Origin of the sequence: Streptomyces sudanensis (assembly GCF_023614315.1) — a bacterium.
Lineage (GTDB): Bacteria > Actinomycetota > Actinomycetes > Streptomycetales > Streptomycetaceae > Streptomyces > Streptomyces sudanensis.
This window is the reverse complement of record NZ_CP095474.1, coordinates 1,415,705-1,459,296: the sequence shown is the minus strand read 5'-3', so window position 1 is coordinate 1,459,296 and position 43,592 is coordinate 1,415,705. Positions and strand designations below refer to the sequence as shown.

Here is a 43,592-nt window from a genome sequence, read left to right as displayed (position 1 = left end):
GGCGCNCCTCCATGGACCGCCCGGCCCCGTTCGCCGGCGACGCGGCCGGGCGGTCCATGGAGGAGCGCCTCCACAACCAGGTCTGGGGCATGTTCGAGGACCTGGCCCGGACCACCGCCGCCTACCGCGGCGCCGTCGAGTTCGCCGAGTCGCGGATGCAGCAGGAGCTGGACGCCGTCCTGTCCGACCCGCGCAGCCGCCTCGGCACCGCGGGCGACACCGCCCGCGCCGAGGCCCGTGCCAGGTGCCGGGAGCTCACCGACCGGGCGCAGGAGGCACTCGACCGGGACCTCGCCCAGCTCACCGCGGAGTCCGAGGTCGTCGAGCCCGCGCTGCCGCCCGCCTTCGCCCGCTGGGACCATCCGGTGTGGCACGCCTACCGCGTCCCGGAGACGGCCCCCATGGCGCTGCGCCTGGGCGACCTCCACCTGCGGGAGCGCCCCGAGCTGCGCATCCCGATGCTGGTCGGACTGCCCCTGGCGCGCGGCCTGTGGGTGGACAGCGGCCGGCGCGGCTCCGAGCAGGCTCTGCTCGTGGACGAGGACCGGCTGCGCCGCCTCGCCCTCGACACGGCCGTCGCGCACACCGCGCGCCTCCTCGCCGTCCACCCGCCGGGCGAGCTCGCCGTCCACGTGATCGACCCGGCCGGTTCGGGCGCCGCCGCGCTCGCCCCCCTCACGGCCGCGGGCGTGCTGGCCGAGCCCCCCGCGACGGGGGCCGGGGGAGTGGCGGCGGTCCTGGAGCGGCTCACCCGGCGCGTGGACCTGGTGCAGATGGCCCTCCACGGCGGCGCCGGCACGGACGCCCTCCCGCCGGACCTGGACACGGCCGGGCAACTGCTCGTCGTCAACGACTTCCCGCACGGCTTCGACGACCGGGCCGTCACCCGGCTGCGGTACCTCGCCGACGAGGGCCCGGCCGTGGGCGTGCACCTGATGATGGTCGCCGACCGCGAGGACGCCGGCGCGTACGGACCGGTGCTGGACCCGCTGTGGCGTTCGCTGCTGCGGCTCACCCCGGTGCCGGACGACCACATCGCGGACCCGTGGGTGGGGCACGCCTGGACGTACGAGCCGCCGCGGGTACCGCAGGGGAGCGAGGTGCTGCACCGGGTCCTCGCGAGCGTCGCGGAGGCCCGCCGCGCCCGGAGCCACTGACCGGCCCGGTGAGGGGCCCCGCCGGCCGGAGCCCCCCGACCGGCTTCTTTACCTTCCCTTGGTTCTTGGCGTACGATTCCTTTACGCGGAGGGGAGTACTCCCACACAGCGGCGTGCCCGTCAGTACGGACCGGCCGGACAGAGGTCCGGTCCCGGGGCGCCGGCCCCGCGCCGTCCGGTCCAGGGCGGCGCCCGGGTGGAGGAGACCTCCGGCAGCGGCGACGCTGGTCAGTAGCCGTACGATGCCGGAGGCACAGTGGACGTTTCGACGACCTTGTGGGTGGTGACCGTTCTCGGTCTCGTCACCCTGATCGGGATCGACTTCCTCATCGGGCGCAAGCCCCATGACGTGTCGGTCAAGGAGGCCGGGATCTGGACGGGGGTCTGGATCGCCCTGGCCGTTCTGTTCGGCCTGGGCCTGTACGTCTTCGGCGACGGCAGGGCCTCCGGGGAGTTCTTCGCCGGTTTCATCACGGAGAAGTCGCTGAGCGTCGACAACCTCTTCGTCTTCGTCCTGATCATGGCGAAGTTCGCCGTGCCGTCCCACCTCCAGCAGCGGGTGCTGCTGGTCGGAGTGCTCATCGCGCTCGTCCTGCGGGCGGTGTTCATCGCCGCGGGCGCCGCGATCATCGCGAGCTTCTCGTGGGTCTTCTACATCTTCGGCGCGTTCCTGATCTACACGGCCTGGAAGCTGATCAAGGAGGCCTCGTCCGACGAGCTCGACGAGGAGTACGAGGAGAACCGCCTCCTCCGGGCGGTCGAGCAGCGCTTCGGCGTCGCCGACCGCTACCACGGCACCAAGCTGTTCCTCCGGGTGCACGGCAAGCGGGTGATGACGCCGCTGATGGTGGTCATGCTCGCCATCGGCACCACGGACGTGCTGTTCGCGCTGGACTCGATCCCCGCGATCTTCGGCCTGACCCAGGACCCGTACATCGTGTTCACCGCCAACGCCTTCGCCCTGATGGGCCTGCGGCAGCTGTACTTCCTCATCGGCGGCCTGCTGGAGAAGCTGGTCCACCTCAGCTACGGCCTGTCGGTCATCCTCGGCTTCATCGGCGTGAAGCTCGTGCTGCACGCCCTGCACGAGTCGGGGGTGCACGTCCCCGAGATTTCCATCCCGTTCTCGCTGGCCGTCATCTGCGGCGTCCTCGTCATCACCACGATCACCAGCCTCGTCGCCTCCCGCCGGCAGGCCGCCGAGGAGGGAAGCGGGTCCTCGAAGGCCTGACGCCACCGGCCGCGGGCAGCGCGCCGGCCGGGTCCTCCCCCNGNNGGCGCCTCCGCCGGCGGGGACCTCCGAGCCGGCGCGTCGGCCGCTCCGCCGGACCGCGCGGGTGTGAGACCGGGGGGCGGGCCGTGTACGGNCCNGGCCGGGCCGCGCGGCCCGCGGGAGGGGCGCGGCGGACACCCGCAGACGGGTGCCGGGCGCGGTCACCAGCCCCGTGCGCGCCACTCCGGGATCTGCGGGCGCTCCTCGCCCAGCGTGGTGTCCCGGCCGTGCCCCGGATAGATCCACGTCTCGTCCGGCAGCACGTCGAACAGCTTGGTCTGCACGTCGTGCAGGAGGCTCGCGAACGCCTCCGGGTCCTTGTGGGTGTTCCCGACGCCGCCGGGGAAGAGGCAGTCGCCGGTGAAGACGTGCGGGTGGCCGTGGGGGTCGTCGTAGGCCAGCACGATCGAGCCGGGCGTGTGCCCGGTCATGCGGCGCGCCGTCAGCTCGACCCGGCCCACCCGGATCGTGTCGCCGTCCTCGACGAGGACGTCCGTCGGCACGTCGATCCCCTCGGCGTCGTACCGCCCCGCGTGGGTGCGGGCCCCGGTGGCCGCCACCACCTCGCGCAGCGCGTACCAGTGGTCGTGGTGGCGGTGGGTGGTGACGACGGCCGTGATGCCGTCGTCACCGATCAGTCGGAGCAGGGTCCGCGGCTCGTTCGCCGCGTCGATCAGCAGCTGCTCGCCGGTGGCCCGGCAGCGCAGCAGGTACGCGTTGTTGTCCATCGGCCCGACGGCGACCTTCGAGATGATCAGGTCCGTCAGTTCGTGCACGTCCGCGGGTCCGCCGACCTTCACCGCTCCGCTGTACGTCATGGGACCAGCCTATAGCGGGGGCAGCGCGGGCAGGGCGCCTCCGGAGGCCTCCAGCGCGGAGCCGTCGCGGCGGCCCGCGAGCCAGCCGAGCAGGTCGGCCGCGGAGCCCCGCACGGTGACCGGGCCGCCGGCCGCGCCGCCGCCGGTCGTCCACGTCCGGCCGTCCTCGGCGGCGACCGTGGTCGCGGGGACGTCCCGGTGACCGGCGAACCGTTCCGTCAGGAAGTCGATCTCCCGCTGGACGAACTCCCCGGGCAGGTCCTCCAGCTCGTAGCCGACGTTCAGGTCGACGTGGTGGAGCTCCACCTCGACGAGGCGGCGGAAGGGGATGCGGGCGGCCTGGTCGGTCACTCCGTTGCGGAGCTCCACGGTGCGGCCCCAGTCGGCCGGCGTGTCGCCCTCGGCCCGGAAGCGGTCGGCGCTGGCCCGCAGGTCGTCGAGGTGGGCGGCGAGCGGACGTGCGGCGCCGTGCTCGATGTCCGCCTCGCGGGCCTCGGCGCTGGTGTACATGGGCAGCCCGCGCAGGGCGTTCACCAGGGCGTCCGCGTTGCGGGCGAGGTGGGCCAGGACGTGCCCGCGGGTCCAGCCGGGGAGCCGGGAGGGCTCGGCGACCGCGGCGTCGTCGAGCGCGGAGGCGGCGGAGAGCAGCCGGTCGGTCGCCTCGCGTACGGAGGTCAGGTCGTGAACGTGATCGATCATGGGGCCGACAGTAGCGCCGCCACTCGTTCAGGTGAAGGTGAGGGAGTATGGACCGAAATCGAATGCACGTGCTATAGGCTCGACGGAGGCATTCTTGGAAGTCAGGCAGTCATCCCTCTGGCGGGCCCCCTTAGGCTGGGGCGGGTCGGAGACGGGGGCTGTATCCCCCGCTTCTCTCAAGAAAGGTGCGGACCCGGCGTGGCCGACCGTCTCATCGTCCGTGGCGCGCGCGAGCACAACCTGAAGAACGTCTCGCTCGACCTGCCACGCGACTCCCTCATCGTCTTCACCGGGCTCTCCGGGTCGGGCAAGTCGTCCCTCGCGTTCGACACGATCTTCGCCGAGGGCCAGCGCCGCTACGTCGAGTCGCTCTCCTCGTACGCCCGGCAGTTCCTGGGCCAGATGGACAAGCCGGACGTCGACTTCATCGAGGGGCTCTCCCCGGCGGTCTCCATCGACCAGAAGTCCACCTCGCGCAACCCGCGCTCCACGGTCGGGACGATCACCGAGGTCTACGACTACCTCCGGCTCCTCTTCGCCCGCATCGGCAAGCCGCACTGCCCCGAGTGCCGCCGGCCGATCTCCCGGCAGTCGCCGCAGGCGATCGTCGACAAGGTGCTGGAGCTGCCCGAGGGCAGCCGCTTCCAGGTCCTGTCCCCGCTGGTGCGCGAGCGCAAGGGCGAGTTCGTCGACCTCTTCGCCGACCTCCAGACCAAGGGCTTCAGCCGTGCCCGGGTGGACGGGCGGACGGTGCCGCTGACCGACCCGCCGCAGCTGAAGAAGCAGGAGAAGCACACGATCGAGGTGGTCGTCGACCGCCTGACGGTCAAGGAGAGCGCCAAGCGGCGGCTCACCGACTCCGTGGAGACCGCGCTCGGCCTCTCCGGCGGCATGGTGGTGCTCGACTTCGTCGACCTGCCCGAGGACGACCCCGAACGCGAGCGGATGTACTCGGAGCACCTGTACTGTCCGTACGACGACCTGTCCTTCGAGGAACTGGAGCCCCGCTCCTTCTCCTTCAACTCGCCCTTCGGCGCCTGCCCCGAGTGCACCGGCATCGGCACGCGCATGGAGGTCGACCCGGAGCTGGTCGTCCCCGACGAGGAGCGCTCCCTCGACGAGGGCGCCATCCACCCCTGGTCGCACGGCCACACCAAGGAGTACTTCGGCCGGCTGGTCGACGCGCTCGCCCAGGCGCTCGGCTTCCGCACCGACATCCCGTGGGCCGGCCTGCCCCAGCGCGCCAAGAAAGCCCTGCTGCACGGCCACAAGACCCAGGTCGAGGTGCGCTACCGCAACCGGTACGGCAGGGAGCGGGCCTACACCACCGCCTTCGAGGGCGTCCTGCCCTTCGTCAAGCGCCGCCACAGCGAGGCCGAGAGCGACTCCAGCCGCGAGCGCTTCGAGGGCTACATGCGCGAGGTGCCCTGTCCCACCTGCGAGGGGACGCGTCTGAAGCCGATCGTCCTCGCCGTGACGATCATGGACAAGTCCATCGCGGACGTCTCCGCCATGTCCATCAGCGAGTGCGCCGACTTCCTGGGCCGGCTCACGCTCGGCGCCCGCGACAAGAAGATCGCCGAGCGGGTGCTGAAGGAGGTCAACGAGCGGCTGAGGTTCCTGGTCGACGTGGGCCTCGACTACCTGTCGCTCAACCGCGCGGCCGGCACGCTCTCCGGCGGGGAGGCCCAGCGCATCCGGCTCGCCACCCAGATCGGCTCCGGCCTGGTGGGCGTGCTGTACGTGCTCGACGAGCCGTCCATCGGCCTCCACCAGCGCGACAACCACCGCCTGATCGAGACCCTCGTCCGGCTCCGCGACATGGGCAACACCCTCATCGTCGTCGAGCACGACGAGGACACCATCAAGGTCGCCGACTGGGTCGTGGACATCGGCCCCGGCGCCGGCGAGCACGGCGGGAAGGTCGTCCACTCCGGGCCGCTCAAGCAGCTCCTCGACAACGAGGAGTCGGTGACCGGGCAGTACCTGTCCGGCAGGAAGGCGATCCCCGTCCCGGACGCCCGCCGCCCCGTCGACCCCGCCCGGCGGCTGACCGTGCACGGCGCCCGGGAGAACAACCTCCGCGACATCGACGTGTCGTTCCCGCTGGGCGTGCTCACGGCGGTCACCGGCGTCTCCGGCTCCGGCAAGTCGACGCTGGTCAACGACATCCTCTACACCCACCTGGCGCGCGAGCTGAACGGCGCCCGGTCCGTGCCCGGACGGCACACCCGCGTGGACGGCGACGACCTCGTCGACAAGGTCGTGCACGTCGACCAGTCGCCGATCGGCCGCACCCCGCGGTCCAACCCGGCCACGTACACCGGGGTCTTCGACCACATCCGCAGGCTGTTCGCCGAGACGACGGAGGCCAAGGTCCGCGGTTACCTGCCCGGCCGGTTCTCCTTCAACGTCAAGGGCGGCCGCTGCGAGAACTGCTCCGGCGACGGCACCATCAAGATCGAGATGAACTTCCTCCCGGACGTGTACGTGCCCTGCGAGGTCTGCCACGGGGCGCGCTACAACCGGGAGACCCTGGACGTCCACTACAAGGGCAAGTCCATCGCCGAGGTGCTGGACATGCCCATCGAGGAGGCGCTGGACTTCTTCGAGGCCGTCCCCACGATCTCCCGCCACCTCAGGACCCTCAACGAGGTCGGGCTGGGGTACGTGCGGCTCGGGCAGTCCGCGCCGACCCTGTCGGGCGGCGAGGCGCAGCGCGTCAAGCTCGCCGGCGAGCTCCAGAAGCGATCCACCGGCCGCACGGTCTACGTCCTCGACGAGCCGACGACCGGTCTGCACTTCGAGGACATCGCGAAGCTGATCAAGGTCCTGTCGGACCTGGTCGACAAGGGCAACACGGTGATCGTGATCGAGCACAACCTCGACGTGATCAAGACGGCGGACTGGCTGGTCGACATGGGCCCCGAGGGCGGCAGCGGCGGTGGCCTCGTCGTCGCGGAGGGCACGCCGGAGGCGGTCGCGGGCGTGCCCGCGAGCCACACCGGCAAGTTCCTCCGCGACATCCTGGACCCGAGCCGGATCAGCGACGCCGCACCGGCGAAGGCGAAGGCGGGACGGCCCGCGCGCAGGACCGCCCCGGCCACCGCCCGCTGAGCCCGCCCCGGCCGTCCTCCGGCCGGGCTCCGCACCCTCGCCCGGGCGGAACCGGGGTCCCCGGTTCCGCCCGGGCGGGGGTGCTTCCGGCGCCGCCCGAGGGACGGGGCCCGTTCGCGTGTGTCCACGTTGTACGGACCTGCCGCCGGCGAGCCGCCCGGCACGGCGCCGGACCGGGCGGAACCCGGCCCCGGGGACGGCGGTCCGCGTCGGTATCGTCGGGTCCGTACCCGTCGTACCGACGTGTCCTCACCCCCGCACGACCTGGAGTGCCCATGTCCGGCCAGTCCGCCGCCCGCCGTACCGTGCTGAAGGGGGCCGCCCTCGCCGGCGCCGCCGGGCTGGGGGCCGCCGCCTGCTCCACCCAGTCCAAGCTGGGCCATGCCCGCACGCCCACCCCGACCGCGCCCGTCGACCTCGGCGCGGCAGCCGAGGTGCCCGTCGGCGGCGCCCGGCTCTACCGCGAGCAGCGCCTCCTCGTGCACTGCCCGGCCCGGGGCGAGTACCGGGTGTTCAGCGCCCAGTGCACCCACGCGGGCTGCCTCCTCGACCGGATCGAGGAGGGCGAGGGCAACTGCCCCTGCCACGGCAGCCGCTTCGACGTCACCACGGGCAAGGCCCTCAAGGGCCCCGCGACCGTCCCGCTGCCCGAGGTGCCCGTCACCGTCCGGGACGGCCGGCTCATCGCCGGCCCGCAGGACTGACCGCTTCGGCGCCGGCCTACTCCCAGTCCCAGCCGATCCCCAGGAGCCCCGGGCGCACCCCCGGCTCCACGAAGTGCACCGTGCGGTGCCGGCCGCTCGGCACCAGGTCCTCCCGCGTCCCGCGCGGCGCCCCCGCCGACGCCCGCGCGAACCGCCGGCACCGCACCGGAAGCGCCTCCTCGTGGAACCCCACCTGGAGGACGTACTGCCCGCCCGCGAAGCGGAACCCGCGCACGTACTCGGTGCTCGGCCCGCCCGTACCGTCCTCGAAGCCGTACCCGAACACATACGTGTCGCCCGCCCGCAGCGGCGCGTCGAACAGCAGCTCCGCGACGACCACCCCGGCCGCCCGGTGCCACCGCACCCGCCCGACACGGCAGTTGTCGCCCGCCCGCGCCACCACCCGCTCCGGCGCGCACCCCGGGTCCCCGCGGTGGACCGCCACATGGCGGTCCACGCCGTCGCGGTGCGCCCGCACCACGTGCAGGGAGTCCCGCCCCAGCAGCTCCCGCTCCGCGCCGATCCGCACCCGCTCGTGGTGCCCCACCGTGTGCAGTCCGCCGTCCGCGGGCAGCCCCAGGTCCGCGACGAGCCGCTCCACCACCCCCGGCGCCCCCGCCGGCGGCCGGTGCGCCCGGGCCGCCGGCCGCGCCGCGCCGCCCCGTACGCCGCCCGCCCGGCCGTCCGGTGCGCCGTCGAGCAGGCGGATCAGGGACTCCCGGGGCAGCCCCAGCAGCTCCTCCAGCGCCCGCACCGCCCTCAGCGACTCGGGCCGCTGGGGCCGCCGCGCGCCCTGCTGCCAGTAGCACAGGCTCGTCACCCCGACCGTGATGCCGCGGTGCGCCAGGTGGTGCCGGACCCGCTGCAGCGGCAGCCCCCGCGCCGTGAGCGCCGCGCGGAGCGCCAGGTGGAACGGGCCGGTGCGCAGGAGCTGCGCCAGACCGGCCGCGGCCTCGGTGTGTTCCACGAGGTCTCCTCGACGTTCGCGTGCGGCGGGGGCGACGTCGTTCCGGCGCGGGCGGGGCGGCGGACCGGGCACGCGGGGGCGTCCGCCCCTCGGCGCCCGCCGCCCGCACCACGACGTCATCCCGCATTGAAGCGCGTTGACCTGCCCGTGACAACGATGGGCGCCTCGGGCAAGCGCCCGGACCCGTCCCGCTCCCCGCCGCGCGGCCGGGTTGTCGGTACGCGCCAGTAGGGTGTGAGGTATGGCAGACCCCTCCAGCTACCGCCCCAAGCCGGGACAGATCCCCGACTCGCCGGGGGTCTACCGGTTCCGCGACGAGCACGGGCGCGTGATCTACGTCGGCAAGGCCAAGTCGCTGCGCCAGCGCCTCGCCAGCTACTTCCAGGACCTGGCGGGCCTGCACCCGCGCACGCGGACCATGGTGACCACGGCCGCGTCCGTGGAGTGGACGGTGGTCTCCACGGAGGTGGAGGCGCTGCAGCTGGAGTACTCCTGGATCAAGGAGTACGACCCCCGTTTCAACGTCAAGTACCGCGACGACAAGAGCTACCCCTACCTCGCCGTCACCCTCGGCGAGGAGTTCCCCCGCGTCCAGGTCACCCGCGGCCACAAGCAGAAGGGCGTGCGCTACTTCGGGCCGTACGCGCACGCGTGGGCCATCCGCGAGACCGTCGACCTGCTCCTGCGGGTCTTCCCCGTCCGCACGTGCACGTCCGGGGTGTTCCGGAACGCCGCCCGCACGGACCGCCCCTGCCTCCTCGGCTACATCGGCAAGTGCTCGGCGCCCTGCGTCGGCCGGGTCACCCCCGAGGAGCACCGCGAACTGGCCGAGCAGTTCTGCGACTTCATGGCCGGCCGGACCGGCACGTACCTCCGCCGCCTGGAGAAGGACATGGCGGAGGCGGCCGAGGAGATGGAGTACGAGCGGGCCGCCCGCCTCCGCGACGACATACAGGCCCTGCGCCGGGCCATGGAGAAGAACGCCGTCGTCCTCGCCGACGCCACCGACGCCGACCTGATCGCCGTCGCCGAGGACGAACTGGAGGCCGCCGTCCAGATCTTCCACGTCCGCGGCGGCCGGGTCCGCGGGCAGCGCGGCTGGGTCACCGACAAGGTCGAGGCCGTCGACACGGCCGGCCTGGTGGAGCACGCCCTCCAGCAGCTGTACGGCGAGGAGAGCGGCGACGCCGTGCCGAAGGAGGTCCTGGTCCCCGCCCTGCCCGAGGACCCCGACGCGGTCACGCAGTGGCTGAGCGGGCGCCGCGGCTCCCAGGTGTCCCTGCGCGTCCCGCGGCGCGGCGACAAGAAGGACCTGATGGAGACCGTCGGGCGCAACGCCCAGCAGGCCCTGGTCCTGCACCGGACCAAGCGCGCCGGCGACCTCACCACCCGCTCCCGCGCCCTGGAGGAGATCGCCGACGCACTCGGCCTGGACACCGCCCCGCTGCGCATCGAGTGCTTCGACGTCTCCCACCTCCAGGGCCAGGACGTCGTCGCGTCCATGGTCGTCTTCGAGGACGGGCTGCCCCGCAGGAGCGAGTACCGCCGCTTCGAGATCAAGGGCCGCGTCGGGGACACGCAGGTCTGGCACGGCCAGGGGCAGGACGACGTCCGCTCCATGCACGAGGTGATCAGCCGCCGCTTCCGGCGCTACCTCGCGGAGAAGGAGCGGACGGGGGAGTGGCTCGCCGAGGGCGGCGAGGTCCCCGCCGGCGCCGGGGACCCGGTCTCCGCCGAGGGGAGCGGCCGGCCGAGGAAGTTCGCCTACCCGCCCCAGCTCGTCGTCGTCGACGGCGGCCGGCCGCAGGTCGCCGCCGCCCGCCGGGCCCTGGACGAGCTGGGCATCGACGACGTCGCGGTGTGCGGCCTGGCCAAGCGGCTGGAGGAGGTCTGGCTGCCCGACGAGGACGACCCGGTCGTCCTGCCCCGTACCAGCGAGGGCCTGTACCTCCTCCAGCGGATCCGCGACACGGCCCACGACTTCGCCATCCGCTACCAGCGCGCCAAGCGCGGCAAGCGGCTGCGGACCAGCCCCCTGGACGACGTGCCGGGCCTCGGGGACGCGCGCAAACGGGTACTGATCAAGCACTTCGGTTCGGTGAAACGGCTCCGGCAGGCGACAATCGACCAGATCTGCGAGGTGCCCGGCTTCGGCCGCAAGACCGCCGAGGCCGTCGCCGCCGCCCTCGCCGGGGCCGCGCCGGCCGCTCCCGCCGTGAACACGGCCACGGGGGAGATCATGGAGGACGACGACGGGGAGACCACGTATGGACGGGCGGCCGGACATGAATGACCACACCGCGCACGACGACAGGGAAGGCGGAGCGGCGGACGTGAGTACGGGCACCGCGATCGAGGTGGGCGAGGCCGCCGAGGGGGTCACCCCCGAGTTGGTGATCATCTCCGGCATGTCCGGCGCCGGGCGCAGCACCGCCGCGAAGTGCCTGGAGGACCTCGGCTGGTTCGTCGTGGACAACCTGCCGCCCGCCCTGATCCCCACCATGGTCGAGCTCGGCGCCCGCTCCCAGGGCAACGTCGCCCGGATCGCCGTCGTCGTCGACGTCCGCGGACGCCAGTTCTTCGACAACCTGCGCGAGTCCCTCGCCGACCTCGACGCCAAGCAGGTCGTCCGGCGCATCGTCTTCCTGGAGTCCTCCGACGACGCGCTCGTGCGCCGCTTCGAGTCCGTGCGCCGCCCCCACCCCCTCCAGGGGGACGGCCGCATCGTCGACGGCATCGCCGCCGAGCGCGACCTGCTGCGCGAGCTGCGCGGCGACGCCGACCTGGTGATCGACACCTCCAGCCTCAACGTGCACGAGCTGCGCGCCAAGATGAACGCCCGGTTCGCCGGCGAGGAGGAGCCCGAACTGCGGGCCACCGTCATGTCGTTCGGCTACAAGTACGGCCTGCCCGTCGACGCCGACCTCGTCACCGACTGCCGCTTCCTGCCCAACCCGCACTGGGTGCCCGAGCTGCGCCCCTTCACCGGCCTGCACGAGGAGGTGTCCGGCTACGTCTTCGACCAGCCGGGCGCCAAGGAATTCCTCGACCGGTACACGGAGCTGCTCCAGCTCGTCGCCTCCGGCTACCGCCGCGAGGGGAAGCGCTACGTCACCATCGCCGTCGGCTGCACGGGCGGCAAGCACCGCTCCGTCGCCATGTCCGAGAAGCTCGCCGCCAGGCTCGCCTCGGAAGGGGTCGAGACCGTCGTCGTGCACCGGGACATGGGGCGCGAGTGAGGCGCCCGTACCGGCGGCGCGCGAGCACCCTGTCCGCGCGTGCGTTGCGCGGGCGCGGCGCGCAGCCGAAGGTCGTGGCGCTCGGCGGCGGCATGGGCCTGTCCGCGTCCCTCGCCGCCCTGCGCCGGATCACCGGCGACCTGACCGCGGTGGTCACCGTCGCCGACGACGGCGGGTCCAGCGGCCGGCTCCGCGAGGAGCTGGGCGTCCTGCCCCCCGGGGACCTGCGCAAGGCCCTCGCCGCCCTGTGCGGCGACGACGACTGGGGCCAGACCTGGGCGCGGGTCATCCAGCACCGCTTCCAGTCCAAGGGCGACCTGCACGAACACGCCGTCGGCAACCTGCTGATCGTCGCCCTGTGGGAGCAGCTCGGCGACCACGTGCAGGCACTCGACCTGGTCGGCAGGCTCCTCGGCGCCCACGGCCGGGTGCTGCCCATGTCCGCCGTGCCGCTGGAGCTCCAGGCGCTCGTCAGGGGGCACGACCCGGCCCGGCCGGACGAGGTGGACACCGTGCGCGGCCAGGCGACCGTGGCGCTCACGCCCGGCGAGGTCCAGTCGGTGCACCTGGTGCCGCACGACCCGCCGGCCGTCCCGGAGGCCGTCGCCGCCGTCCTGGACGCCGACTGGGTGGTCCTCGGCCCGGGCTCGTGGTTCTCCTCGGTGATCCCGCACCTGCTGGTGCCGGAGCTGCTGGACGCGCTCGTCGAGACGAAGGCCCGCAGGGTGCTGTCGCTGAACCTCGCGCCGCAGCCCGGGGAGACCGCCGGGTTCTCCCCGCAGCGTCATTTGGAGGTTTTGGCCCGACACGCACCTAAACTCGCCCTGGACGTGGTGCTGGCCGACGAGGCCGCCGTGCCCGACCGCGAGTCGCTGGCGGACGCCGCGAAGCGCTTCGGCGCGGCGGTCGAGCTGGCCCCGGTGGCCAGGAAGGACGGCCTTCCCAAGCACGACCCGGAGCTGCTGGCCGCCGCGTACGACCGTATTTTTCGGATGCATGGAAGGATCGGCCCATGGCGATGACGGCAGCGGTGAAGGACGAGATCTCCCGGCTCCCCGTCACCCGCACCTGCTGCAGAAAGGCGGAGGTCTCGTCGATCCTGCGGTTCGCCGGCGGCCTGCACCTGGTGAGCGGCCGGATCGTGATCGAGGCGGAGCTGGACACGGCGATGGCGGCGCGCCGCCTGAAGCGGGACATCGCGGAGATCTTCGGGCACGGCTCGGAGCTGATCGTGATGGCGCCGGGCGGGCTGCGGCGCGGTTCCCGCTTCGTGGTGCGCGTGGTGGCGGGCGGTGACCAGCTGGCCCGCCAGACGGGCCTCGTCGACGGCCGCGGCCGGCCGATCCGGGGCCTGCCCCCGCAGGTCGTCTCCGGTGCCACCTGCGACGCCGAGGCCGCCTGGCGGGGCGCCTTCCTGGCGCACGGCTCGCTGACCGAGCCGGGCCGCTCCTCCTCCCTGGAGGTCACCTGCCCGGGTCCGGAGGCCGCGCTCGCCCTGGTCGGCGCCGCCCGCCGGCTCTCCATCGCGGCCAAGGCCCGCGAGGTGCGGGGCGTGGACCGGGTCGTCGTCCGCGACGGCGACGCGATCGGCGCCCTGCTGACCCGGCTCGGCGCCCACGAGTCCGTACTGGCCTGGGAGGAGCGGCGGATGCGCCGCGAGGTCCGTGCCACGGCCAACCGGCTCGCCAACTTCGACGACGCCAACCTGCGCCGTTCGGCCCGCGCCGCCGTCGCCGCCGGCGCCCGGGTGCAGCGCGCCCTGGAGATCCTCGGCGAGGACGTCCCGGAGCACCTCGCGGCGGCCGGGCGGCTGCGCATGGAGCACAAGCAGGCGTCGCTGGAGGAGCTGGGCGCCCTCGCCGACCCGCCGCTCACCAAGGACGCCGTCGCCGGGCGCATCCGCCGCCTCCTCGCGATGGCCGACAAGCGCGCCCAGGACCTGGGCATTCCGGGCACGGAGTCGAACCTGACGGAGGAGATGGCCGACGGCCTCGTCGGCTGACCCCTCGCCCCGCGAACCCCGCCGCGCCGCCGTTTCCGCAGGCCCGGCGGGGTTTACCGTTGCCCGTACCGAGCAGGGGGATGACAAACGCATTAACCAACTGTATGTTGCAAGGTTTGGGTCGTTCCGGTGCGCTCAATGCCGCCGCGGAGCCCCGTGAGGGGTAGGGTCGAAAGCGGTCGGGGACATCCCAAACAGAGATCGCCGGGCGTTCGACTCCGGCGTACCTAACGAGGAGATCGGTTCGTGACGATCCGCGTAGGAATCAACGGCTTCGGCCGCATCGGTCGCAACTACTTCCGTGCCCTGCTGGAGCAGGGCGCAGACATCGAGATCGTGGCTGTCAACGACCTGGGTGACACCGCGACCACCGCCCACCTGCTGAAGTACGACACCGTCCTCGGACGCCTCAAGGCCGAGGTGACCCACACCGCCGACACGATCACCGTCGACGGCCACACCGTCAAGGTGCTCTCCGAGCGCGACCCCGCCGACATCCCCTGGGGCGGGCTGGGCGTCGACGTCGTCATCGAGTCGACCGGCATCTTCACCAAGAAGCCCGACGCCGAGAAGCACATCGCCGGCGGCGCGAAGAAGGTCCTCATCTCGGCCCCCGCCAAGGGCGAGGACATCACCATCGTCATGGGCGTCAACCAGGACAGGTACGACCCGGCCGCCCACCACGTCGTCTCCAACGCCTCCTGCACCACCAACTGCGTGGCCCCGATGGCCAAGGTCGTCGACGAGAACTTCGGCATCGTCAAGGGCATGATGACCACCGTCCACGCCTACACCAACGACCAGCGCATCCTGGACTTCCCGCACCGGGACCTCCGCCGCGCCCGCGCCGCCGCGCAGAACATCATCCCCACGTCCACCGGCGCCGCCAAGGCCACCGCGCTCGTCCTCCCGCAGCTCAAGGGCAAGCTGGACGGCATCGCCATGCGCGTCCCGGTCCCCACCGGCTCGGTCACCGACCTCGTCCTGGAACTCGAGCACGAGGCCACCAGGGACGAGATCAACACCGCCTTCCAGAAGGCCGCCGAGGGCCAGTTGAAGGGCATCCTGGAGTACACCGAGGACCCGATCGTCTCCTCCGACATCGTCAACTGGCCGGCCTCCTGCACCTTCGACTCGTCGCTGACGCTGGTGCAGGGCAAGCAGGCCAAGATCGTCGGCTGGTACGACAACGAATGGGGCTACTCACACCGTCTGGTGGACCTGACCGTCTTCGTCGGCGACCGGCTCTGATAAACAGCAGGGCGGGCACCTCGATGTGAGCACGGGGCCCGGGCGGCGCGGAGACGCGCTGTACGGGCCCCGTGGCTTGCCCGGCCACGAGTTCTCCAAGGAGCACCAACCGATGCAGACGATCCACACCCTTCTCGAGCGAGGGGTCGACGGCAAGCGGGTCTTCGTCCGCGCCGACCTCAACGTCCCGCTCGACGGCACCACCATCACCGACGACGGCCGCATCCGCGCCGTCCTGCCCACCGTCCGGGCCCTCGCCGAGGCGGGCGCCAAGGTCGTCGTGGCCTCCCACCTCGGCCGCCCCAAGGGCGCCCCGGACCCGGCCTTCTCGCTGCGCCCCGCCGCCGCGCGCCTCGCCGAACTCCTCGGCACCCCCGTCGCCTTCGCCGGCGACACCGTCGGAAGCGAGGCCCACGACACGGTCGCCGGCCTCGGCGCCGGGCAGGTCGCCGTCCTCGAGAACCTCCGCTTCAACGCGGGCGAGACGTCCAAGGACGACGCCGAGCGCGCCGAGTTCGCCGCCCGGCTCGCCGCGCTCGCCGACGTGTACGTGGGCGACGGCTTCGGCGCCGTGCACCGCCGGCACGCCTCCGTCTTCGACCTGCCGAAGCTGCTGCCCGCCTACGCCGGCCACCTCATCGCCACCGAGGTCGGCGTCCTGAGGAAGCTCACCGACGACGTCGCGCGGCCGTACGCGGTCGTCCTCGGCGGGTCGAAGGTCTCCGACAAGCTCGGCGTCATCGACCACCTGCTGGAGAAGGCCGACCGCATCCTCATCGGCGGCGGCATGGCCTACACCTTCCTCAAGGCCAGGGGCCACGAGGTCGGCGCCTCGCTGCTCCAGGAGGACCAGATCCCGGCCGTCCGGGAGTACCTGGAGCGCGCCGAGAAGCGCGGCGTGGAGTTCGTCCTCCCCGTCGACGTGCTGGTCTCCGCCGACTTCCCCGACCTCGCAGCCAAGGCCCCGACCCACCCCGCCACGGTCGCCGCGGACGCCATCCCCGCCGGGCAGAAGGGCCTCGACATCGGCCCGGAGACCTGCGAGCTGTACGCCTCGAAGCTCGCCGACGCCGCCACCGTCTTCTGGAACGGCCCGATGGGCGTCTTCGAGCACCCCGACTACGCCCAGGGCACCCGGGCCGTCGCCCAGGCGCTCGCCGACTCCCCGGCCTTCACGGTCGTCGGCGGCGGGGACTCCGCCGCCGCCGTCCGGACGCTCGGCTTCGACGAGAACGCGTTCGGCCACATCTCGACCGGCGGCGGCGCCAGCCTCGAGTACCTCGAGGGCAAGACGCTCCCCGGCCTCGCCGCACTGGAGGACTGACCACCGTGACCCACCGCACCCCGCTGATGGCGGGCAACTGGAAGATGAACCTCAACCACCTGGAGGCCATCGCCCACGTCCAGAAGCTCGCCTTCGCCCTCACCGACAAGGACCACGACGCCGTCGAGGTCGTCGTCCTGCCGCCCTTCACCGACCTGCGCTCGGTGCAGACCCTGGTCGACGGCGACAAGCTGAAGATCGGGTACGGCGCCCAGGACCTGTCGGCGCACGACTCCGGGGCGTACACCGGCGAGATCTCCGGCGCCATGCTCGCCAAGCTGAAGTGCGCCTACGTCACCGTGGGCCACTCCGAGCGCCGCCAGTACCACGGCGAGACCGACGCGGTCTGCAACGACAAGGTGAAGGCCGCGTTCCGGCACGGCCTGACCCCGATCCTCTGCGTCGGCGAGGGACTCGACGTCCGCAGGGCCGGCGACCAGGTCGCGCACACCCTCGCCCAGCTCGACGGCGCCCTCCGGGACGTCCCCGCCGAGCAGGCCGGGACGATCGTCGTCGCCTACGAGCCGGTGTGGGCCATCGGCACCGGCGAGGTCGCCACCCCCGAGGACGCCCAGGAGGTGTGCGGCGCGATCCGCGGCCGCCTCGCCGAGCTGTACTCCCGGGACGTGGCCGACGCGGTCCGCATCCAGTACGGCGGCTCCGTGAAGGCCGGCAACATCGCCGCGATCATGGCGCAGCCCGACGTCGACGGCGCCCTGGTCGGCGGTGCCTCGCTGGACCCGGAGGAGTTCGTGAGGATCGTCCGCTTCCGCGACCAGTGAGTAGGCGGTAGGGCCGAATCGTCGTACCCTTGCGGGGGCCCGGGGGCTCCGGGTGAGCCCGGGCCCCCGTCGTCCGTCCAGTCCGAGAGAATTGCCAGGAAGTAGGGTCCAGCCGTGATTATGGGATTCTCGATCGCCCTGATCGTGTTCAGCCTGCTGCTGATGCTGCTGGTGCTGATGCACAAGGGGAAGGGCGGCGGTCTCTCCGACATGTTCGGCGGCGGCATGCAGTCCTCCGTCGGCGGTTCGTCGGTCGCCGAGCGCAACCTCGACCGCATCACCGTCGTCGTCGCCCTCCTCTGGGTCGCCTGCATCGTCGTCGTGGGGCTGCTGGTCAAGCTGGACGGCTGACCGGCCGCCTCCTCCCGCGCGCCCGGGGGCCGGTGACCGCCGTCGCTGGACGCGCGTTGGGCCTTACGTAGACTGGGGCATCCTCGAGCACCATCACGCAGGGAGTGACGACCGTGGCAAGTGGCAACGCGATCCGGGGAAGCCGGGTCGGGGCGGGGCCGATGGGGGAGGCCGAGCGCGGCGAGTCCGCGCCCCGGCTGCGCATCCCCTTCTGGTGCTCCAACGGACACGAGACGCAGCCGAGCTTCGCCAGCGACGCACAGGTCCCGGACACCTGGGACTGCCCCCGGTGCGGCTTCCCGGCGGGCCAGGACCGGGACAACCCGCCGGCCCCGCCGCGCACCGAGCCGTACAAGACCCACCTGGCGTACGTCAGGGAGCGGCGCAGCGACGCCGACGGCGAGGCGATCCTCGCCGAGGCGCTGGCCAAACTGCGCGGCGAGATCTGACCCCCGGCACTCCGCAGCACGGGCCCTGCCCGCGAAACCCGACGGTTTCGCGAGTGGGGCCCTTTCCGTGTCCCCAGGAGTACTCCGGCCCGCGGGCGGGGCGGTGCCGGGCGGACAGATCAATTAGGTTGGAGGAGCAGCGGGCAAGCAGGCAGATACGAGAAGAAGTGGGCTGATGTCCAGCATGAACGCAGAGAGCAACCGCCCGAGGCTGACCCGGATGCCGGAGTGGGCCGCCCTGGCGGAGCACCGCGAACGACTCGGTACGACACATCTGCGCGACCTGTTCGACGCCGACCCGGCGCGCGGCACCGGCTACACCCTGCGGGTCGGCGACCTGTACCTGGACTACTCCAAGCACCTCGTCACGGACGAGACCCTGGCGCTGCTGCGCCGGCTGGCCGAGGCCACCGGCGTCGCGGAGCTCAGGGACGCCATGTTCCGCGGCGAGAGGATCAACACCACGGAGGACCGCGCCGTCCTCCACACCGCGCTGCGCGCCCCCCGCGACGCCGTCGTCGAGGTCGACGGGCGGAACGTGGTCCCCGGCGTGCACGCCGTCCTGGACCGGATGGCCGACTTCTCCGACCGGGTCCGCTCCGGCGCGTGGACGGGCCACACCGGAAAGCCCGTCAGGAACGTCGTCAACATCGGCATCGGCGGCTCCGACCTGGGCCCGGCGATGGCCTACGAGGCGCTGCGGCCCCACACCCGCCGCGACCTGACGTTCCGTTTCGTCTCGAACGTCGACGGCGCCGACCTGCACGAGGCGATCCGCGACCTGGACGCGGAGGAGACCCTCTTCGTCATCGCCTCCAAGACGTTCACCACCGTCGAGACCCTCACCAACGCGGCCTCCGCCCGCGCGTGGCTGCTCGACGGGCTGAAGGCCGGCCAGGAGGCCGTCGCCCGGCACTTCGTGGCCGTGTCGACCAACGCCGGGAAGGTCCGGGACTTCGGCATCGACACGGCGAACATGTTCGAGTTCTGGGACTGGGTCGGCGGGCGCTACTCCTACGACTCCGCCATCGGCCTCTCCCTGATGATCGCCATCGGTCCGGACCGGTTCCGCGAGATGCTCGACGGCTTCCGGCTGATGGACGACCACTTCCGCACCGCCCCGCCGGAGGAGAACGCCCCGCTGCTGCTGGGCCTCCTCGGCATCTGGTACGGGGCGTTCTTCGACGCCCAGTCGCACGCGGTGCTGCCGTACTCGCACCACCTGTCCCGGTTCACGGCCTACCTCCAGCAGCTCGACATGGAGTCGAACGGCAAGTCCGTGGACCGCGAGGGCCTGCCGGTCGACTGGCAGACCGGCCCGGTGGTCTGGGGCACGCCCGGCACGAACGGCCAGCACGCCTACTTCCAGCTCATCCACCAGGGCACCAGGATGATCCCGGCCGACTTCATCGGCTTCGCCAGGCCCGTCGCCGGCCTGCCGCCCCGCCTCGCGGCCCAGCACGACCTGCTGATGGCCAACTTCTTCGCCCAGACGCAGGCCCTGGCCTTCGGCAAGACCCCCGAGGAGGTGCGCGCGGAGGGCGTCGGCGAGGAGCTCGTGCCGCACCGGACGTTCCGCGGCAACCACCCGACGACCACGATCCTCGCCGAGGAGCTGACCCCGTCGGTACTGGGCCAGCTCGTCGCCCTGTACGAGCACAAGGTCTTCGTCCAGGGCGCGGTCTGGAACATCGACTCCTTCGACCAGTGGGGCGTCGAACTGGGCAAGGTCCTCGCCAAGCGGCTCGAACCGGTGCTGACCACCGGCGTCGGCGGCGAGGGCCTCGACAGCTCCACCGCGGCCCTGGCCGCCGCCTACCGGGCGTCGCGGGCCGGGTGACGTGATGGAGGAGGGGGCGGTGCGGCTGCGGCCGCCGCGGAACACGCTCGACCGGCGGGCGGTCGCCTGGTGGCGCACGCGGTGGCTGCTGGCGGCGGCCGTGCCGGCGATCGCCCTGGCCGGGCTGGGGAGCCTCCTGGAACCCGCCCGGACCTGGCTGCTCGCCGCCGCGGGGGCGGTGGCCGCGACCGGGCTCGGGTGCGCCGCGCTCCTGCCCCGCTGGTGGTTCCGCACCCACCGGTGGGAGGTGACGGAGGACGCCGTCTACGTCCGCACCGGCTTCCTCCGCCAGGAGTGGCGCATCGCCCCCATGTCCAGGGTCCAGACCGTGGACACCGTCCGCGGGCCGCTGGAGCACCTGTTCCGCCTCGCCACGCTCACCGTCACCACGGCGTCCGCCAGGGGCGCGGTGACCATCGCCGGACTCGACCACCGGCTGGCGGCCGACCTCGCCGAGCGGCTGACGAGGATCACCGGCGACACGCCGGGGGACGCGACGTGAGCGCCGCCCCCGGCGACGGGCGGTGGCGGCGGCTCGACCGGCGCACGGCGCTCGCCGGCGGCGCCGCCGGGGCCGGCGTCGCGGCCGGCGGTACCGTGCCGGCGTTCCTCGGCCTGGCCGACCCGCTGGGCGCGGCCGGCGCGCTGCTCCTGGTGGCCGCCGGGTTCCTGCTGCTCGCCGCCGGCGGCGCCGCGGCCGGGTACGTCCGGTACCGGCGCACCCGCTACCGCGTCGGGGACGAGCGGGTCGAACTCCGGTCGCGGCTGCTCGCCTCGGAGCGGCGCCGCTCCCTGCCCCGCGAGCGCGTCCGCAGCGTCGACCTGACGGCCCATCCGCTGCTGCGCGTCCTCGGCCTGGTGAAGGTGCGCATCGGGACGGGGGAGAGCACCGGGGGCACCGGGTCCACCCTGGAACTGCACGCGGTCACCCGCGCCGAGGGCGAGCGGCTGCGGCGCGAACTGCTGCGCCGCGCGCCCGGAGCGGACGCGGCGGCCCGCGCCGACGGCGGACTGGCCGCCCTGGACCCGTCGTGGGCCCGGTACGCGCCGGTGTCCTTCGCCGCACCGCTCCTCGGCGGCGCGGCGATCGGCGGCGTGATGCAGGTCAGCGAGTGGTTCGGGAAGCAGGACGAGGTCGTCGCCCGGGCGGGCGACCTCCTGCGGGGCGCGCCGGTCGTGTGGGCCGTCCTCGCCCTCGCCACCGCGGCGCTGCTCGCCGGAGCCGTCGGCGCGCTCGCCGTGTGGACCGAGATGTGGTGGGGCTTCCGGCTGGAGCGCGAACCGGGCGGCACGCTGCGGATAAGGCGGGGCCTGCTCACGGTCCGCTCCCTGTCCGTGGAGGAGCGGCGGCTGCTCGGCGTGGAAGTCGTCGAGCCGCTCGGCGTCCGGCTGCTCGGGGCCGCGCGGGTGGACGCCGTCGCCACGGGGCTCACGCGCGGCGCCGACGACCGGCACGGCGCCCACCGTTCGCTGCTGCCCGCCGTGCCCCGCGCCGTCGCGGACGCGGTCGCCGCCCGCGTCCTGCGCGAGCCCGTACCGCCCACGTCCGCGCCGCTCACCGCGCACCCCCGGGCGGCCCGCGCGCGGCNNNTGCGCCGGGCGGTGGGCGCCGCGCTGCTGCCGGCCCTGGTGCTCGCCGCGCTCGGGCCGCTGCTGGACGTCCGCGCCCTGGCGTACGCCGCCGGGGCGACCGCGCTGGTCCTGCTGCCGCCCGCGGTGCTCCTCGCCCTCGACGCGTACCGGGGGCTCGGCCACGGCACGGCCGGCGACTACCTGGTGGCGCGTTCCGGGACGGTGCGCCGGTCGACCGTCGCGCTCCGGCGCGGCGGCGTCATCGGGTGGACGGTCAGGCAGTCGTACGTCCAGCGGCGCGCCGGGCTGCTCACCCTCACCGCCACCACGGCCGCCGGGGACGGCGCGTACCACGTGCGCGACGCCGACGCGAGCGAGGGCCTGCGCTTCGCGGCCACCGCCGTCCCCGGCCTGCTGGAGCCGTTCCTCGAACCGGCGGAGTGACGCGCGGCGCGGGAGCGGAGTGGCCGCCTCCGGCCGCGGACGGCGAACATGACCCGATGACCCACACCAGTCGCCGCGCCGTCCTCACCGCGCTCGCCGCCGCCGCCGTCACCGGCCCCCTGCTGGACACCGCGACCGCCCCGCGGGCCCACGCGGCCGGCGAGTCCGACGTCTACGCCTCCAACACCGACCTCTACACCCGGCTGGCCGGCCGGGAGGGAATCGACTTCGCACGCCGCTACCGGCGGCACGAGGTCCTCGACCACAGCGAGGCCGGACGGCAGCCCTACAACCGCACCACCGTCCTCGCCATGCACGGCGGCGCCATCGAGGGGGGCACGTCCGAGCTGTGCCTCGGCATAGCCGGCTACGACCCCGCCACCCTCCTGCCCGCCGACGACGGCCTGGGCGTCCACGACTACTGGATGTTCGAGGGCCTGCGCAGCTCGGGCAACCGGGAACTGCACGTCACCGCCAACCACAACGACGACCACGTCTGCCGGTCGATGGTCCGCTCCAGCCTCAACGTGCTCAGCCTGCACGGCTGCACGTCGGCGCAGGCCCAGACGGCGAACCCGCGGGCCGTGGTCGTCGGCGGGCTCAACGAACGGTTCAAGACCCTGCTGAAGGCCGAGTTCGACCGGGAGGGCATCGCCTGGAGGGACGGCAACGACCCCGAGGTCCGCGACCTCGCCGGCATCAGCCCGGACAACCCGTGCAACAGCACCATGCTCGGCAAGGGCGGCCAGCTGGAGCTCACCACGGAGCTGCGCGCCGCGATGTTCCGCGACAACACCCGCGCGGGGCGCGCCGGCACCCTCACGGATGACTACCGGAACTTCGTCCGCGCCTGCCGCACCGCCATCGCCCGCCTGCACCAGGACCCCGACCAGGTCATCCTCTGACCGCGGCGGAACGACGGGGTCCGGCCCGCACCGAGGTGCGGGCCGGACCCCTGCCCGTGCGGGGTGGCGGGCCGTCAGTCCTCCGCCGGCGGCTGCGGCGGCTGCGGCAGCCGCGCCGCCGCGGCCGCGTCGAGCAGCCACAGCGTCCGCTCACGCCCGCGCGCCCCCGCCGCCGGGGCCTGTACCTCGCCGGCGCCGGACAGGGCGACGGCCGCGGCCCGCGCCTTGTCCTCGCCCGCCGCCAGCAACCACACCTCGCGCGCCGAGCGGATCGCCGGGAGCGTGAGGGAGATCCGGGTCGGCGGCGGCTTCGGCGCGTCGTGCACGCCCACCACCGTCCGCTCGGTCTCCCGTACCGACGGGTGCTCCGGGAAGAGCGACGCGACATGGGTGTCCGGGCCGACGCCCAGCAGGAGCACGTCGAACCGGGGGACCGGGCCGTCGTCCTCCACGCCCGCCGCGGCGGCCAGTTCCGCCGCGTACGCGGCGGCGGCCGCGTCGGCGTCCGCGCCGTGCGGGCCGTCCGACGCCGGCATCGGGTGCACCCGCGCCGGGTCCAGCGGCAGGCCGTCGAGCAGGGCCGCCCGTGCCTGGGTGACGTTCCGGTCCGGGTCGCCCTCCGGCAGGAACCGCTCGTCGCCCCACCACAGGTCGACTCGCGACCAGTCGACCGCGTCCCGAGCGGGGGACGCGGCCAGCGCGGCCAGCAGGGCGTTGCCGTTGCGGCCGCCGGTGAGGACCGCCGACGCGGAGCCGCGGGCGGCCTGCGCGTCGGCGAGGCGGGTGACCAGCCGGGCGGCGGCGGCCTGCGCCATCAGGTCCTTGTCGCGGTGGACGATCAGCAGGGGCGCGCTCACTTGGCCGCCGCCTTCCTCGCCGGGGCCTTCTTCGCACCGGTCTTCCCCGCGCCGGCGGAGCCGGCCGTACCGGCACCGCCGCCGTCACCCGCGGACGCCTCCGGAGCTTCCGAAGCCTCCGGGGCCTCCGGCACCTCCGCGGCGGGTGCCGGAGTCCCGCCCGGGGCGTCCGCCGCCTCGGCCAGCCGCTCGACCCCGTACCGCAGCGCCGACGCGTAGGTGTCGTCCGGGTCGAGCCGCCGCAGCTCCTCCGCGATCAGCTCGGCGGTCTCGCGGCGCTTCAGGGCCACCGCCCGGTCCGGCTGGCCCTGGACGCAGAGCGTGGCGAGCGAGCCGTCCGCCCGGCCCAGCTCGATCGGCCCGCAGTCCGTCTCCAGCCGCACGGAGGTGAGGCCGGGACCCGCGGACGTCGTACGGCGCACCGCGACCCCGAGCCGGTCCGCCAGCCACATGGCGAGCAGTTCCACGCTCGGGTTGAACTCCTCGCCCTCCACCTCGGCGGAGATCACCTGGCAGGCGACCTGGTCCAGGGCGGCCGCGAGCATCGAGCGCCACGGCGTGATCCGGGTCCAGGACAGGTCCGTGTCGCCCGGCGTGTACGTGGCGGCGCGCGCCGCCAGTTCGCGGACCGGGTCCTCGGCGTTGTACGTGTCGGTCACCCGCCGCTGGCCGAGTGCGCCCAGCGGGTCGTTGGCGGGGTCGGTCGGCGCGTTGACCGGCCACCAGACCACCACGGGCGCGTCGGGCAGCAGCAGCGGCAGCACGACCGACTGCGCGTGGTCGATGACCTCGCCGTACAACCGCAGGATGACCGTTTCACCGCTGCCCGCGTCCGCGCCGACCCGCACGTCGGCGTCGAGCCGGGCCGTGGCCCGGTCGCGCGGCGAGCGCGAGACCCGCTTGATCACGACGAGGGTCCGCGACGGGTGCTCGCGGGACGCCTCGTTCGCGGCCTTGAGCGCGTCGTACGCGTTCTCCTCGTCGGTGACGATGACCAGGGTCATCACCATGCCGACCGCCGGCGTGCCGATGGCGCGCCGCCCCAGGACCAGCGCCTTGTTGATCTTGCTGGAGGTGGTGTCCGTAAGGTCGATCTTCATGGCCGGCGCCAGCTCCGTCCGTCTCGTGCGAGCATTTCGTCCGCCTCGACCGGACCCCAGGTGCCCGCCCGGTACTGCGCGGGCCTGCCGTGGGTGTCCCAGTACTCCTCGATCGGGTCGAGGATCCGCCACGACAGCTCGACCTCCTCCACCCGCGGGAAGAGGTTGGCGTCGCCGAGGAGGGCGTCGAGGATCAGCCGCTCGTACGCCTCGGGGCTGGACTCGGTGAACGACTCGCCGTACGCGAAGTCCATCGAGACGTCCCGCACCTCCATCGAGGTGCCCGGCACCTTCGAGCCGAACCGCATGGTCACCCCCTCGTCCGGCTGGACGCGGATCACCAGCGCGTTCTGGCCCAGCTCCTCCGTCGCCGTGTGGTCGAAGGGGGAGTGCGGGGCCCGCTGGAAGACCACCGCGATCTCCGTCACCCGCCGGCCCAGGCGCTTGCCGGTCCGCAGGTAGAAGGGGACCCCCGCCCAGCGGCGGTTGTCTATCCCCAGCTTGATCGCGGCGTACGTGTCGGTCTTGGAGGCGGGGTCGATGCCCTCCTCCTCCAGGTAGCCGACGGCCTTCTCGCCGCCCTGCCACCCGGCCGCGTACTGGCCGCGCACCGTCGAGGCGCCCAGGTCCTTGGGCAGCCGCACGGCCCCCAGGACCTTGGTCTTCTCGGCGGCGAGCGCGTCCGCGTCGAAGGAGGCGGGCTCCTCCATCGCGGTCAGGGCGAGGAGCTGGAGCAGGTGGTTCTGGATGACGTCGCGGGCGGCGCCGATGCCGTCGTAGTAGCCGGCGCGGCCGCCGATGCCGATGTCCTCGGCCATGGTGATCTGCACGTGGTCGACGTACGACCGGTTCCAGATCGGCTCGAAGAGGGTGTTGGCGAACCGCAGCGCCAGGATGTTCTGGACGGTCTCCTTGCCCAGGTAGTGGTCGATCCGGAAGACCTGGTCCGGGGTGAACACCTCGTGGACGATCGCGTTCAGCTCCTGGGCCGAGGCCAGGTCGTGCCCGAACGGCTTCTCGATGACCGCGCGCCGCCAGCACCCCTGCCGCTGCTCGGCCAGCCCGTGCTGCTTCAGCTGCTGGACGACCACCGGGAAGAACTTGGGCGGCACGGAGAGGTAGAAGGCGAAGTTGCCGCCGGTGCCCTGCGCCTTGTCCAGCTCCTCCATCGTGGACTTGAGCTGCTCGAACGCGGTGTCGTCGTCGAAGTCGCCCTGGACGAACCGCATCCCCTGGATCAGCTGCTGCCACACCTCCTCGCGGAAGGGGGTGCGCGCGTGCTGCTTGACCGCGTCGTGGACGACCTGGGTGAAGTCCTCGTCCTGCCACTCGCGGCGGGCGAAGCCGATCAGGGCGAAGCCCGGCGGCAGCAGCCCCCGGTTCGCCAGGTCGTAGACGGCGGGCATCAGTTTCCTGCGGGACAGGTCGCCCGTGACGCCGAAGATGACCAGACCCGAGGGGCCCGCGATGCGCGGGAGCCTGCGGTCCGCGGCGTCACGCAGCGGATTGCTGCTGTGCAAGGTCCTACGCCTCCGAAGGGGCGAGGCGCTTCAGCTCCGCCTCGGTCGATGCCAACAGGTCGTTCCAGGACGCCTCGAACTTGGCGACGCCCTCCTCCTCCAGCAGCCGGACCACCTCGTCGTAGCCGATGCCCAGCCCCGCGAGCGCGTCCAGGTCCGCACGGGCCTGCCCGTACGTGCCGGCGACGGTGTTGCCGCGGATCTCGCCGTGCGCGGCCGTCGCCTCCAGCGTCGCCTCCGGCATCGTGTTCACCGTGCCCGGCGCGACCAGCTCGTCCACGTACAGGGTGGCCTTGTACGCCGGGTCCTTCACGCCCGTCGACGCCCACAGCGGACGCTGCCGGTTGGCCTGCGCCCGGTCCAGCGCCGCCCAGCGCTCGGAGCCGAAGACCTCCTCGTACGCCTGGTAGGCGAGCCGCGCGTTGGCCAGGGCGGCCTTGCCGCGCAGCGCCTTCGCCTCCGGGGTGCCCAGGGCGTCCAGCCGCCGGTCGACCTCGGTGTCCACCCGGGAGACGAAGAAGGACGCCACCGAGTGGATCGTCGACAGGTCCAGACCGCGCTCCCGGGCCCTCTCCAGGCCGGCGAGGTAGGCGTCCATGACGGCGCGGTAGCGCTCCAGCGAGAAGATCAGCGTGACGTTGACGCTGATGCCCAGGCCGATCACCTCCGTGATCGCCGGGAGGCCCGCCTCGGTGGCGGGGATCTTGATGAGGGTGTTGGGCCGGTCCACCAGCCACGCCAGCTGCTTCGCCTCGGCGACCGTCGCCCGGGTGTCGTGCGCGAGCCGCGGGTCCACCTCGATGGACACCCGGCCGTCCTGCCCCTGCGTCGCGTCGAAGACGGGGCGCAGGATGTCGGCGGCGTCCCGGACGTCCGCCGTCGTGATCATGCGGACGGCCTCCTCGACGGTCACCCTGCGGGCCGCGAGGTCGGCGAGCTGGACGTCGTAGCCGTGGCCTTCGGAGATCGCCTTCTGGAAGATCGACGGATTGGTGGTGACCCCCACCACGTGCTGCCCGTCGATCAGCTCCGCGAGGTTGCCGGAGGTGATCCGCTTGCGGGACAGGTCGTCGAGCCAGATCGCGACGCCTTCGTCGGAGAGGCGCTTGAGTGCGTCTGTCATGAGGATTGCATCTCCTACTCGTGCTTGTGCGGGCGTCAGTGCGCCGCGGCCGTGATCGATTCCCGCGCGGCGGCGGCGACGGCCTCCGGGGTGAAGCCGTACTCCCGGAACAGCAGCTTGCCGTCGGCCGAGGCCCCGAAGTGCTCCAGCGACACGATCCGGCCCGCGTCGCCGACGTACCGGTGCCAGGTGAGGCCGACGCCGGCCTCCACCGCCACCCGCGCCCGCACCGACGGCGGCAGCACCGAGTCCCGGTACCCCTGCTCCTGCTCCTCGAACCACTCGACGCACGGCATCGACACCACGCGCGCCGGCACGCCCTCCGCCTGGAGCCGCTCGCGCGCCTCCACGGCCAGGTGGACCTCGGAGCCGGTGGCGATCAGCACGACCCGCGGCTCGCCGCCCTCGGCGTCGAGCAGCACGTAGCCGCCGCGCGCGGCGCCCTCGTCCGGCTCGTACGTCGGCACGCCCTGGCGGGTCAGCACCAGGCCGTGCGGGGCGCCCTTGCCGAACTCCTTCGTCCAGCGCCGGAGGATCTCGCGCCAGGCGATCGCCGTCTCGTTCGCGTCGGCCGGGCGGACCACGTTCAGGCCCGGGATGGCGCGCAGCGACGCCAGGTGCTCCACCGGCTGGTGGGTCGGGCCGTCCTCGCCGAGGCCGATCGAGTCGTGCGTCCACACGTACGTCACCGGCAGGTGCATCAGCGCCGAGAGCCGGACCGCGTTGCGCATGTAGTCGGAGAAGACCAGGAAGGTGCCGCCGAACACCCGGGTGTTGCCGTGCAGCGCGATGCCGTTCATCCCGGCGGCCATCGCGTGCTCGCGGATGCCGAAGTGGATCGTGCGGCCGTAGGGGTCGGCCTCCGGCAGCGGGTTGCCCTCCGGCAGGAACGACGACGCCTTGTCGATCGTGGTGTTGTTCGAACCGGCCAGGTCGGCGGAGCCGCCCCACAGCTCGGGGACGACCGCGCCGAGCGCCTGGAGGACCTTGCCGGACGCGGCGCGCGTGGCGACGGCCTTGCCCGCCTCGAAGACCGGCAGCTTCTCCTCCCAGCCCGCGGGCAGCTCGCCCGCGGAGATCCGGTCGAACTCGGCCGCGCGCTCCGGGTTGGCGGCGCGCCACTCCTGGAGGTCCTTCTCCCAGGCGGCGCGGGCCTCGCGGCCCCGGTCCAGCGCCTTGCGGGTGTGCGCGATGACCTCGTCGGCCACCTCGAAGGACTTCTCCGGGTCGAAGCCCAGCACGCGCTTGGTGGCCGCGACCTCCTCGTCGCCCAGCGCCGAGCCGTGGGCGGCCTCGGTGTTCTGCGCGTTCGGGGCCGGCCAGGCGATGATCGAGCGCATCGCGATGAACGACGGGCGGCCGGTCTCCGCCTTCGCCGCCTGGAGGGCCGCGTACAGGGCGGCCGGGTCGAGGTCGCCGTTCTCCTGCTGCTCGACGCGCTGCACGTGCCAGCCGTACGCCTCGTACCGCTTCAGGGTGTCCTCGGACACGGCGGTCTCGGTGTCGCCCTCGATCGAGATGTGGTTGTCGTCCCACAGCATGATCAGGTTGCCGAGCCTCTGGTGGCCGGCGAGCGACGACGCCTCCGCGGCGATGCCCTCCTGGAGGCAGCCGTCGCCGGCGACGACGTACACGAAGTGGTCGAAGGGCGAGGTGCCGGGCGCCGCCTCCGGGTCGAACAGGCCGCGCTCGTAGCGGGCGGCCATCGCCATGCCGACGGCGTTGGCGACGCCCTGGCCCAGGGGGCCGGTCGTCGTCTCCACGCCCTTGGTGTGGCCGTACTCCGGGTGGCCGGGGGTCTTCGAGCCCCAGGTGCGGAAGGCCTTCAGGTCGTCCAGCTCCAGGCCGAACCCGGCCAGGTACAGCTGGGTGTACAGCGTCAGCGAGGAGTGGCCGGCGGACAGCACGAAACGGTCGCGCCCGACCCAGTCCGGGTCCGCCGGGTCGTGGCGCATCACCTTCTGGAAGAGCGTGTACGCCGCGGGGGCCAGGCTCATGGCCGTCCCCGGATGGCCGTTGCCGACCTTCTGTACGGCGTCCGCGGCCAGCACGCGGGCGGTGTCGACGGCACGCTGGTCCAGTGCGGTCCATTCGAGGTCTGTGGTGATCGGCTTGGTGCTCACCCTGAGTCAGGGCTCCTCTCCGAACAGGTCACATGCCGATGACATCGGTGCACCGGCCGCTGCCGAGCCTATCCCGTCACCATGCCCGATTTTCCGGCTCTCGACCGGGCGCCGCCACCGTGGCGGAGCCCCGCGCGGAAGCGCGTGCGACGCCCCTCGCGGGCCCGCCCGCACCGCGGCCCGGTCCCCGTGGCGGCGCCCGCCGGAGCGCCCGGGCGACGGGGCGCCGCCGGTGCGCGCCGCCGCCCTCCCGTCCGTACCGGAGAGGGGGAACACGGCCCACCCCCGCGGAGGGCGGGGAACGGGCAACGTCTACAGTGGCTTGGTACGCGCGAGTCCCCACCGTTCCACCACGTCAAGGGCGGGCTCGCAGGAATGTCTCTGTCAGGGGTGTGCGTGACGGCCGTCGAATCCCGTTCCGGGAGCACCTCCCAGGCCCTTGAGGCGCTGGGGGAGGGTGGGCTCGGGACGAGCCCGGTCCATCGGCCATTCGGGGCCCGCGCCAAGGCGTTCGTGGCGCTGACCAAGCCGCGGATCATCGAGTTGTTGTTGATCACCACGGTCCCGGTCATGTTCCTCGCGGAACAGGGCGTACCGGACCTGCTGCTGGTGCTCCACACGTGTTTCGCCGGCTACCTGTCGGCCGGCGGCGCCAACGCGCTGAACATGTACATCGACCGCGACATCGACGCGCTCATGGACCGCACGTCGCAGCGCCCCCTGGTCACCGGCATCGTCACCCCCCGCGAGGGCCTGCTGTTCGGCCTCGGGCTCGCCGTGGTGTCCACGCTCTGGTTCGGCCTGTTCGTCAACTGGCTGTCGGCCTGGCTCGCCCTCGGCGCGCTCCTGTTCTACGTGGTCGTCTACACGATGGTCCTCAAGCGCCGCACGACCCAGAACATCGTGTGGGGAGGCATCGCCGGCTGCATGCCGGTCCTCATCGGCTGGTCGTCGGTCACCGGCTCCATGTCGTGGGCCGCGGTCATCCTCTTCCTGGTCATCTTCTTCTGGACCCCGCCGCACTACTGGCCGCTGTCCATGAAGGTGAAGGACGACTACGCGCGGGCGGGCGTGCCGATGCTCCCGGTGCTCGCCTCCAACAAGGTCGTGGCCCGGCAGATCGTCCTCTACAGCTGGGTGATGGTCCTGGTCTCGCTGCTGCTCCAGCCGCTCGGCTACACGGGCTGGTTCTACACGGCCGTGGCGCTGGCCACCGGCGGCTGGTGGCTGTGGGAGGCGCACGCCCTGCAGCACCGCGCCCGGTCCGGCCTGAGCGGGGCGAAGCTGAAGGAGATGCGCCTCTTCCACTGGTCCATCACCTACGCGTCGCTGCTGTTCGTCGCGGTCGCCGTGGACCCGTTCCTGCGCTGACCGCACCCCGGCGGACCCCCTGGCGGGCGGGTCGCGTGGCCAAGGCCACGCGACCCGCCCGTCGCCCGTCGATCTACCCGGAAGTAGCATCCTGTCCATGGCAGACACCACCAAGCAGGCAGAGCGCACGGCGGCCAAGCTCGCCAAGCAGATCCGGGCGTTCGCCGAGGAGCACGGCGGCGCGCGGGGCCAGCTCGCCTACACCGGGCAGACGGGCACGCGCATCGTGCTGGTCGGCGAGGACGGCGGCTGGGGCGACCTGGTCGCACCGGACGGCCGGACCGCGCGGAGCGCCGCGGACAAGGCCGGGCTCGAACTCCAGGAATCCTTCGACGGCGAACTGGCCGCGAAGGTCCGCACCGGCCCGTACGAGTGGAGCCGCATGGCCGGCATCCAGATCGGCGGCGAGACCGCGAAGTGAGGCGGCGCGCCCGCGCCCCGCACCACTGGGGCGGCGCGCCCCGCACCGCGACGCGCGAACGCCCGGGGCGTCACCGGCGGACGGTGTCCCGTCCCGGTGACGCCCCGGGCGTCCCCCGTGGTGCCCCGGCCCCCGCCGGCGCTCAGACCGCCGCCAGCGCCGCCTCGTCCGGCCGCGCGGGTGCCGGCGCGGCCTGGGGCCGCTCGCGCATGCTCAGGGCCAGGCGCAGCACGGCGATCCACAGCAGTGCCGAGCCGAGCATGTGGAAGCCCACCAGGACCTCCGGGACGCCGGTGAAGAACTGCACGTAGCCGATGCCGCCCTGGAGCAGCAGTACCAGCAGCAGGTCGCGGGCGCGCCGGCGGACGTCGTCCGGGGCGCCGGCCTTCCGCAGGGCGACGAACACGGCGACCGCGCCCGCGCAGACGAGCCAGGCGAACAGGGCGTGCACCTGCGCCGCCGCCGTGTAGTCGAACGGCATCCGCGGGACGTCGCTGCTGTCGCCCGCGTGCTTGCCGCTGCCGGTCACGGCCGTACCGGCCACGACCAGCACGCCGGAGGCGGCGACCAGCGCCCACCCGGCCTTGCGCACCGGACCGGGCACGCGGGGGCGCGGCGGGGCGTCGCCCTCGCCGGCGCGCACCCAGGTGACGACCGCGACGGTCAGCAGGGCGTTGGCGGCGACGAAGTGACCGGCCACCGACCACGGGTTCAGGCCCGTCCAGACGGTGATGCCGCCGATCACGGCGTTGCTCGCGACGATCCAGAACTGCAGCCAGCCCAGCCGGGTCAGCCCCCGGCGCCACGGCTTCGTGGACCGGGCCGCGACGATCGCCCAGCCCACGGCCGCCGACAGGACGTACGTCAGCAGCCGGTTGCCGAACTCGATGGCGCCGTGGAGGCCCTGCTCGGGCGTGGCGAACAGGCTCTCGTCGGTGCACTTGGGCCAGGTGTCGCAGCCGAGGCCGGAGCCGGTCAGCCGGACCGCGCCGCCCGTGACGATGATCACGACGGACATGACGACCGCGGAGAGCGCGGCCCGCCGGAGCGTCCGGGGGGACGGGGTCCAGCGCTGGGCGATGAAGGCGAGGGGGGTCAACACGGATCCATCGTAGGTCGCCGCTTGTGCACGCTTTCACGAGGGGGTGGGGCGCCTACTCCCAGCGGAAGAGGCGCGCCGCCGCGCCCAGCCCGGCCGCGGCCCACGCGGCGAGGACGCCCAACCGGTCCCAGGGCACGCCGGCCCCCTGCTGGAGCACCTCCCGCAGTCCGCCGGAGAGCGCCGAGATCGGCAGCCACTCCAGCGCCGCGCGCACCGCGCCGGGGAACCTGTCCAGCGGTACGACGACCCCGCCGCCCACCAGGAGCAGCAGGAAGACCAGGTTCGCCGCCGCCAGGGTCGCCTCCGCCCGCAGGGTGCCGGCCATCAGCAGGCCGAGCCCGGAGAACGCGGCGGTGCCGGCGACCAGCAGCAGGAGCACCGCGAGGGGGTTGCCCCGCGGCGACCAGCCGAGCGCCAGGGCGATGGCGGTCAGCAGCAGGACCTGGAGGACCTCGGTGACCAGCACGGCCAGCGTCTTGGCGGCCATCAGCGCCCAGCGGGGGAGCGGGGACGCGCCGAGCCGCTTGAGCACCCCGTACCGCCGCTCGAAACCGGTGGCGATCGCTTGCCCGGTGAAGGCGGTGGACATCACGGCGAGGGCCAGGACGCCGGGGGCGAGGAAGTCCACCGCCTCGCCGGCGCCGGTGTCGACGACGTCGACGGTGGAGAACAGCACCAGCAGCAGGGACGGGATGACGACGGTGAGCAGCAGCTGTTCGCCGTTGCGCAGCAGCATCCGGGTCTCCAGCGCCGCCTGGGCGGCGATCATCCGCCCGACCGGGGCGGCCCCCGTCCTCGGGGCGTACGTACCGCCGTTCATCCGCGCAGCTCCTTGCCGGTCAGTCGCAGGAAGACGTCTTCGAGGGTGTGGCGCTCGACCGCGATGCCGTCGGGCATCACCCCGTGCTGGGCGCACCAGCCGGTGACCGTGGCGAGGAGCCGCGGGTCGATCACGCCGGTGATCCGGTACGTGCCCGGGGCGGTCTCGGCGGCGGCGGTGCCGTCGGGCAGGGCCTTCCGCAGGGAGCCCAGGTCGAGGCCGGGACGGCCGGTGAAGCGCAGGGAGTTCTCGGCGCCGCCGCGGCACAGCCCCTCGGGGCTGTCCTGGACGACGACCCGCCCGGCGTCGACGATGGCCACGTCGTCCGCGAGCTGCTCGGCCTCGTCCATGAAGTGGGTGGTGAGCACCACGGTCACGCCGTCGGCGCGCAGCTCGCGCACCAGCTCCCAGGTGGAGCGGCGGGCCTGCGGGTCCAGGCCCGCGGTCGGCTCGTCCAGGAAGACCAGCTCGGGCCGGCCGACGACGGCCATGGCCAGGGCGAGCCGCTGCTGCTGCCCGCCGGACAGGCGCCGGTAGGCGGTACGGCCGCACGAGCCGAGGCCCAGGCGCTCGATCAGGGCGTCCACGTCGAGGGGGTGGGCGTGCAGCCTCGCCACGTGGCGGAGCATCTCGTCGGCGCGGGCGCCCGAGTAGACGCCGCCGGACTGGAGCATCACGCCGACGCGGGGGCGCAGCCGGGCCGCGTCGGCGACCGGGTCCAGGCCCAGGACGCGGACGGTGCCCGCGTCGGGGCGGCGGTACCCCTCGCAGGTCTCGACGGTGGTGGTCTTGCCGGCCCCGTTGGGGCCGAGGACGGCGGTGACCGTTCCCGTGCGGACGTCGAGGTCGAGCCCGTCCACCGCGGTCTTGGTTCCGTACCGCTTGACCAGGCCCCTCACCCGGACGGCGGACTCGTTTCGCATGGCAGCCAAGTCTAGGCAGCCGCCGGGGGTGCCGGGGCCGCGGGGGTCCGGCGCCCCCGCGCGGCGGCACGGGCCGAGCCGGTGATCGTTTCCCCAGGTCAGGTTAGGTTTCCCTAAGTGACCCACGCATCGCCGGGCCGTGTCGGCGCGGCTTGGCACTCCCTTGCGAATTACGCAACAATGGCGTTGTGAAAAACGTCGGTGCGGCTTCCACGACCTCCGGGGAGGAACTCGCGACCGGGGAGCGGTCGACCCGCACCCGGGTCGCGCGGTCCATCCTGGACCACGGCCCCTCCACCGTCGCGGACCTCGCCCGGCGGCTCGGCCTCACCCAGGCCGCCGTGCGCCGGCACCTCGACGCCCTCGTCGCGGACGACGTGGTCGCCCCGCGCGAGCAGCGCGTCTACGGGGCCCGCACCCGCGGCCGCCCCGCCCGGGTCTTCGCCCTCACGGACTGCGGCAGGGACGCCTTCGACCAGTCCTACGACAGCCTCGCCGTCGACGCCCTGCGCTGGATCGAGCGGAACGCCGGGGGCCAGGCCGCGGTCGCGGCCTTCGCCCGCGACCGCGTCGAGGCGCAGGCGGAGACGTACCGCGAGGCCGTCGAGTCGGCGCCGCCGCAGGCCCGGGCCGAGGCACTGGCCAGGGCGCTCAGCGCCGACGGGTACGCTGCGACGGCGCGCGAGGCACCGGCCGGGCAGGTCGGGCAGCAGCTGTGCCAGCACCACTGCCCGGTCGCCCACGTGGCGGAGCGCTACCCGCAGCTCTGCGAGGCGGAGACCGAGGTCTTCTCCCGCCTCCTGGGGACGCACGTCCAGCGACTGGCCACCATCGCGCACGGCGACGGGGTCTGCACGACGTTCATCCCCCACATCGACAGACTGTGAGGATGAAGATGGCACCGCTCGGGGGTCTGACCCTCCGACTGACTGACGCTCCGGCTGTCCTGCGGTTGAATCGTCGGCCGTCCGGGCGGTGCCGCCATGCACGCGGCCGGTCGGGCGTCTGTGACTTCATAGGAGCCCGGCCAAAGGTCCCATCACAGTCTTGTCCTGTCGCCCGACCGGCGCGTGTCATCCCTCGCGCGTCGCACGGAAGGACAGCAGCAGTCAGCATGGCAGACGAGATAGCGGTGGTCGGCGGCGTGGACACCCACACCGACTTCCACCAGGCCGCCGTGATCGACTCCATCGGTCGCCACCTCGCCACCGAGGCGTTCCCCACCAGCCCCGCCGGCTACCGCCGCCTGCTGGACTGGCTGCGTTCGCACGGTGACCTCATGGCCGTCGGCGTCGAGGGCACAGGTGCCTACGGCGCCGAACTGGCGCGGTACCTGCGGGCGAACCAGGTCACCGTCATCGACGTGGACCGGCCCGACCGGCGGGCCAGGCGTGCCAACGGAAAGTCCGACCCCGTCGATGCCTACGCCGCAGCCACCGCCGTGCTCTCCGGCCGGGCCGGTGGTACGCCGAAGACGCGCGACGGCGTCGTAGAGGCGATCCGCTCCCTGCGCGTGGTCCGCCGTTCGGCCATCAAGTCCCGTACCCAGACGATCAATCAGATCCGCACGCTCATCGTCACCGCACCCGGCGAGGTCCGTGAGAAGTTGCGCGCTCTGCCGACCGGCGAGCTGATCCGGCAGCTGGCCCGCTCGCGCCCGGGCAGCGACCACGCGGATCCGGCCTGCGCGATTCGCACCGCACTGCGACGCCTCGCCCGCCGCTACCAGTACCTCACCGAGGAGATCACCGATGCCGATGCCGAGCTGAAACCGCTGGTCGCGCAGACCGTCCCCGACCTGGTTGCGTTGCCTGGCGTCGGCACCGAAACCGCCGCCCAGCTCTTGATCACGGCGGGCGACAACCCGAACCGGCTCAGGTCGGAGGCGTCCTTCGCGCACCTGTGCGCGGCGGCGCCGATCCCGGCCAGTTCAGGTCGCACCCACCGGCACCGCCTCAACCGCGGCGGTGACCGCCAGGCCAACAACGCACTCCACACGATCGCGCTCGTCCGCATGCGCTACGACACCCGTACCAAGGACTACGTGATCCGACGAACCGCCGAAGGCATGTCCAAGAAGGACATCCTCCGGTGCCTCAAACGCTTCATAGCGCGCGAGGTCTACAAGCACCTCATCAGCTCACAGACCACACCGAAACCGCTCCTTCAGACCGCTTGACGATCTATAGGAGCTTCACCCCGAGAACCCTTCGACACCATCCGCAAGCACGGCCGGGAGGAACCCCGCATGACCACCGAGATCAGCCACCCCGAGCTCGAGGGCCTGGGTCGGTACGAGTATGGCTGGGCCGACCCGGACGCGGCCGGTGCCGCCGCCAAGCGCGGTCTGAACGAGGACGTCGTCCGCGACATCTCCGCGAAGAAGAACGAGCCCGAGTGGATGCTGAAGCTGCGGCTGAAGGGTCTGCGCCTGTTCGACAAGAAGCCCATGCCGACCTGGGGCTCGGACCTGTCGGGCATCGACTTCGACAACATCAAGTACTTCGTCCGGTCCACCGAGAAGCAGGCCGAGTCCTGGGAGGACCTGCCCGAGGACATCAAGAACACGTACGACAAGCTCGGCATCCCGGAGGCGGAGAAGCAGCGCCTCGTCGCCGGCGTCGCGGCCCAGTACGAGTCCGAGGTCGTGTACCACCAGATCCGCGAGGACCTGGAGTCCCAGGGCGTGATCTTCCTCGACACCGACACCGCGCTCAAGGAGCACCCGGAGCTCTTCCAGGAGTACTTCGGCACGGTCATCCCGGTCGGCGACAACAAGTTCGCCTCGCTGAACACGGCCGTGTGGTCCGGCGGCTCCTTCATCTACGTGCCCAAGGGCGTGCACGTCGACATCCCGCTCCAGGCCTACTTCCGCATCAACACGGAGAACATGGGCCAGTTCGAGCGGACGCTGATCATCGTCGACGAGGACGCCTACGTCCACTACGTCGAGGGCTGCACCGCGCCGATCTACTCCTCCGACTCGCTGCACAGCGCCGTCGTCGAGATCATCGTGAAGAAGGGCGCGCGCTGCCGCTACACGACCATCCAGAACTGGTCGAACAACGTCTACAACCTGGTCACCAAGCGCGCCGTGGCCTACGAGGGCGCGACCATGGAGTGGGTCGACGGCAACATCGGCTCCAAGGTCACCATGAAGTACCCGGCCGTCTACCTGATGGGCGAGCACGCCAAGGGCGAGACCCTGTCCATCGCCTTCGCCGGCGAGGGCCAGCACCAGGACGCCGGCGCCAAGATGGTCCACATGGCGCCGAACACCTCCTCCAACATCGTCTCCAAGTCGGTGGCGCGGGGCGGCGGCCGCACCTCCTACCGCGGCCTCATCGAGATCGGCGAGGGCGCCCCGGGCTCCAAGTCCAACGTCCTGTGCGACGCCCTGCTCGTCGACACGATCTCCCGCTCCGACACGTACCCGTACGTCGACGTGCGCGAGGACGACGTCTCCATGGGCCACGAGGCCACGGTCTCCAAGGTCTCCGAGGACCAGCTCTTCTACCTGATGAGCCGCGGCCTCTCCGAGGACGAGGCCATGGCAATGATCGTGCGCGGCTTCGTCGAGCCGATCGCCAAGGAGCTGCCGATGGAGTACGCCCTGGAGCTCAACCGGCTGATCGAGCTGCAGATGGAGGGCGCGGTCGGCTGACGCCGCCCACCCCCGAACGACCTGACGACGCACGCACGTAGGAAGAGAAACCACGACAGCCATGGCTGAGAACATCCCGGTGGGCTCGACCACCGCCGGCTCCATCGCGGTGGCGGCCGAGTCGACCGTCGCCACGCGCATGAGCGCCCCCCCGTCCTTCGACGTCGCGGACTTCCCCGTCCCGCACGGCCGCGAGGAGGAGTGGCGGTTCACGCCGCTGGAGCGTCTGCGCGGGCTGCACGACGGCACCGCCGTCGCCACCGGTGAGGGGGTGCGCGTCGACGTGACCGCGCCCGACGGGGTCACCGTCGAGACCGTCGGCCGGGACGACGCCCGCGTCGGCCGGGCGGGCACGCCGGTGGACCGGGTCGCCGCCCAGGCGTACTCCTCGTTCGAGAAGGCCACGGTCGTGACCGTGCCGAAGGAGGCCGTGCTCTCCGAGCCCGTCCGCATCGCCGTGCACGGGCAGGGCGGCACCTCCTTCGACCACCTCGTCGTCGAGGTCGGCGCCTTCGCCCAGGCCGTCGTGGTCGTCGACCACACCGGCGAGGCCGTCCTCGCCGCCAACGTCGACTACGTCCTCGGCGACGGCGCCAGGCTCACCGTCGTCTCCGTCCAGGACTGGGACGACAAGGCCGTCCACGTGGCGCAGCACAACGCGCTCGTCGGCCGCGACGCCTCCTTCAAGTCCGTCGTCGTCACCTTCGGCGGGGACCTCGTCCGCATCCACCCGCGCGTGGAGTACGCCGGGACGGGCGGCGAGGCCGAGCTGTTCGGCCTGTACTTCACCGACGCCGGCCAGCACCAGGAGCACCGCCTCCTGGTCACCCACAACGCCCCGCACTGCACGTCGAACGTCGTCTACAAGGGCGCCCTCCAGGGCGAGGCCGCGCACGCCGTGTGGATCGGCGACGTCCTGATCCAGGCCGCGGCCGAGGGCACCGACACCTACGAGATGAACCGCAACCTCGTCCTCACGGACGGCGCCCGGGTCGACTCGGTGCCGAACCTGGAGATCGAGACCGGCGAGATCGCCGGCGCCGGCCACGCCTCGGCGACCGGCCGCTTCGACGACGAGCAGCTGTTCTACCTGATGGCCCGCGGCATCCCGGAGATCGAGGCCCGGCGCCTCGTCGTCCGCGGCTTCTTCGCCGAGCTGGTCCAGCAGATCGGCCTCGCCGACGTCGAGGAACGGCTCATCGAGAGGATCGAGGCGGAGCTGGAGGCGGCCGTCTGATGCCCTTCGTCCGCGCCTGCGCGCTGAGCGAGCTGACCGAGGACACCCCCAAGCGAGTGGAGATCGACGGCACGCCGGTCTCCGTCGTCCTCACCGAGGGGGAGGTGTTCGCGATCAACGACATCTGCTCGCACGCGAACGTCTCCCTCTCCGAGGGCGAGGTCGAGAACTGCGCCATCGAGTGCTGGCTGCACGGCTCCAGCTTCGACCTCCGCACCGGCAAGCCGTCCGGCCTCCCCGCGACGCGCCCCGTCCCCGTATACCCCGTACAGATCGAAGGGGACGATGTGCTCGTCTCCATCACCCAGGAGTCCTGAGTCACCCATGGCAACGCTTGAAATCCGCGACCTGCACGTCACCGTCGAGGTCGAGAACGGCACGAAGGAAATCCTCAAGGGCGTCGACCTGACCGTGAAGCAGGGCGAGACCCACGCCATCATGGGCCCCAACGGCTCCGGCAAGTCCACCCTCGCCTACTCCCTCGCCGGCCACCCGAAGTACACGGTCACCGGCGGCACCGTCACCCTCGACGGCGAGGACGTCCTGGGGATGTCCGTCGACGAGCGCGCCCGCGCCGGCGTCTTCCTCGCCATGCAGTACCCGGTCGAGATCCCCGGCGTCTCCGTCTCCAACTTCCTGCGCACCTCCGCCACCGCCGTCCGCGGCGAGGCCCCGAAGCTGCGCACCTGGGTGAAGGAGGTCCGCGAGGCCATGGAGCGCCTCGACATGGACCCCGCCTTCGCCGAGCGGAACGTCAACGAGGGCTTCTCCGGCGGTGAGAAGAAGCGCCACGAGATCCTCCAGCTGGAACTCCTCAAGCCGAGGATCGCGATCCTCGACGAGACCGACTCCGGCCTGGACGTCGACGCCCTGCGCATCGTCTCCGAGGGCGTCAACCGGGTCCGCGAGACCGGCGAGGTCGGCACCCTGCTGATCACGCACTACACGCGCATCCTGCGCTACATCAAGCCCGACCACGTCCACGTCTTCGCCGGCGGGCGCATCGTCGAGTCGGGCGGCCCCGAGCTGGCCGACAAGCTGGAGGCCGAGGGCTACGAGTCCTACACCAAGCGCGGCTCCGCGAACGAGACGGCGACAAAGGAGGACGTCGCGTGACACAGCTCCCCGGCCTGCTCGACACCGAGGCGATCCGCAAGGACTTCCCGATCCTGGACCGCGTCCTCCACGACGGCAGGAAGCTCGTCTACCTGGACAACGCGGCGACCTCCCAGAAGCCGCGCCAGGTCCTCGACGCGCTCAGCGCGTACTACGAGCGGCACAACGCCAACGTCCACCGCGGGGTGCACGTCCTCGCCGAGGAGGCCACGGAGCTGTACGAGGGCGCCCGCGACAAGGTGGCGGCCTTCGTCAACGCGCCCAGCCGCGACGAGGTGATATTCACCAAGAACGCCTCGGAGTCGCTGAACCTCGTCGCCAACATGCTGGGCTGGGCCGACGAGCCCTACCGGGTGGACGCCGACACCGAGATCGTCATCACCGAGATGGAGCACCACTCCAACATCGTCCCGTGGCAGCTGCTCGCGCAGCGCACCGGCGCGAAGCTGAAGTGGTTCGGGCTGACCGACGACGGCCGGCTCGACCTCTCCCGGATCGACGAGGTCATCACGCCGAAGACGAAGATCGTCTCCTTCGTGCTGGTCTCCAACATCCTCGGCACGTTCAACCCGGTCGAGGCGATCGTCCGCCGCGCCCAGGAGGTCGGCGCGCTCGTCCTCGTCGACGCGTCGCAGGCCGCCCCGCACATGCCGCTCGACGTCCAGGCGCTCGGCGCGGACTTCGTCGCCTTCACCGGCCACAAGATGTGCGGCCCGACCGGCATCGGCGTGCTCTGGGGCCGCCAGGAGCTGCTGGAGGACCTCCCGCCGTTCCTCGGCGGCGGCGAGATGATCGAGACGGTCTCGATGAGCTCGTCGACGTACGCCCCCGCGCCCCACAAGTTCGAGGCGGGCACGCCGCCGATCGCCCAGGCCGTCGGCCTCGGCGCGGCGGTCGACTACCTCTCCTCGATCGGCATGGACAGGATCGCCGCCCACGAGCACGCGCTCACCGAGTACGCGGTCCGGCGCCTGCGCGACGTCCCCGGCCTGCGGATCATCGGCCCCACCACGGCCGAGGACCGGGGCGCGGCGATCTCCTTCACGCTCGGCGACATCCACCCCCACGACGTGGGCCAGGTCCTCGACGAGCAGGGCATCGCGGTCCGGGTCGGCCACCACTGCGCCCGGCCCGTCTGCCTGAGGTACGGAATTCCCGCGACCACACGGGCGTCTTTCTACCTGTACTCCACGCCCGCCGAGGTCGACGCCCTGGTGGACGGCCTGGAGCACGTCCGCGACTTCTTCGGATGAGGGGCTGACCCGGTGAAGCTGGATTCGATGTACCAGGACGTCATCCTGGACCACTACAAGCACCCGCACGGGCGGGGCTTGCGGCCCGGTGACGCCGAGGTGCACCACGTCAACCCGACGTGCGGTGACGAGATCACGCTCCGCGTGAGGTACGACGGCTCCCGCGTCGCGGACGTGTCGTACGAGGGGCAGGGCTGCTCCATCAGCCAGGCCTCCGCCTCCGTGCTGAACGAGCTCCTGGTCGGCAGGGAGCTGGAGGAGGCGCGGCGGATCCAGGACACGTTCCTGGAGCTGATGCAGTCCAAGGGCCGGATCGAGCCCGACGACGCGATGGAGGAGCTGCTGGAGGACGCGGTCGCGTTCGCCGGCGTCTCCAAGTACCCGGCCCGGGTGAAGTGCGCGCTGCTGAGCTGGATGGCGTGGAAGGACGCGACCGCCCAGGCCCTGGGCGACGAGCCCGCGAAGGCGGAGGGGAAGACGGCATGAGCGAGAACGAGACGGCGACGGTGAAGCCCGCGTCCGAGGACGAGGTCCGCGAGGCGCTGTACGACGTGGTCGACCCCGAGCTGGGCATCGACGTCGTCAACCTGGGCCTGATCTACGGCATCCACGTCGACGACTCCAACGTCGCCACGCTGGACATGACGCTGACGTCGGCGGCCTGCCCGCTGACGGACGTGATCGAGGACCAGGCGAAGGCGGCGACGGACGGCATCGTCAGCGAGCTGAGGATCAACTGGGTCTGGATGCCCCCGTGGGGCCCCGACAAGATCACCGACGACGGGCGCGAGCAGCTGCGCGCGCTCGGCTTCAACGTCTGACGCGACCTTCCGGTCCGGGACCGCCCGGACCGCGGCCGAACGGCCGGGTCCCACCGGACCGACCCCGGTGGGGCCCGGCCGTTCGGCCGTCACCCCGGCCCCGCGTCCGTCCGGGGGCGCGGCGGGGCGGGGCGCGGGACCGGTTGGCACCGGGACGGGCCGGACGGTTAGGTTCGGGGCATGACTTCTGCACCTCGCACCACCGGGGCGGTGGCCGCCGGCCTCGCCACCCTCGCCGGTGACGGCACCGTCCTGGACACCTGGTTCCCCGCGCCCGAGCTGACCGAGGGGGCCGGGCCCGCCGGGACCGAGCGGCTCACCCCCGACCGGGCCGCGGACCTCCTCGGCGAAGGCGCCGCCAAGGCCGTCGGTGCCGACGCCCGCCGCGGCGTCGAGGTCGTCGCCGTACGCACCGTGATCGCGTCCCTGGACGAGAAGCCGCTCGACGCCCACGACGCCTATCTGCGGCTGCACCTGCTCAGCCACCGGCTCGTCAAGCCGCACGGCCAGAACCTCGACGGCATCTTCGGCCTCCTGGCCAACGTCGCCTGGACCTCGCTGGGCCCGGTCGCCGTCGACGACGTCGAGAAGGTCCGGCTGAACGCCCGCGCCGAGGGCCTGCACCTGCAGGTGACCGGCGTCGACAAGTTCCCCCGCATGACCGACTACGTCGTCCCCAAGGGCGTGCGCATCGCGGACGCCGACCGCGTCCGGCTCGGCGCGCACCTCGCGGCCGGCACGACCGTCATGCACGAGGGCTTCGTCAACTTCAACGCGGGCACCCTCGGCACGTCCATGGTCGAGGGCCGCATCTCCGCGGGCGTCGTCATCGGCGACGGCTCCGACATCGGCGGCGGCGCCTCCACCATGGGCACCCTGTCCGGCGGCGGCAACGTCGTGATCTCCGTCGGGGAGCGCTGCCTGATCGGCGCCGAGGCCGGCGTCGGCATCGCGCTGGGCGACGAGTGCGTCGTCGAGGCCGGTCTGTACGTCACCGCCGGAACGCGCGTCACCCTGCCCGACGGGCAGGTCGTCAAGGCCCGCGAGCTGTCCGGCGCGTCGAACGTCCTCTTCCGCCGCAACTCGGTCACCGGCGCCGTCGAGGCCCGTCCGAACAACGCCGTCTGGGGCGGCCTGAACGACGTCCTGCACAGCCACAACTGACCCCCGACGGCCGTGACGCGCGGCCGCCGCCGGGCGCCCCCCGGCCCGGAGANGTTCGCCCCGGGCCCNNTCCCCNGCCCGGG

39 protein-coding genes and 2 pseudogenes are annotated in these 43,592 nt (G+C 72.7%); 30 read left to right on the top strand and 11 right to left on the bottom strand.

Annotated elements, in window-relative coordinates; all coding sequences use genetic code 11:
• Positions 1-6 precede the first annotated feature (6 nt).
• Together MW084_RS06690 and MW084_RS06685 are read left to right on the top strand one after the other, a co-directional pair.
• Positions 7-1,157, top strand: a pseudogene (locus tag MW084_RS06690) (TerD family protein); the annotation flags it as partial.
• A gap of 256 nt (positions 1,158-1,413) precedes the next feature.
• Positions 1,414-2,388, top strand: a complete 975-nt coding sequence (locus tag MW084_RS06685; protein ID WP_029553797.1) for a TerC family protein — start codon at positions 1,414-1,416, stop codon at positions 2,386-2,388.
• 203 nt (positions 2,389-2,591) lie between these two features.
• On the opposite strand, the gene MW084_RS06680 is transcribed toward MW084_RS06685, so the two are convergent.
• On the bottom strand, positions 2,592-3,248 hold the full coding sequence (locus tag MW084_RS06680) for an MBL fold metallo-hydrolase (protein ID WP_010474497.1): 657 nt from the start codon (positions 3,246-3,248) through the stop codon (positions 2,592-2,594).
• A 9-nt stretch (positions 3,249-3,257) separates the two neighbouring features.
• The gene (locus tag MW084_RS06675) at positions 3,258-3,947 is read right to left on the bottom strand and encodes a maleylpyruvate isomerase family mycothiol-dependent enzyme (RefSeq protein WP_010474495.1); all 690 of its coding nucleotides are present in this window, start codon (positions 3,945-3,947) and stop codon (positions 3,258-3,260) included.
• Positions 3,948-4,145: 198 nt separating this feature from the next.
• Here MW084_RS06675 and uvrA point away from each other — a divergent pair, with 198 nt between their 5' ends.
• Positions 4,146-7,064, top strand: coding sequence for an excinuclease ABC subunit UvrA (uvrA, locus tag MW084_RS06670; protein WP_010474493.1), 2,919 nt, complete (start codon positions 4,146-4,148; stop codon positions 7,062-7,064).
• 275 nt (positions 7,065-7,339) lie between these two features.
• A complete protein-coding gene (locus MW084_RS06665) occupies positions 7,340-7,768 on the top strand; it encodes a Rieske (2Fe-2S) protein (protein ID WP_010474491.1) in 429 nt (142 codons plus the stop codon).
• A gap of 16 nt (positions 7,769-7,784) precedes the next feature.
• On the opposite strand, the gene MW084_RS06660 is transcribed toward MW084_RS06665, so the two are convergent.
• Positions 7,785-8,735 carry a hypothetical protein gene (locus tag MW084_RS06660; RefSeq protein WP_010474489.1) on the bottom strand — a complete coding sequence of 317 codons (951 nt, stop codon included), beginning with the start codon at positions 8,733-8,735 and terminating at the stop codon, positions 7,785-7,787.
• Positions 8,736-8,976: 241 nt separating this feature from the next.
• Here MW084_RS06660 and uvrC point away from each other — a divergent pair, with 241 nt between their 5' ends.
• The 14 genes and pseudogenes from uvrC to MW084_RS06590 all read left to right on the top strand — a co-directional run bounded on the left by uvrC (position 8,977) and on the right by MW084_RS06590 (position 22,894).
• Positions 8,977-11,028, top strand: a complete 2,052-nt coding sequence (uvrC, locus tag MW084_RS06655) for an excinuclease ABC subunit UvrC (protein WP_255130265.1) — start codon at positions 8,977-8,979, stop codon at positions 11,026-11,028.
• Entirely contained in the window at positions 11,021-11,974 is a 954-nt protein-coding gene (gene rapZ, locus MW084_RS06650) for an RNase adapter RapZ (protein ID WP_010472970.1), read from the top strand. The genes uvrC and rapZ overlap by 8 nt, the downstream gene beginning before the upstream one ends.
• Positions 11,971-12,996, top strand: coding sequence for a gluconeogenesis factor YvcK family protein (locus MW084_RS06645; protein ID WP_010472973.1), 1,026 nt, complete (start codon positions 11,971-11,973; stop codon positions 12,994-12,996). The genes rapZ and MW084_RS06645 overlap by 4 nt, the downstream gene beginning before the upstream one ends.
• Positions 12,987-13,976: a DNA-binding protein WhiA gene (whiA, locus tag MW084_RS06640; RefSeq protein ID WP_010472975.1), complete on the top strand. Its 990-nt coding sequence runs from the start codon at positions 12,987-12,989 to the stop codon at positions 13,974-13,976. Before MW084_RS06645 ends, whiA begins: the two co-directional genes overlap by 10 nt.
• A gap of 246 nt (positions 13,977-14,222) precedes the next feature.
• On the top strand, positions 14,223-15,227 hold the full coding sequence (gene gap / locus MW084_RS06635; RefSeq protein WP_010472977.1) for a type I glyceraldehyde-3-phosphate dehydrogenase: 1,005 nt from the start codon (positions 14,223-14,225) through the stop codon (positions 15,225-15,227).
• Between the two features lie 112 nt (positions 15,228-15,339).
• Positions 15,340-16,551 carry a phosphoglycerate kinase gene (locus tag MW084_RS06630; protein ID WP_010472978.1) on the top strand — a complete coding sequence of 404 codons (1,212 nt, stop codon included), beginning with the start codon at positions 15,340-15,342 and terminating at the stop codon, positions 16,549-16,551.
• 5 nt (positions 16,552-16,556) lie between these two features.
• On the top strand, positions 16,557-17,333 hold the full coding sequence (gene tpiA / locus MW084_RS06625; protein WP_010472979.1) for a triose-phosphate isomerase: 777 nt from the start codon (positions 16,557-16,559) through the stop codon (positions 17,331-17,333).
• 120 nt (positions 17,334-17,453) lie between these two features.
• Entirely contained in the window at positions 17,454-17,684 is a 231-nt protein-coding gene (gene secG, locus MW084_RS06620; RefSeq protein ID WP_029553673.1) for a preprotein translocase subunit SecG, read from the top strand.
• A gap of 113 nt (positions 17,685-17,797) precedes the next feature.
• On the top strand, positions 17,798-18,133 hold the full coding sequence (locus MW084_RS06615) for an RNA polymerase-binding protein RbpA (protein ID WP_010472981.1): 336 nt from the start codon (positions 17,798-17,800) through the stop codon (positions 18,131-18,133).
• A gap of 184 nt (positions 18,134-18,317) precedes the next feature.
• The gene (gene pgi, locus MW084_RS06610) at positions 18,318-19,973 is read left to right on the top strand and encodes a glucose-6-phosphate isomerase (RefSeq protein ID WP_010472982.1); all 1,656 of its coding nucleotides are present in this window, start codon (positions 18,318-18,320) and stop codon (positions 19,971-19,973) included.
• A 4-nt stretch (positions 19,974-19,977) separates the two neighbouring features.
• A complete protein-coding gene (locus tag MW084_RS06605; RefSeq protein WP_029553675.1) occupies positions 19,978-20,475 on the top strand; it encodes a PH domain-containing protein in 498 nt (165 codons plus the stop codon).
• Positions 20,472-21,561 (top strand): annotated as a pseudogene (locus MW084_RS06600) (PH domain-containing protein); the annotation flags it as partial. The gene MW084_RS06605 and the pseudogene MW084_RS06600, both read left to right, overlap by 4 nt.
• A gap of 3 nt (positions 21,562-21,564) precedes the next feature.
• The coding region (locus MW084_RS06595; RefSeq protein ID WP_275563509.1) for a PH domain-containing protein at positions 21,565-21,989 on the top strand (425 nt) is incomplete at its 5' end.
• 56 nt (positions 21,990-22,045) lie between these two features.
• On the top strand, positions 22,046-22,894 hold the full coding sequence (locus tag MW084_RS06590) for a poly-gamma-glutamate hydrolase family protein (protein ID WP_029553676.1): 849 nt from the start codon (positions 22,046-22,048) through the stop codon (positions 22,892-22,894).
• A gap of 74 nt (positions 22,895-22,968) precedes the next feature.
• Here the strand turns inward: MW084_RS06590 and pgl are convergent, their stop codons facing one another.
• From pgl to tkt, 5 genes are read right to left on the bottom strand one after another with little or no spacing between them, the layout of a single operon-like run.
• The gene (pgl, locus tag MW084_RS06585) at positions 22,969-23,751 is read right to left on the bottom strand and encodes a 6-phosphogluconolactonase (RefSeq protein ID WP_010472988.1); all 783 of its coding nucleotides are present in this window, start codon (positions 23,749-23,751) and stop codon (positions 22,969-22,971) included.
• The gene (gene opcA, locus MW084_RS06580) at positions 23,748-24,851 is read right to left on the bottom strand and encodes a glucose-6-phosphate dehydrogenase assembly protein OpcA (protein ID WP_010472989.1); all 1,104 of its coding nucleotides are present in this window, start codon (positions 24,849-24,851) and stop codon (positions 23,748-23,750) included. The genes pgl and opcA overlap by 4 nt, the downstream gene beginning before the upstream one ends.
• Positions 24,848-26,371: a glucose-6-phosphate dehydrogenase gene (gene zwf / locus MW084_RS06575; protein WP_275563508.1), complete on the bottom strand. Its 1,524-nt coding sequence runs from the start codon at positions 26,369-26,371 to the stop codon at positions 24,848-24,850. The genes opcA and zwf overlap by 4 nt, the downstream gene beginning before the upstream one ends.
• Positions 26,372-26,375: 4 nt before the next feature.
• Positions 26,376-27,494, bottom strand: a complete 1,119-nt coding sequence (gene tal / locus MW084_RS06570) for a transaldolase (RefSeq protein ID WP_010472991.1) — start codon at positions 27,492-27,494, stop codon at positions 26,376-26,378.
• Positions 27,495-27,529: 35 nt separating this feature from the next.
• Entirely contained in the window at positions 27,530-29,617 is a 2,088-nt protein-coding gene (tkt, locus tag MW084_RS06565; RefSeq protein WP_010472992.1) for a transketolase, read from the bottom strand.
• A gap of 375 nt (positions 29,618-29,992) precedes the next feature.
• Between tkt and MW084_RS06560 the strand changes: the two genes are divergently transcribed.
• Both MW084_RS06560 and MW084_RS06555 read left to right on the top strand, forming a co-directional pair.
• Positions 29,993-30,988: a heme o synthase gene (locus MW084_RS06560; protein ID WP_078571921.1), complete on the top strand. Its 996-nt coding sequence runs from the start codon at positions 29,993-29,995 to the stop codon at positions 30,986-30,988.
• Positions 30,989-31,085: 97 nt separating this feature from the next.
• Positions 31,086-31,409 (top strand): hypothetical protein, encoded by a 324-nt coding sequence (locus MW084_RS06555; RefSeq protein ID WP_010472994.1) that lies wholly within the window; start codon positions 31,086-31,088, stop codon positions 31,407-31,409.
• A 142-nt stretch (positions 31,410-31,551) separates the two neighbouring features.
• On the opposite strand, the gene MW084_RS06550 is transcribed toward MW084_RS06555, so the two are convergent.
• The 3 genes from MW084_RS06550 to MW084_RS06540 are packed head-to-tail and all read right to left on the bottom strand — an operon-like array spanning position 31,552 to position 34,254.
• A complete protein-coding gene (locus MW084_RS06550) occupies positions 31,552-32,511 on the bottom strand; it encodes a COX15/CtaA family protein (protein WP_010472995.1) in 960 nt (319 codons plus the stop codon).
• Positions 32,512-32,563: 52 nt separating this feature from the next.
• Positions 32,564-33,331: an ABC transporter permease gene (locus MW084_RS06545; RefSeq protein WP_010472996.1), complete on the bottom strand. Its 768-nt coding sequence runs from the start codon at positions 33,329-33,331 to the stop codon at positions 32,564-32,566.
• Complete coding sequence (locus MW084_RS06540; RefSeq protein ID WP_010472998.1) at positions 33,328-34,254, bottom strand: ABC transporter ATP-binding protein; 927 nt, start codon at positions 34,252-34,254, stop codon at positions 33,328-33,330. Before MW084_RS06540 ends, MW084_RS06545 begins: the two co-directional genes overlap by 4 nt.
• A 188-nt stretch (positions 34,255-34,442) precedes the next feature.
• Between MW084_RS06540 and MW084_RS06535 the strand changes: the two genes are divergently transcribed.
• From MW084_RS06535 to dapD, 10 genes are all read left to right on the top strand, one after another.
• The gene (locus MW084_RS06535) at positions 34,443-35,141 is read left to right on the top strand and encodes a helix-turn-helix transcriptional regulator (protein WP_275563507.1); all 699 of its coding nucleotides are present in this window, start codon (positions 34,443-34,445) and stop codon (positions 35,139-35,141) included.
• Positions 35,142-35,368: 227 nt separating this feature from the next.
• The gene (locus tag MW084_RS06530; RefSeq protein ID WP_275563388.1) at positions 35,369-36,433 is read left to right on the top strand and encodes an IS110 family RNA-guided transposase; all 1,065 of its coding nucleotides are present in this window, start codon (positions 35,369-35,371) and stop codon (positions 36,431-36,433) included.
• A 69-nt stretch (positions 36,434-36,502) separates the two neighbouring features.
• Positions 36,503-37,918: a Fe-S cluster assembly protein SufB gene (gene sufB / locus MW084_RS06525; RefSeq protein ID WP_029553912.1), complete on the top strand. Its 1,416-nt coding sequence runs from the start codon at positions 36,503-36,505 to the stop codon at positions 37,916-37,918.
• A gap of 61 nt (positions 37,919-37,979) precedes the next feature.
• Positions 37,980-39,155, top strand: coding sequence for a Fe-S cluster assembly protein SufD (gene sufD, locus MW084_RS06520; protein WP_010475810.1), 1,176 nt, complete (start codon positions 37,980-37,982; stop codon positions 39,153-39,155).
• Complete coding sequence (locus tag MW084_RS06515; RefSeq protein ID WP_010475812.1) at positions 39,155-39,472, top strand: non-heme iron oxygenase ferredoxin subunit; 318 nt, start codon at positions 39,155-39,157, stop codon at positions 39,470-39,472. Before sufD ends, MW084_RS06515 begins: the two co-directional genes overlap by 1 nt.
• Before the next feature lie 7 nt (positions 39,473-39,479).
• Positions 39,480-40,271 (top strand): Fe-S cluster assembly ATPase SufC, encoded by a 792-nt coding sequence (sufC, locus tag MW084_RS06510; protein ID WP_010475814.1) that lies wholly within the window; start codon positions 39,480-39,482, stop codon positions 40,269-40,271.
• Complete coding sequence (locus MW084_RS06505; protein ID WP_010475816.1) at positions 40,268-41,524, top strand: cysteine desulfurase; 1,257 nt, start codon at positions 40,268-40,270, stop codon at positions 41,522-41,524. The genes sufC and MW084_RS06505 overlap by 4 nt, the downstream gene beginning before the upstream one ends.
• 12 nt (positions 41,525-41,536) lie before the next feature.
• Positions 41,537-42,010, top strand: a complete 474-nt coding sequence (gene sufU, locus MW084_RS06500; protein WP_010475818.1) for a Fe-S cluster assembly sulfur transfer protein SufU — start codon at positions 41,537-41,539, stop codon at positions 42,008-42,010.
• A complete protein-coding gene (locus MW084_RS06495; RefSeq protein ID WP_010475820.1) occupies positions 42,007-42,345 on the top strand; it encodes a metal-sulfur cluster assembly factor in 339 nt (112 codons plus the stop codon). The genes sufU and MW084_RS06495 overlap by 4 nt, the downstream gene beginning before the upstream one ends.
• Positions 42,346-42,525: 180 nt before the next feature.
• Positions 42,526-43,509, top strand: coding sequence for a 2,3,4,5-tetrahydropyridine-2,6-dicarboxylate N-succinyltransferase (dapD, locus tag MW084_RS06490; RefSeq protein ID WP_029553914.1), 984 nt, complete (start codon positions 42,526-42,528; stop codon positions 43,507-43,509).
• The last annotated feature ends 83 nt before the right edge of the window (positions 43,510-43,592 follow it).

Excerpts from the sequence above, each read along its gene's own strand:
- MW084_RS06680 (WP_010474497.1), bottom strand. The coding sequence starts at position 3,248 with ATGACGTACAGCGGAGCGGTGAAGGTCGGCGGACCCGCGGACGTGCAC.
- MW084_RS06675 (WP_010474495.1), bottom strand. The coding sequence starts at position 3,947 with ATGATCGATCACGTTCACGACCTGACCTCCGTACGCGAGGCGACCGAC.
- MW084_RS06665 (WP_010474491.1), top strand. The coding sequence starts at position 7,340 with ATGTCCGGCCAGTCCGCCGCCCGCCGTACCGTGCTGAAGGGGGCCGCC.
- uvrC (WP_255130265.1), top strand. The coding sequence starts at position 8,977 with ATGGCAGACCCCTCCAGCTACCGCCCCAAGCCGGGACAGATCCCCGAC.
- rapZ (WP_010472970.1), top strand. The coding sequence starts at position 11,021 with ATGAATGACCACACCGCGCACGACGACAGGGAAGGCGGAGCGGCGGAC.
- whiA (WP_010472975.1), top strand. The coding sequence starts at position 12,987 with ATGGCGATGACGGCAGCGGTGAAGGACGAGATCTCCCGGCTCCCCGTC.
- MW084_RS06630 (WP_010472978.1), top strand. The coding sequence starts at position 15,340 with ATGCAGACGATCCACACCCTTCTCGAGCGAGGGGTCGACGGCAAGCGG.
- secG (WP_029553673.1), top strand. The coding sequence starts at position 17,454 with ATGGGATTCTCGATCGCCCTGATCGTGTTCAGCCTGCTGCTGATGCTG.
- pgi (WP_010472982.1), top strand. The coding sequence starts at position 18,318 with ATGAACGCAGAGAGCAACCGCCCGAGGCTGACCCGGATGCCGGAGTGG.
- MW084_RS06605 (WP_029553675.1), top strand. The coding sequence starts at position 19,978 with ATGGAGGAGGGGGCGGTGCGGCTGCGGCCGCCGCGGAACACGCTCGAC.
- MW084_RS06590 (WP_029553676.1), top strand. The coding sequence starts at position 22,046 with ATGACCCACACCAGTCGCCGCGCCGTCCTCACCGCGCTCGCCGCCGCC.
- opcA (WP_010472989.1), bottom strand. The coding sequence starts at position 24,851 with ATGAAGATCGACCTTACGGACACCACCTCCAGCAAGATCAACAAGGCG.
- tal (WP_010472991.1), bottom strand. The coding sequence starts at position 27,494 with ATGACAGACGCACTCAAGCGCCTCTCCGACGAAGGCGTCGCGATCTGG.
- MW084_RS06560 (WP_078571921.1), top strand. The coding sequence starts at position 29,993 with ATGTCTCTGTCAGGGGTGTGCGTGACGGCCGTCGAATCCCGTTCCGGG.
- MW084_RS06555 (WP_010472994.1), top strand. The coding sequence starts at position 31,086 with ATGGCAGACACCACCAAGCAGGCAGAGCGCACGGCGGCCAAGCTCGCC.
- MW084_RS06545 (WP_010472996.1), bottom strand. The coding sequence starts at position 33,331 with ATGAACGGCGGTACGTACGCCCCGAGGACGGGGGCCGCCCCGGTCGGG.
- MW084_RS06540 (WP_010472998.1), bottom strand. The coding sequence starts at position 34,254 with ATGCGAAACGAGTCCGCCGTCCGGGTGAGGGGCCTGGTCAAGCGGTAC.
- MW084_RS06530 (WP_275563388.1), top strand. The coding sequence starts at position 35,369 with ATGGCAGACGAGATAGCGGTGGTCGGCGGCGTGGACACCCACACCGAC.
- sufB (WP_029553912.1), top strand. The coding sequence starts at position 36,503 with ATGACCACCGAGATCAGCCACCCCGAGCTCGAGGGCCTGGGTCGGTAC.
- sufD (WP_010475810.1), top strand. The coding sequence starts at position 37,980 with ATGGCTGAGAACATCCCGGTGGGCTCGACCACCGCCGGCTCCATCGCG.
- MW084_RS06515 (WP_010475812.1), top strand. The coding sequence starts at position 39,155 with ATGCCCTTCGTCCGCGCCTGCGCGCTGAGCGAGCTGACCGAGGACACC.
- sufC (WP_010475814.1), top strand. The coding sequence starts at position 39,480 with ATGGCAACGCTTGAAATCCGCGACCTGCACGTCACCGTCGAGGTCGAG.
- MW084_RS06495 (WP_010475820.1), top strand. The coding sequence starts at position 42,007 with ATGAGCGAGAACGAGACGGCGACGGTGAAGCCCGCGTCCGAGGACGAG.
- dapD (WP_029553914.1), top strand. The coding sequence starts at position 42,526 with ATGACTTCTGCACCTCGCACCACCGGGGCGGTGGCCGCCGGCCTCGCC.